Source organism: Psychrobacter faecalis (assembly GCF_016107575.1).
Classification (GTDB): Bacteria; Pseudomonadota; Gammaproteobacteria; order Pseudomonadales; family Moraxellaceae; genus Psychrobacter; species Psychrobacter faecalis.
Window position 1 is genome coordinate 1 of sequence record NZ_JABAST010000002.1, and the last position, 57,671, is coordinate 57,671.

At 44.4% G+C, this 57,671-nt stretch carries 44 protein-coding genes, 2 tRNA genes and 1 pseudogene (1 of these 47 running past the window's edge); 19 read left to right on the plus strand and 28 right to left on the minus strand.

Annotated elements, in window-relative coordinates; translation table 11 throughout:
* Positions 1 to 242: 242 nt before the first annotated feature.
* Both gpmI and JFC07_RS00955 read left to right on the plus strand, forming a co-directional pair.
* On the plus strand, positions 243 to 1,901 hold the full coding sequence (gene gpmI / locus JFC07_RS00950) for a 2,3-bisphosphoglycerate-independent phosphoglycerate mutase (protein WP_198327870.1): 1,659 nt from the start codon (positions 243 to 245) through the stop codon (positions 1,899 to 1,901).
* Positions 1,902 to 2,387: 486 nt separating this feature from the next.
* Positions 2,388 to 3,875: a S41 family peptidase gene (locus tag JFC07_RS00955; protein ID WP_227678185.1), complete on the plus strand. Its 1,488-nt coding sequence runs from the start codon at positions 2,388 to 2,390 to the stop codon at positions 3,873 to 3,875.
* A 69-nt stretch (positions 3,876 to 3,944) separates the two neighbouring features.
* Here JFC07_RS00955 and JFC07_RS13325 read toward each other — a convergent pair.
* The 4 genes and pseudogenes from JFC07_RS13325 to JFC07_RS00970 all read right to left on the minus strand — a co-directional run bounded on the left by JFC07_RS13325 (position 3,945) and on the right by JFC07_RS00970 (position 8,322).
* Positions 3,945 to 5,670: pseudogene (locus JFC07_RS13325) on the minus strand (sigma 54-interacting transcriptional regulator).
* Between the two features lie 34 nt (positions 5,671 to 5,704).
* Positions 5,705 to 7,351 (minus strand): sensor histidine kinase, encoded by a 1,647-nt coding sequence (locus tag JFC07_RS00965; protein ID WP_227697945.1) that lies wholly within the window; start codon positions 7,349 to 7,351, stop codon positions 5,705 to 5,707.
* Positions 7,352 to 7,376: 25 nt separating this feature from the next.
* Positions 7,377 to 7,610, minus strand: a complete 234-nt coding sequence (locus tag JFC07_RS13140; RefSeq protein ID WP_227678193.1) for a hypothetical protein — start codon at positions 7,608 to 7,610, stop codon at positions 7,377 to 7,379.
* A 76-nt stretch (positions 7,611 to 7,686) separates the two neighbouring features.
* Positions 7,687 to 8,322 (minus strand): response regulator, encoded by a 636-nt coding sequence (locus JFC07_RS00970; protein ID WP_102076814.1) that lies wholly within the window; start codon positions 8,320 to 8,322, stop codon positions 7,687 to 7,689.
* 449 nt (positions 8,323 to 8,771) lie between these two features.
* Between JFC07_RS00970 and JFC07_RS00975 the strand changes: the two genes are divergently transcribed.
* Together JFC07_RS00975 and JFC07_RS00980 are read left to right on the plus strand one after the other, a co-directional pair.
* Positions 8,772 to 9,863: a serine hydrolase gene (locus JFC07_RS00975; protein ID WP_144297723.1), complete on the plus strand. Its 1,092-nt coding sequence runs from the start codon at positions 8,772 to 8,774 to the stop codon at positions 9,861 to 9,863.
* Between the two features lie 92 nt (positions 9,864 to 9,955).
* Complete coding sequence (locus tag JFC07_RS00980) at positions 9,956 to 10,624, plus strand: thiamine phosphate synthase (protein WP_198327871.1); 669 nt, start codon at positions 9,956 to 9,958, stop codon at positions 10,622 to 10,624.
* Between the two features lie 95 nt (positions 10,625 to 10,719).
* Here JFC07_RS00980 and JFC07_RS00985 read toward each other — a convergent pair whose 3' ends face one another.
* A complete protein-coding gene (locus tag JFC07_RS00985; RefSeq protein WP_144297721.1) occupies positions 10,720 to 11,049 on the minus strand; it encodes a TraR/DksA family transcriptional regulator in 330 nt (109 codons plus the stop codon).
* Positions 11,050 to 11,471: 422 nt separating this feature from the next.
* On the opposite strand from JFC07_RS00985, the gene JFC07_RS00990 reads away from it, so the two are divergent.
* The 5 genes from JFC07_RS00990 to ruvB all read left to right on the plus strand — a co-directional run bounded on the left by JFC07_RS00990 (position 11,472) and on the right by ruvB (position 16,756).
* Positions 11,472 to 12,674 carry a phosphoglycerate kinase gene (locus JFC07_RS00990; protein WP_198327872.1) on the plus strand — a complete coding sequence of 401 codons (1,203 nt, stop codon included), beginning with the start codon at positions 11,472 to 11,474 and terminating at the stop codon, positions 12,672 to 12,674.
* Between the two features lie 287 nt (positions 12,675 to 12,961).
* Positions 12,962 to 13,348: a hypothetical protein gene (locus JFC07_RS00995; RefSeq protein WP_191692201.1), complete on the plus strand. Its 387-nt coding sequence runs from the start codon at positions 12,962 to 12,964 to the stop codon at positions 13,346 to 13,348.
* Positions 13,349 to 13,815: 467 nt separating this feature from the next.
* Positions 13,816 to 14,853, plus strand: coding sequence for a class II fructose-bisphosphate aldolase (gene fba / locus JFC07_RS01000; RefSeq protein ID WP_198327873.1), 1,038 nt, complete (start codon positions 13,816 to 13,818; stop codon positions 14,851 to 14,853).
* 104 nt (positions 14,854 to 14,957) lie between these two features.
* Positions 14,958 to 15,578: a Holliday junction branch migration protein RuvA gene (gene ruvA / locus JFC07_RS01005; RefSeq protein ID WP_198327874.1), complete on the plus strand. Its 621-nt coding sequence runs from the start codon at positions 14,958 to 14,960 to the stop codon at positions 15,576 to 15,578.
* A gap of 197 nt (positions 15,579 to 15,775) precedes the next feature.
* A complete protein-coding gene (gene ruvB, locus JFC07_RS01010) occupies positions 15,776 to 16,756 on the plus strand; it encodes a Holliday junction branch migration DNA helicase RuvB (protein ID WP_068404994.1) in 981 nt (326 codons plus the stop codon).
* Between the two features lie 216 nt (positions 16,757 to 16,972).
* Here the strand turns inward: ruvB and JFC07_RS01015 are convergent, their stop codons facing one another.
* From JFC07_RS01015 to JFC07_RS01035, 5 genes are all read right to left on the minus strand, one after another.
* Entirely contained in the window at positions 16,973 to 18,409 is a 1,437-nt protein-coding gene (locus tag JFC07_RS01015; RefSeq protein ID WP_198327875.1) for an FAD-binding oxidoreductase, read from the minus strand.
* A 180-nt stretch (positions 18,410 to 18,589) separates the two neighbouring features.
* Positions 18,590 to 20,248, minus strand: a complete 1,659-nt coding sequence (locus JFC07_RS01020) for an ABC1 kinase family protein (protein WP_198327876.1) — start codon at positions 20,246 to 20,248, stop codon at positions 18,590 to 18,592.
* 90 nt (positions 20,249 to 20,338) lie between these two features.
* The gene (locus JFC07_RS01025) at positions 20,339 to 21,034 is read right to left on the minus strand and encodes a ubiquinone biosynthesis accessory factor UbiJ (RefSeq protein ID WP_198327877.1); all 696 of its coding nucleotides are present in this window, start codon (positions 21,032 to 21,034) and stop codon (positions 20,339 to 20,341) included.
* 182 nt (positions 21,035 to 21,216) lie between these two features.
* The gene (gene ubiE, locus JFC07_RS01030; RefSeq protein ID WP_369811322.1) at positions 21,217 to 22,065 is read right to left on the minus strand and encodes a bifunctional demethylmenaquinone methyltransferase/2-methoxy-6-polyprenyl-1,4-benzoquinol methylase UbiE; all 849 of its coding nucleotides are present in this window, start codon (positions 22,063 to 22,065) and stop codon (positions 21,217 to 21,219) included.
* 412 nt (positions 22,066 to 22,477) lie between these two features.
* Positions 22,478 to 23,188 carry an FFLEELY motif protein gene (locus tag JFC07_RS01035; protein WP_198327878.1) on the minus strand — a complete coding sequence of 237 codons (711 nt, stop codon included), beginning with the start codon at positions 23,186 to 23,188 and terminating at the stop codon, positions 22,478 to 22,480.
* Between the two features lie 282 nt (positions 23,189 to 23,470).
* Here JFC07_RS01035 and JFC07_RS01040 point away from each other — a divergent pair, with 282 nt between their 5' ends.
* Positions 23,471 to 25,138, plus strand: a complete 1,668-nt coding sequence (locus tag JFC07_RS01040) for an ATPase (RefSeq protein ID WP_198327879.1) — start codon at positions 23,471 to 23,473, stop codon at positions 25,136 to 25,138.
* A gap of 653 nt (positions 25,139 to 25,791) precedes the next feature.
* Positions 25,792 to 27,399: an inorganic phosphate transporter gene (locus tag JFC07_RS01045; RefSeq protein WP_198327880.1), complete on the plus strand. Its 1,608-nt coding sequence runs from the start codon at positions 25,792 to 25,794 to the stop codon at positions 27,397 to 27,399.
* 99 nt (positions 27,400 to 27,498) lie between these two features.
* Here the strand turns inward: JFC07_RS01045 and JFC07_RS01050 are convergent, their stop codons facing one another.
* Positions 27,499 to 29,130: an aminotransferase class I/II-fold pyridoxal phosphate-dependent enzyme gene (locus JFC07_RS01050; protein WP_198327881.1), complete on the minus strand. Its 1,632-nt coding sequence runs from the start codon at positions 29,128 to 29,130 to the stop codon at positions 27,499 to 27,501.
* Between the two features lie 484 nt (positions 29,131 to 29,614).
* On the opposite strand from JFC07_RS01050, the gene msrB reads away from it, so the two are divergent.
* The 5 genes from msrB (at position 29,615) to JFC07_RS01075 (ending at position 32,489) form a co-directional block, all read left to right on the plus strand.
* Positions 29,615 to 30,037: a peptide-methionine (R)-S-oxide reductase MsrB gene (msrB, locus tag JFC07_RS01055; protein WP_198327882.1), complete on the plus strand. Its 423-nt coding sequence runs from the start codon at positions 29,615 to 29,617 to the stop codon at positions 30,035 to 30,037.
* A gap of 271 nt (positions 30,038 to 30,308) precedes the next feature.
* Complete coding sequence (locus JFC07_RS01060) at positions 30,309 to 30,794, plus strand: glutathione peroxidase (protein WP_198327883.1); 486 nt, start codon at positions 30,309 to 30,311, stop codon at positions 30,792 to 30,794.
* A 296-nt stretch (positions 30,795 to 31,090) separates the two neighbouring features.
* A tRNA-Val gene (locus tag JFC07_RS01065) sits at positions 31,091 to 31,166 on the plus strand.
* A gap of 51 nt (positions 31,167 to 31,217) precedes the next feature.
* Positions 31,218 to 31,294 (plus strand) — tRNA-Asp (locus tag JFC07_RS01070).
* Between the two features lie 178 nt (positions 31,295 to 31,472).
* The gene (locus tag JFC07_RS01075; RefSeq protein ID WP_191690500.1) at positions 31,473 to 32,489 is read left to right on the plus strand and encodes a D-cysteine desulfhydrase family protein; all 1,017 of its coding nucleotides are present in this window, start codon (positions 31,473 to 31,475) and stop codon (positions 32,487 to 32,489) included.
* A 49-nt stretch (positions 32,490 to 32,538) separates the two neighbouring features.
* Here JFC07_RS01075 and modB read toward each other — a convergent pair whose 3' ends face one another.
* From modB to JFC07_RS01155, 16 genes are all read right to left on the minus strand, one after another.
* A complete protein-coding gene (gene modB / locus JFC07_RS01080) occupies positions 32,539 to 33,240 on the minus strand; it encodes a molybdate ABC transporter permease subunit (protein WP_191690502.1) in 702 nt (233 codons plus the stop codon).
* A 210-nt stretch (positions 33,241 to 33,450) separates the two neighbouring features.
* Positions 33,451 to 34,356 carry a molybdate ABC transporter substrate-binding protein gene (gene modA / locus JFC07_RS01085; protein WP_191690504.1) on the minus strand — a complete coding sequence of 302 codons (906 nt, stop codon included), beginning with the start codon at positions 34,354 to 34,356 and terminating at the stop codon, positions 33,451 to 33,453.
* A gap of 174 nt (positions 34,357 to 34,530) precedes the next feature.
* Positions 34,531 to 35,022 carry a molybdenum cofactor biosynthesis protein MoaE gene (locus JFC07_RS01090; protein ID WP_102077822.1) on the minus strand — a complete coding sequence of 164 codons (492 nt, stop codon included), beginning with the start codon at positions 35,020 to 35,022 and terminating at the stop codon, positions 34,531 to 34,533.
* A gap of 134 nt (positions 35,023 to 35,156) precedes the next feature.
* Complete coding sequence (locus JFC07_RS01095; protein ID WP_191690506.1) at positions 35,157 to 35,447, minus strand: MoaD/ThiS family protein; 291 nt, start codon at positions 35,445 to 35,447, stop codon at positions 35,157 to 35,159.
* A 79-nt stretch (positions 35,448 to 35,526) separates the two neighbouring features.
* A complete protein-coding gene (moaC, locus tag JFC07_RS01100; RefSeq protein WP_191690508.1) occupies positions 35,527 to 36,072 on the minus strand; it encodes a cyclic pyranopterin monophosphate synthase MoaC in 546 nt (181 codons plus the stop codon).
* 105 nt (positions 36,073 to 36,177) lie between these two features.
* A complete protein-coding gene (gene mobA / locus JFC07_RS01105) occupies positions 36,178 to 36,963 on the minus strand; it encodes a molybdenum cofactor guanylyltransferase (RefSeq protein WP_191690510.1) in 786 nt (261 codons plus the stop codon).
* 3 nt (positions 36,964 to 36,966) lie between these two features.
* On the minus strand, positions 36,967 to 37,497 hold the full coding sequence (gene moaB, locus JFC07_RS01110) for a molybdenum cofactor biosynthesis protein B (RefSeq protein ID WP_191690512.1): 531 nt from the start codon (positions 37,495 to 37,497) through the stop codon (positions 36,967 to 36,969).
* A 67-nt stretch (positions 37,498 to 37,564) separates the two neighbouring features.
* Positions 37,565 to 38,668: a GTP 3',8-cyclase MoaA gene (moaA, locus tag JFC07_RS01115; RefSeq protein ID WP_198327884.1), complete on the minus strand. Its 1,104-nt coding sequence runs from the start codon at positions 38,666 to 38,668 to the stop codon at positions 37,565 to 37,567.
* Between the two features lie 272 nt (positions 38,669 to 38,940).
* Positions 38,941 to 40,236, minus strand: coding sequence for a molybdopterin molybdotransferase MoeA (locus JFC07_RS01120; protein ID WP_198327885.1), 1,296 nt, complete (start codon positions 40,234 to 40,236; stop codon positions 38,941 to 38,943).
* A gap of 205 nt (positions 40,237 to 40,441) precedes the next feature.
* The gene (locus JFC07_RS01125; protein ID WP_376779291.1) at positions 40,442 to 41,341 is read right to left on the minus strand and encodes a peptidylprolyl isomerase; all 900 of its coding nucleotides are present in this window, start codon (positions 41,339 to 41,341) and stop codon (positions 40,442 to 40,444) included.
* A 454-nt stretch (positions 41,342 to 41,795) separates the two neighbouring features.
* Positions 41,796 to 42,977 carry a globin domain-containing protein gene (locus JFC07_RS01130; protein WP_191690520.1) on the minus strand — a complete coding sequence of 394 codons (1,182 nt, stop codon included), beginning with the start codon at positions 42,975 to 42,977 and terminating at the stop codon, positions 41,796 to 41,798.
* Between the two features lie 230 nt (positions 42,978 to 43,207).
* Positions 43,208 to 43,933 carry a respiratory nitrate reductase subunit gamma gene (gene narI / locus JFC07_RS01135; RefSeq protein ID WP_191690522.1) on the minus strand — a complete coding sequence of 242 codons (726 nt, stop codon included), beginning with the start codon at positions 43,931 to 43,933 and terminating at the stop codon, positions 43,208 to 43,210.
* A 14-nt stretch (positions 43,934 to 43,947) separates the two neighbouring features.
* Complete coding sequence (narJ, locus tag JFC07_RS01140) at positions 43,948 to 44,757, minus strand: nitrate reductase molybdenum cofactor assembly chaperone (RefSeq protein WP_225211597.1); 810 nt, start codon at positions 44,755 to 44,757, stop codon at positions 43,948 to 43,950.
* Positions 44,758 to 44,803: 46 nt separating this feature from the next.
* Positions 44,804 to 46,342 (minus strand): nitrate reductase subunit beta, encoded by a 1,539-nt coding sequence (gene narH, locus JFC07_RS01145; RefSeq protein ID WP_068404987.1) that lies wholly within the window; start codon positions 46,340 to 46,342, stop codon positions 44,804 to 44,806.
* A gap of 73 nt (positions 46,343 to 46,415) precedes the next feature.
* Positions 46,416 to 50,174 (minus strand): nitrate reductase subunit alpha, encoded by a 3,759-nt coding sequence (locus tag JFC07_RS01150; protein ID WP_191690526.1) that lies wholly within the window; start codon positions 50,172 to 50,174, stop codon positions 46,416 to 46,418.
* A gap of 385 nt (positions 50,175 to 50,559) precedes the next feature.
* On the minus strand, positions 50,560 to 51,939 hold the full coding sequence (locus tag JFC07_RS01155; RefSeq protein WP_191690528.1) for a NarK family nitrate/nitrite MFS transporter: 1,380 nt from the start codon (positions 51,937 to 51,939) through the stop codon (positions 50,560 to 50,562).
* Between the two features lie 288 nt (positions 51,940 to 52,227).
* Here JFC07_RS01155 and JFC07_RS01160 point away from each other — a divergent pair, with 288 nt between their 5' ends.
* From JFC07_RS01160 to JFC07_RS01170, 3 genes are all read left to right on the plus strand, one after another.
* Positions 52,228 to 54,279: a histidine kinase gene (locus JFC07_RS01160; protein ID WP_198327887.1), complete on the plus strand. Its 2,052-nt coding sequence runs from the start codon at positions 52,228 to 52,230 to the stop codon at positions 54,277 to 54,279.
* Between the two features lie 133 nt (positions 54,280 to 54,412).
* Positions 54,413 to 55,072, plus strand: coding sequence for a two-component system response regulator NarL (gene narL, locus JFC07_RS01165; protein WP_191690532.1), 660 nt, complete (start codon positions 54,413 to 54,415; stop codon positions 55,070 to 55,072).
* 165 nt (positions 55,073 to 55,237) lie between these two features.
* Complete coding sequence (locus tag JFC07_RS01170) at positions 55,238 to 56,494, plus strand: cytochrome P450 (protein ID WP_227678201.1); 1,257 nt, start codon at positions 55,238 to 55,240, stop codon at positions 56,492 to 56,494.
* Between the two features lie 120 nt (positions 56,495 to 56,614).
* Here the strand turns inward: JFC07_RS01170 and JFC07_RS01175 are convergent, their stop codons facing one another.
* A protein-coding gene (locus tag JFC07_RS01175) for an MFS transporter (protein WP_191690535.1) crosses the window boundary here: on the minus strand, positions 56,615 to 57,671 show its 3' portion. It continues 422 nt past the right edge of the window; the window shows 1,057 of its 1,479 coding nt (coding positions 423-1,479); its start codon lies off the right edge, out of view — the gene reads right to left on this strand; its stop codon occupies positions 56,615 to 56,617.

Below are 57,671 nucleotides of genomic sequence, written 5' to 3' on the forward strand. Positions count from 1 at the left end.
TCAAACCTATCTAATAGTCAATATTGGCTAGGTTTGAGTAAGATTTTTGGAACGGTTAATGAGCAGCATGAATGATGTTGAGTATTTACTTTATCTACCATGAAATGACAGAATTTTTAAGGGCATAAATATGGCTTAAAAGGGCGATTTTTCAGCTATTTTGAGATATGTGTTAATATAGAGGACTGTAAACATCCTAAGATAGCATTCTAGGCGTTCATTCACTTGAGGAGCGGTAATCCATGACCCATAACCAGCAACAAGCAGAAATTATCGACGATAGTCAGGCTCAGCTCAATAATAAGCAAGATAGCGAGCAAAATAAAAAAGTGCCCCATGTCTTAATGATATTAGATGGTTTTGGGCATCGTGAAGACGATAAGGATAATGCGATTGCTGCCGCCCATATGCCAAATTTGGATAAGATTTATCAGCAATATCCGCATGGATTGATATCGGCTTCAGGAGAGGATGTCGGTCTGCCAGATGGTCAGTTTGGTAACTCAGAAGTTGGTCATATGAATTTGGGCGCTGGCCGCGTGCTTTATCAAGACTCCACTCGTATCTCAAATGAAGTCGCCAATCGTGAGTTCTATAAAAACGAAGCACTGGTTAATGCCGTAAAAGCGGCAAATAAGCTCGGTGGTAACGTGCATATTATGGGATTGTTGTCTGATGGCGGCGTGCACTCACATCAAGACCATATCGAGGCTATGTGCCATTCGGCATTGGTACACGGTGCCGAAAATGTCTTTGTGCATTGTTTTTTAGATGGCCGTGATACGCCGCCAAAATCTGCTGATAAGTACATCAACCGCTTACGCGATCATATTGCTAAGCTCAATGACCACTATGAAGGTGGCCGCGTGCAAATTGCCAGTATTATTGGGCGCTATTATGCAATGGATCGTGACAATCGCTGGGACCGCGTGCAAAAAGCCTATGAGCTTATCACCGAGGGTAAAGCCGACCGCTTAGCAACACGTGCCGATGGCGCCATACAAGCGGCGTATAAAGCACGCGAAACCGATGAGTTCATCAATCCAACGGTGGTGATTGGTCGCGACGAAGTGCCTTATACTGTCGATGACAATGATGCACTTATCTTTATGAACTTCCGCGCTGACCGTGCCCGTGAGCTTGCGCAAGCCTTTGTGCTACCAGATCATGAGTTTTCTGGTTTTGCCCGTCATAAGCAACCAAAGCTTGCTGCTTTTGTGATGTTGACGAAGTATTCTGACGTGTTAGCGGACAATCCAAAAACCAGTATCGCTTATTATCCAGCGTCTTTGACCAATACGCTTGGCGAGTATTTACAAGATAAAGGTAAAACCCAGCTACGTATCGCTGAAACTGAAAAATATGCGCACGTGACCTTTTTCTTTAGCGGCGGCCGCGAAGATGAATATGAAGGCGAGACGCGGATTTTAGTGCCATCGCCTGATGTTGCTACTTATGATTTACAGCCAGAAATGAGCGCGCCTGAAGTGACCGATGAGCTAGTCGCTGCTATCGAATCTGGTAAATACGATGTGTTAGTTGTTAATTATGCTAATGGCGATATGGTCGGGCATACAGGTGTTTTTGAAGCTGCTGTCAAGGCGGTAGAAGCGTTGGATGTGTGCATTGGTCGTTTGGAAAAAGCGGTACGCGCTGCGGGCGGGGATATGCTGATCACCGCTGACCATGGCAACTGTGAGCAGATGCAGGACTACGAAAGTGGTCAGGTACATACGCAGCATACCACTGAGCTTGTGCCATTGATTTATATTGGTGGGAAAGCCGTAAAAGTACGTAGTGGCGGCAAGCTTAGTGATATCGCGCCTACGATTTTGGCATTGATGGATATCGAACAGCCAGATGAGATGACCGGTAAAAACTTACTGCTTTCGGCTACATAAACGAGACATTTAATAAGATCATTTAGCAGTCTATTATTACTGCTAAAGCTATTGGGTTTTATAAAAAGGGAAAGATATTGAGTATCTTTCCCTTTTTTTGCATTTTTTCTACGCTTCGCCGCATTTTGCTTGATACATATTGTTTAAGTTACTTGCAATACTGTCCTAGTCTTAGGTAGAAGCTCAGTGTTATTTTAGACGACATCGTTCATGAATAACTTTATAATCATAAATATCCATATAATCCAAAAGTTATAAAAATAATAACCAAATCCTTTTTTTGAGTAATTTATTATGCGTCCAATTCGCCATTTATTCTTATTGCGGTCTAAAAGCTTGAGAAATATCATCATGCCATTGCCTGTTGCTTCTAAATCTATTGCTTCTAAATCTTTTAAAATGAAGTCTTTTAATGTCAAATTAATCGGCTCTCAGCTATTAAAACCCGCTCTTATAAGCAGTGTAGTAGGGCTAGGTGTGGTCAATATGCCAGCACAAGCTGCTACCAACAATAACGGTAAAATCAATAGTACTGGCGAAAATCCCACGGCAAGCTTGCAATTGATTGGTCTTAATGACGACGATGTATCCTTAAATAATAACGAGGAAGCTAATAGCGCCGACGATTTATCAGATATCGCCGATATGCTCGAATCTGCCGATCAAGTCGATGACTCGATAGATGCTGTCGCCGATGAAAGCGCGCTAAATGACGAGTCAGAGGTGATAAACACCGATATTCCCGCCGAAGTTGCGCAAGTATCGTTAAAGGCCATTTCGCCTGAAACACTAAAGACCTTTGTGGCTGTCGTTGATTTGGTACGCCGTGAATATGTGGATACGGTGAATGACGAAGAGTTATTTAGCAATGCCATGAGCGGTATGTTGACCAAGCTTGATAGCCATGCTGAGTTTTTGGATGCAGAATCTTATGAGAATCTGCGTGCTTTTACTGAAGGCGACGTCGGTGATATCGGTGTCAAGGTGCAGTATCAGCCTAAAGTAGGCTATTGGGTGATTACTGAGGTGGTTGATGGCTCACCTGCCGATAAAAAAGGTATTGCCGTTGGTGATTATTTGCACCAAGTAGACGAGTTTAAACTTGGTGAAGACGAAGAAAGTAATGACATTGAGCAATTGTTAACAGGCATTGCAGGTACCCAAGTGGATGTCGTGACATCAAAAGCAGGACGCCGTAAACATACCACGACTTTACAGCGTAATCACAACCATCCACAAATTATTGAAACGCGGCTGGTAGATGGAATGGCTATTGTTAGATTACCCGCCTTTCAAAACAATAGCCGTGAAAAGCTGTTACAAGGGTTAATTGATTTGGATGCGCCTGTTAAGGGAATTTTATTAGACATGCGTGACAACCCAGGCGGTGTATTAGCGTCAGCGGTAAGCGTTGCCAGCTTATTTATGACCAATACCGATGTGGTACAAGTCAAAGGTCGTCAAAGCGACTCCCGCACACTATCGACGCAAGGTGCAGCGTTATTAGATACCATGCCAGTTGTAGTGTTGCAAAATCGTTATTCTGCTTCAGCGGCTGAGGTCTTAGCCAGTAGTTTGCAAGCGCAAAAACGCGCGACTATTTTAGGCGAGGTCAGTTATGGTAAAGGTTCGGTGCAGTCCGTGATACCGCTGAATGACGAGCAGGCGGTGAAGCTGACCGTTGCCCATTACATGACCGCTTCAGGTAAAAAAATAGATGGGGTTGGGGTAGCGCCTGATGTGACTTTAACAGGAAATGAAAGCACATGGGAGCAACAGGCGCTTGATTTACTCAGACAAAAAGCCCTGCCGTCGGGTGTTCGCTTTGTACGCAAGCCTCAAGCAGCGAATAATCCTAGTCAAGGTGACACTAATACTAAAGCGATTAAAAATAAAGTGACTCAAAACAACAGGCTTATCGACCATGTGACTGAAAAGCCGACTGAAAAACCGGCTGTTAAAACTAAGCCCTAATTTCGTTAGCATTTAGACTGAGACTTTTCGAGCTGATTTAATTATCGTCTTACGGTTAGCGCTTATATATTATTCAGACTGATTTTCAGCAATTTCAAGCTTTGACATACGATAGCGTAACGAGCGGAAAGTGGTGCCCAACAATTCAGCAGCTTGGGTCTTATTCCAGTTTGTCTGTTTAAGGGCGGTAATAATCAGCTGCCTTTCCTGCTCTTGCAAATAATGCTCTAAGCCTTGGGCAGGTAATTGACAAGCGACAACTTCTTCTTTTATTGATTTATCTAATTTCTCTTTCTCATTAGCTTCATTGCTTAATGGTTCTGACATAGCGCTAGGTACTGTTTTATCAAGTTGTGCTGTAGGACTGGCTGCAGCGCGCGCGTTCATTGAAGGATAGTGCTGCGTAATGGTGCGATAAGGAGATATAGTAGTTTTTGCTTGTTGCGCGCTGTCTTTTTCTACGGCTTCTACGTCATTTTTTACCACATTATCTTTTATAGATTGCGCTTCTAAGCTTTCACTTTTATCTAAAATAGCATTGCTCGAAAGGGTCGCTTTGTCAGCGTTGTTATTTTGCTCTACTTCTGCAATAGCTTCTTGCGCGTTCTCTAGTTGTTGGTTGTCGAAATCAGCCAAGCCCAAATGACTGGCATCAATAGTGGATGTCTCCGCTAAGGTTATCGCGCGTTCAAGGATATTACGTAATTCGCGTACATTACCCGCAAAGTCGTGATGTTGTAGGCGCGCGCACGCAGCATGGGTCAGTGTTGGCGGCGACTCCAATTGCCATTCATCGGCAATCAGGGTCAAAAAGTGCTTGGCCAATACCGGTATATCATCACGTCTTGCGTTAAGCGTCGGCAGTTTAAGCTCAATGACATTGATGCGGTAATATAAATCTTGGCGAAAGCTACCTGCTTGTACCAGCTGATTTAAATCCTTATGCGTCGCTGATAGGATACGAATATCAACTGGCACTTCTTTGGTATCGCCGATTGCACGCACGGTTTTTTCTTGAATGGCGCGCAGTAATTTGACCTGCATCGCTAGTGGCAAGTCAGCGACCTCATCTAAAAATAGCGTGCCGCCATTGGCCTGTTGAAACAGTCCTTGTTTATCAGCGACAGCGCCAGTAAAGCTGCCTTTTTTATGACCAAAAAATTCTGACTCCATCAGTTCTGATGGAATCGCGCCGCAGTTGACTGGTACAAAGCTGCCATCACGGCGCGGACTTAAGTCATGGATTAAGCGCGCAACCACTTCTTTACCAGTGCCCGATGCCCCCCGATAAAAAAACTGGCGCTTGCGAACGCGCTAATTTTAAAATGGTACTTTTTAGCGGGTGCATGACGGCTGAGTCGCCAATCAGACGGCTATCGAGCATTTGCTGCTCAGGTGAGCGCTCAGGCGTTGACTTTGCGGCGTTATCTTGATGAGTAACCTTGAGTGCATTTTCAACCAATTGACGTAGACGCGGCAGCTCGAGCGGCTTATTAACAAAGTCAAAAGCGCCCAGTTTCAGTGCTTCAATCGCCAAATCCATGCTGCCATGCGCGGTAATCACGGCAATGGGCGTACTTGAACTGCTGCTAATATGCTTAACCAACTCTAAGCCTGACCCATCAGGGAGTTTTAAATCGGTTAGACAAAAGTCATAGTCGTTTGCTTGCCAATAGGTTTTGGCTTGCGATAAGGTATAAGCCACATCGCTTTTGATGCCCATCTTGGTTAAGGTAATTTGCATCAAGCGGCATAAATCTACTTCATCATCAACGACTAGCGCGGTTGTGGTCATACATCATCTCATTGTCTTAAAATATTGCAAGGCATTAAAAATAGGTTTTATCTAAGTTTTCAACTGCTTCATTATCAATGGCCGCGTTGTCAATAGCAGGCGCAATCAAACGAAAACAAGTCTTTTTGTGTTCTGGAATATAAAGTAGGCGCGCATGGTTGGCTTCACAAAATGCTTGCGATAAATACAAGCCTAAACCCGTACCCGCCTTATCAGTGGTAAAAAATGGATTGAACAGGTGGGTTAAGTCTGCCGTGCTTACACCTGTGCCATCGTCCAATACATCAATTATAACATCGTTGTCGGCACAATAAATCTCGATTTCCACAACGGCATGAGGGTGAGCATAACTGCTATGACGTAAGCCATTGTTAATTAAATTGATAAAAATTTGCTCTAATTGATGTGGGTCAAATGAGATGGACGGCTGTGCATGACTATGTAAAAAAACATCGTGACCTTGAAAATAGTTTGCCAAAAATTCTGGCATCCAGTCGGTAAGGGCAATGAATTGCTGCTTGGCGGTTTGCTGACGTGACAGTTTTAAGACATCTTCAATAATACGATTAACGCGCTTTGTTTGCGTGAATATCATTTTATAAAGCTCATGATTTCCAGCCAACGCATCATTTGCGCTTGCACTCTCTATGGCCTGACTTTCTTCAATATCTTCTATCAGTAGTTGACTGGCTTGCGAGATAGCGGCTAACGGATTTCTTATTTCATGAGCGATACTGGCGGTCAGTTGCCCGAGTGAGGCCAATTCTAACTGTTGGGCGCTGGCTTGTTCGCGGCGTAAGTCTTCCAATATGACAAGCTTACTGTCATCTTTTAGCGGGATAATTTCAACGCGAAGCTTACCAAAGACAGAGGCATTGGCAGTAGCTGGCAACTCATAAATAAAAGTACGAGATTGTCCCGTCTCTATCGATAAGCAAGCTTCAAATAACTGTAGATGTTGCGCGCGAAGCTGCTGCTGAAAGTCGGCGAGTGGTTTGTTTGCAATATGATTTCTAATATTATTTGAAGAGTTGTTTGCATGGCTGTTTAAAGAATTGTTTAACAAGCTGTTTGGCGAGCTGGTGAGCGCAGCATTTGTCTCAACATACTCTGCCTCCATTGCCGTAGCATTTGGAATACTCAGTAATTGATAAGCCGAAAGGTTGGCTAAAACCACTTGTTCACAATCGATGACGATGACACCGTTGGCCATTTGGGTGATGACTTCTTGATTGATAACGTTTAAGCGTTCGACTTCTTTGGCGTGGCGGGCCGCTACTTTCTCAACTTGTACCAAGCGCTGCGAGATTGACCAACTCAAACCGCCGACTGCCAAAAAGCTGGCTGACATCAGGAGCGCATCGCCTAAATTTGCCAAATTCATGCTATTGGCAATCGCATAAAAAAACTGCTGATAGATAACGAAAATAATCGCCAGTAAAGTAATAATCAGCGCTTGCGAGCTATGAAGCAGCATAAAGCTGGCGGCAACCACCACCATATACAGCATGGTCAACTGCAAATCAGGCGCGCCAGCGGTATAGAGCAGTAAGCTTAAAATAATGACGTCTACCGCTAAACCAAACGCCAGCTGTTGCCGTGGATGCTTGGTCACCACATAAAATAAACCCAATAAAATTAAGCTTAAAAGGACATAAAAACTGAGCGCGGTTTGCTGCAAAAAACTTGGTAATGATGAACCATCGCTAGCGCGCTGTGATATACACCATCAGCATAGAAAATAGGCTGACGACAAAGCGATAGCTGCTATAAATCAAACCCAACCTGCGCAGCTGCGGCAAAGGTAAGGTGTCATCGCGCTGAAAATAATCCGTAATAGCGGCTATAACGCTAGGAGCAGATTTCTTATGCTGCTCATGTTGCTTAGACTTTGACGATGGCACAGGCTTTGAAGGTTTCATAGGCTTTAAAGTTTTCACTGGCTCTAAAGCCTTTTAAGTTGAGCGTAATAGAAGGGAAGGTGCTTACTATACTTAGTTATTTATGCTTAGTAACTTACGGTTGAATAAGCCCGTGACGAATGGCCAAATGGGTCAATTTTACATCGCTATCGACACCGACTTTTTCATAAATGCGGTAACGATAAGTATTGATGGTTTTGACGCTGACAAATAACTGGTCGGCGATTTGCTGCGGGCTTTGGCAATTCACCACCATCATCGCGACCTGTTTTTCTCGGTCACTTAATAAGTCAAAAGGTGAGCTGGCATTATCAGATAGCAGAACATCCGCCAATTGCTCAGCAACGTCTTGGCTAAAGTAACGCCCGCCCTGATAGACTTTTTTCACCGCGCGTATCATCTCATCAAGCGGCGTCCCTTTGGTGATATAACCATTGACACCCGCTTTGATGAGCATCGACGGGTAAGGCTGCGCTGACATGCTACTCACGGCCAAAATCTTAAAGCCCATATCAAGCTGAATAAGGCGTTTGGTGGCTTCAAGCCCGCCAATATTGGGCATATTGACATCGAGCAATATCACATCCGGACGCAGTTGTTTTGCCAATTTAATCGCCATATCGCCGCTATCTGCTTCGCCGACGACTTCGATATCGGCACTATCTGCCAACATGCGGCTAATGCCCATTCGCACCAAATCATGATCATCTACTACTAGTACTCGAATCATAGTTATACTCTTTTCTATTGGTCAGAATAAAGGGTGCACTGTTAAACTTAAACTATCTAAATGATTTTATTTTCTTATTATAAATGTCAGCTGCTATAAATTTATTGACTAAAATATGTAAACTCACAAACTCCCTTATATTAAGCAGCATACTTTTATATGAACCTTGCAATTGTGCCCTTATAAGCTTAAATGTAATGCTATATTGCGCCATTGTTAATTAATATTGCTGTAATATAAAGTAAATGTAGTAAAATTTGAATGTGGTCAAAAAACGACATCTAATTGATTTAGTAGATTAAACTTAAATGCAAACCATGATACACTAAAAATACAAAAACTCTATGCGAGTATCTACAAACACAACCACAAACGCTACGTACGTTGTTGGTGTTAGTTAGTATGTAACTAATTTTCTAACTAATGGCAGCGCGGCTGCAGGAGGCATAATGAAGCAACTACCATTAACCAAACAGCAATTAATCGCTGCTCTGATTTCATTGAGTTTGGGCAGTGTTGCACAAGCGGCGCTTACCATTAATGGTAGTTCTGGCTCTGAGTCTAGTGCTCGTGTGAGCTGGGGCGGTGCCGATAGCTTATCTGAAGCGCGTAAAATCATGTACAACAGCAGTAATAGCTCGGCGATTAAAAAAGTAGACAATGGCTACGGCGCCACCAATATTACTAATGCACACAGTTTTGGTAGCAGCAATAATAGCTTCAATAATACCAACAGCTATAACACCGCCTATCGTGGTGGTTTTAACAGCGGTAGTATGATTCCGATCAGTACCGATTCGCGCAGTGTTGTGGTCATCGATGCTGAAACCGGCGAATCTATCTACGAAAAAGCTGCTGATATTGCCCGTCCGATGGCAAGTATTACTAAGATTATGACAGCGATGGTGGTGCTAGACGCCGGTCTAGACATGCGTGAAGAGATTACCCTTGATCCAGAAGATTTCGTCGGTCCAAAACGCGCCAGCTCAAACCTTAAGTCAGGTGACCGTTTGAACCGTGCTGAGATGCTACTCATGGCATTGATGAAGTCAGAAAACCCAGCCGCAAAAAGCCTAGCGCGTAACTATCCAGGTGGTTATAGTGCCTTTATGCGCGCTATGAACCGTAAAGCTCAAGACTTGGGCATGACCACCGCTTTCTTCGGTGACCCAACGGGTCTTGATAAGCGTAACGTCGCTTCATCAAATGATCTCGTTAAAATGGTACGTGCAGCTGGCAACTACGATGTCATTCGTCGTTTTTCGACCACCAAAAGCTATGACTTTTATGTCTCTAACTACTCAAGCGGCAACCGTACCTATAAAGCCAACAACACCAGCAGCTTAGTGCGTGATGGCAGCTATCCAATCGGTATCTCAAAAACTGGCTTTATCAATGAAGCAGGGCGCTGCGTGGTGATGGAAACCCGCGTTAATAACCGTCCAGCGATTATCGTGATTTTGGGCGCAAACAGTTCAGCGACGCGTTGGGGTGATGCGAAAAATATCTTAAACAGTTTGGCGACTCGCCGTACCGTATAAGCGTGTTATTTTAATATTGATGTACAAGGCTGTTATGTAATATAACAGCCTTTTTATTGGGTCAAATTTAAGCCCATTTAAGGAAAAACCATATGTTCCAAGTATCGGCTATGACGCCCGCGCCCAAACTATATTTACTTACCAATGATGATGAATTTGTGGTTTTATATGCAAAACTAGAAGCAGCATTAGCAACAGGGCTGGTAGCATTATTGCAAATTCGCCGTAAAAAAACCTTACAAGCGGTCAATGGCAAAGCAGAACTCTATGAAGAAGCGCGGCAGATAGTCAGCTTGGCCAAAGCTCATGACGTTGCAGTTGTAATGAACGATGATGTTGCACTTGCCAAAAAACTTGGCATCGGGGTGCATTTAGGTCAACAAGATGGCGCTATCGATGATGCCAAACGTTATCTTACAGCCGAACAAATTATTGGGCGAACTTGTCACGGCGATGTAGCGCTGGTCAAACAAGCCAAAGAAGACGGCGCAAGCTATGCGGCGATGGGCGCAGTTTTTGCTTCAAATACCAAACCTAATGCCCATGTGATATCTCGCCAGCAACTTATTGAAGGTTGTCAACAGGGGATTGATATCTGCGTGATAGGGGGGTTGACGGCGGAAAATATAACCGAGCTGGCGGGTTTGCCAATTACCTATGTGGCGGTCGTTGGCGATATTATGGATTTGCCTGTAGAGAAAATTGCCGCGCGTTGTCAGCAATGGCAGCAGGCGCTTAGCAGATGGCAAACGCCTGCTTAATTAGAAAGTTATATCAATTCTTTAATCTTTAAAGCTAACATTTATTTCAAGTAACATTATTTTAAGTGACATTTATTTAAAATAGCCATTAAAAATTATTCTGCATGTTCCATACACAACGTAGCATATGGCAGCGCTTTTAAGCGTTGCGCTTCAATTTGTTTGCCGCACACTTCACATTCACCGTAGGTACCGTTTTCAATACGGCTTAGCGCGTTTTCGACGTAGATAAGGCTTTGACGTGCTTCATCCATCAAGCTTGCGCGCATGTCGTTTTGACGGTATGAGATGGCCTGATCTTCCCAATGTTCATTGAGGTCGTCTTGCGGGTTTTGAATATGGTCTTCGATTTTATCAATGCGAGTTTCATATTCTTCCTTTAGGTTTAGCAGGTCTTGTTTGGCAGTTTCAATATCAATACTCATAATTTCCTCCTGAGAAATTGTTTTTATTGTTAGGTTTATTATTCATTATCATCATAGGTTTTATAATAAGCTGCTTTCTTATAATGAGCGGTGCTTATCATAAACACTCTTTTATCATAAACAGCCTGATGATGAAGTACCACCACGAAATGTTACTGTTCTTAGTGCATATGATTACTATTGAAATTTGGCAGTTATATGAATTGATAATCTATAGCGCAAAATTTATCACAGTTCTTTATAAGAGAAGACTAAAAACTGCTAGAATACACCGCTGAAATTCTTGCTGGGACAGTTCTATAACACCAAGTGTGAGAATGACCCATAATATACGTTTTAAGATGACTATTTCGTAAAAACGTTTTGCAGTTAGCAAAAAGCCATATTGTAGATTAACCATAGATGATGCATAGGAGCAGGTAATGAATTTTTTGCGTATGAGTGAGCTGAGCTTAGCGGATAAGGTGGTATTGATTCGTGAAGACTTAAATGTGCCTATCAAAGATGGCAAAGTCGCAAGCGATGCGCGCCTGCAAGCCAGTTTGCCTACCATCAAAATGGCGTTAGAAAAAGGCGCGGCGGTGATTGTTTGCTCACACCTTGGTCGTCCGACAGAAGGCAGTCCTGAGGCCATCTATTCGCTTGCGCCAGTTGCTGATTATTTAAGCGATAAGCTAGCTGCGCCAGTCAGCTTAAATAAAGACTATCTAACGGCAGGCGTGGCAATCAAGGCAGGCGAAGTCGTGCTGTTAGAAAACGTGCGCTTTAATAACGGCGAGAAGAAAAACGACACAGCGTTGGCGCAAAAATATGCGGATTTGTGCGATGTCTTTGTCATGGACGCTTTTGGCACGGCGCACCGCGCGCAAGCGTCAACCGAAGGCGTGACCCAAGCGATGCATCAAGCGGGCAAAGTCGCTTGCGCTGGACCTTTATTGGCCGCTGAGCTTGATGCCTTAAGTATTGCGCTTGAAACGCCAGCCCAACCGATGCTGGCAATCGTTGGTGGCTCAAAAGTCTCGACCAAGCTTGAAGTACTGCATAGCTTAGCTGAAGTCTGCTCGCAAATTATCGTTGGCGGCGGTATTGCCAATACTTTTTTGGCAGCGCAAGGTCATAGCGTTGGAGCATCATTATATGAGGCGGAACTGGTCGATACCGCTCGTGATATTATGAATAAAACTGAGATTTTATTGCCAGAGTATGTGGTCGTGGCCGATAAAAATGAGATTGATTTTGCGGACTTTACCGGCTCATTACAGAAAGCTACCGCTACTATCAAGTCGGTCGATACCATCGGCGATAATGACATGATTTTAGACATCGCGCCAGAGAGCGCCAAGCAATTAGCGGCTGCTATTATTAAGGCAAAAACCATTTTATGGAATGGACCGGTCGGCGTATTTGAAGTCGATGCTTTTGGTCAAGGTACACAAATCGTGGCAAACGCGGTTAAAGACAGCCAAGGGTTTTCGATTGCAGGCGGCGGTGACACGTTAGCGGCAATTGATAAATATCAAGTGGCTGATGGGGTTAGCTATATGTCAACGGGCGGCGGCGCTTTTTTGGAATTTGTAGAAGGTAAAGTGTTGCCAGCAGTCGCTGCTTTACAAATCGGCGAGTAATCGTTCTATCGTCATTTATCAATTAAGTAACATTAGACGTACAACTTATTATGAGCATCTGGGGTAGGCTATAAAAATAATAAAGTGACCACCGTGTTTGATTTTATTGTTGTTTGGCCTGTCTGTATGAGAGCTGCAGGATAAAGGTGAGCGTGAAAGGTCACAGCTTATTATTAAGTAGTAATTATTTGTTTCCATACTGAAAATTATGATTGCATGCCCAATTTGTACTCTATAAAATAGCGAAAATCATGTATTTGGCATGCTTTATTTACGAGAGGTTTATTATGTTAAAACGTCATTTGTTACTTGCTAGTGTCCTTGCTGGTACCTTTGCAATTACTGCATGTAGCCAAGAAACACAAGATAAAACGGAAGCTGCTGCTGAGTCTGCGGGTGATGATGCTGCTGCTAACACAGAAGTTGCTACTGCTGAAACCGAAGCCGCTGCTGCTGACGCTGAAGTTGCTGCCCAAAACGCCGGCGCAGAAGTTGCCGAAGGCGCTGAAACAGCTGGTGCTGCTGCGACTGACGCGATAGAAAATACTGGTGAAGCAGTTGTAGTTGGCGCAAATGAAGCCGTTTCCGCTACTGCTGGCGTGGTTGCTGATGGTGCCTCTGCTGTTGAAGAGAAAGCCAGTGAAAACGCAGTAGAAGCAGAACAACAGTACTAATTGATTGCTAATCAGTTATGATTCATTCAAGTTATTTGATTTTAATAATCGACTTGCATGCATAGCGCTATAATCAATAGCGGTCTTATAAGCCTCGAAATACTAAAAAGCTTTGGTGATGACCAAGGCTTTTTGCGTTTTATGCATTGCTAAAAGTAAAGTATGCAATAGCATCATTCATCAATTAAACCAAAGCTGTAACCTCAATACAATCGGTATGCTCAATAAAACCGCAAGCTTAATCGAGCTTAATAATGTGAGCCTAATAAATAGTCGCTCAACCGCTACGAAGCGTGGGCAAAATTTGCTATAATCTGCGCGTGATAATTGCTAGTAAAAATCCTGCATTTTCCCAACTGTTCTATAGTGCTGCTTGTCGATTTACCTACCTTGCAGCGAGGATGGAACACTTGTAATCACCAAATCGTTATAAGTATTTATTTTAAAATCTAATCAGAGAGCGTTTTATGGCCTTAATATCTTTACGTCAACTTTTGGATCATGCCGCTGAGCACAGCTATGGTGTCCCTGCCTTTAACGTCAATAACTTAGAGCAGATGCGTGCCATTATGATGGCGGCCGACGCTTGTGATTCACCTGTTATCGTGCAAGCCAGTGCGGGTGCGCGTAGTTATGCAGGGTCAGCATTTTTACGTCATCTGATTATTGCTGCGATTGAAGAATGGCCGCATATTCCGGTGGTGATGCATCAAGATCATGGTATGTCACCTGCGATTTGCCAGCGCTCAATTCAGCTTGGTTTTTCATCGGTGATGATGGACGGCTCGCTCGGTGAAGACGGAAAAACGCCAATGGATTATGATTATAATGCCAGCGTGACCCGCGAAGTGGTGAAAATGGCCCACGCGTGCGGCGTGTCTGTCGAAGGTGAAATCGGTTGCTTAGGTAGTCTTGAGACTGGCATGGCAGGCGAAGAAGACGGCTCAGGCGCAGAAGGCGTATTGGATCACGAGCAACTATTGACCAGTGCTGATGAAGCCGAGCAGTTTGTTAAAGATACTAATGTCGATGCATTAGCCATTGCCATTGGTACCAGTCATGGCGCGTATAAATTTACCCGCCCACCGACAGGCGATATCTTATCGATTGAGCGCGTCAAAGAGATTCATGCGCGTATCCCGCATACCCATTTGGTGATGCATGGTTCGTCGTCAGTACCGCAAGAATGGCTAAAAGTCATCAATGAAAATGGCGGCGATATCGGGGAAACCTATGGTGTACCGGTTGAACAAATCGTTGAAGCGATTAAGCACGGCGTCCGCAAAGTCAATATCGATACCGATTTACGTTTGGCATCAACGGGCGCTATCCGTAAATTCTTGGCAGAAAATCCAAGCGAATTTGATCCACGTAAATATTTCAAAGCCTCTATGGTTGCGATGTCAGATATCTGTACCAATCGTTTTGAAGCCTTTGGCTCAGCGGGTCAGGCGCATAAAATTCGTCCTATCAGCCTTGAAGGTATGGTCGATTTTTATAAATAAGCGTGGTTAGCAAAGCATGCTCATTGAGCCATAACAGCCGCTTATTTTTAGCGCAAATGCTATAAGCAGTTTTTATATTAAATCTTATAAAAGGTGGTGGATTAATGATTGGATTGATTACGGGGCAGGTGCAATATTTGATGGCGCCGACTGCCTGTGTCATGACTGCCTCTGGCGTAGGCTACGATATAGAGCTGCCGCTGCCGTCATTTTGCCAGTTGCGTCTTAATGAGCAGGCGAGCATTTGGACGCATTTTCACGTGCGTGAAGATGCGCAGCTGCTTTTTGGTTTTATCGATCGTAAAGAGCGCGATGTTTTTCGCCAATTGATTAAAATCAATGGCGTTGGGGCAAAAATGGCACTGGCAATGCTGTCTGCGATGTCAGCGGCTGAGCTAAAAATGCATGTCGAGCAAGAGTCAGAGACGGCATTAACGCGTATTCCCGGTATCGGTAAAAAGACCGCACAGCGTTTGTTGATTGAGTTAAAAGATAAGCTGAAAAATATCGAGGTTGATAATAGTAGTTTAGAATTTGCGCTTCAGCCTGCGCCTATGTCTGTTGAAGGCAGTATCATCGCTGAGGTCGAGGGCGCGTTGATTAGCTTGGGTTATAAAGAACGAGAAGCGCAGCAAGCTATTAAAGCGGCGAAAAGTAATGGTGATACCTTTGCCGATACGCAAAGCTTGTTAAAAGCCACTCTGCAACAGCTCTCTGGCTTTTAATTATTTAAACTATAAGTAATTATGTTAAATTTTAAACAGATAAGCGACATTGATTGTCGCTTATTTTCGTTTTAGGCTGTGTTTTATTGACTACCTGCTTTATGATGTTTTGCATGACTTATGCGCAGCGTTTGGTTATGCTGTTTATGATTTAGTCTTTTAAAAATAATGATTTTAATAAAATGATAAAACCTATGATGCAAGATCGTTTGATTAATCCGTTAGAAGGGGCAGGTGATGCGCCTGACTCTAATATTCGACCGGCATTATTGGCTGAATATATCGGTCAGCCGGTGGTGCGTGAACAGATGGAAGTGTTTATTGGCGCGGCACGTGGTCGCGACGAGGCATTAGATCATACTTTGATTTTTGGTCCGCCGGGGCTTGGTAAAACCACACTTGCTAATATTATTGCCCGTGAAATGGGTGGCAATCTGCGTTCTACCTCAGGGCCTGTACTTGAGCGTGCTGGTGATTTGGCCGCCATGCTGACCAATTTAGAAGCGGGCGATGTGCTCTTTATCGATGAGATTCATCGTCTAAGTCCGGTCATTGAAGAAATTCTTTATCCAGCAATGGAAGATTTTCAGCTTGATATTATGATTGGCGAAGGTCCAGCGGCACGTTCTATCAAGCTTGATTTACCGCCGTTTACTTTGGTGGCAGCAACCACACGCGCAGGGCTGCTGACTTCGCCATTGCGAGATCGTTTTGGCATCGTGCAGCGCTTAGAGTTTTATAATATCGCTGATCTGACAACGATTGTTAGCCGTGCGGCGCGTTTGATGCGGGTACCGATGAGCGAAGATGGCGCAGTAGAGATTGCGCGCCGTTCGCGCGGAACGCCAAGGATTGCCAATCGGCTATTACGCCGTGTGCGTGATTATGCGCAAGTCAGAGGAGATGGCAGTATCAATGGCGCGATAGCGGGTAGTGCGCTTGATATGCTCGCCGTAGATAGGCGTGGTCTTGATCATTTGGACAGACGCTATATAGAGATATTACACGAGCGTTTTGATGGGGGGCCAGCTGGCGTTGAAGCGATAGCAGCAGCGATGGCCGAAGATCGCGGTACGCTTGAGGATGTGATTGAACCATATTTAATACAACAAGGTTATGTGCTGCGTACGGCGCGTGGTCGGGTATTGACGCAGATGGCGATTGACCAGATGTTGTAGGATAGTCAGTTCGAAACGCACGAAGCGTGTCTTTAATAGCGTGGTGCGGGTACCAATTGTCCTCGCTTGCTTTGTGCTGTGCACGCTAGAGGCTTCAAAAAATTGATACCTGCAGTCACGTATTTACTTCAAAATAATTAAAACCAAAAATGCGTTTGCGTCTAATCTTTTAATTAAACGCAAACGCATTTTTTTGCTTTGATTTTATTAAAATTATTAAATAGTCGGTAAAGTCTCAGGCCATATTTTCCCAGGGTTCAGGATGTTTTTAGGATCAAGCGCCGACTTAATCGCTTGCATCAGCACTAGGGCATTACCATGCTCTTGCTGCATATATTTTTGTTTGCCTTGCCCAATACCGTGCTCGCCGGTACAGGTGCCATCCATCTCAATCGCACGCGAGGCAAGGCGGCTGATAATACCGTCAGCGGTAGCGACTTCTTCAGGGTTGTTGGTATCGACCAATAATAAAACATGAAAATTACCATCGCCGACGTGACCGACGATAGGTCCAATCATACCCGATGCTTCGATGTCTTTTGCCGTAGCGCTGACGCATTCTGCCAAGCGTGAAATGGGCACGCAGGCATCAGTCGATAAGGCGCTGGCTTCAGGTCGTAAGGCAGAGCTGGCATGATAGGCGTTATGGCGCGCTTGCCACAGACGTTTACGCTCGGCTTCGTTGGTATCCCAAGCAAAATCTGTACCGCCGAACTCTTCGATGATATCGGTAAAGATTTGCGCTTGCTCGGCGACGCTGGCTTCTGTGCCATGGAATTCTACAAATAGCGTAGGCGTTTCTGTTAAATTCAAATTGGCATATTGGTTACAAGCTTTGATTTGCATCGCATCGAGCAGCTCGATACGGGCAATTGGCAAGCACATTTGAATCGTCAACATCACCGCCTGACAGGCATCCTCAATCGTTGGGAAATGACAAATACCACTACCAATACACTCACTAATACCAAATAGTTTAAGCGTAATCTCGGTTACAATGCCAAGTGTCCCCTCAGAGCCTATCATTAAGCGCGTCAAGTCATAACCAGCGGCCGACTTTTTGGCGCGAGTACCAGTGCGCACAATGTCTCCACTGGCGGTCACCACTTCAAGGGCGAGTACCACATCTTTCATGGTGCCATAGCGGACGGCATTGGTGCCTGAAGCACGGGTCGCGACCATACCGCCGATACTGGCATTGGCACCGGGGTCTATTGGAAAAAATAGTCCAGTATCACGTAAATAATGATTGAGCTGCTCGCGCGTGACCCCAGGTTGTACGGTAACGGTCAGGTCTTCATTATTAACCTGTAATATCGCATCCATGCCATGCATATCAATACATAGCCCGCCATAGGGCGCATTTAATTGACCTTCTAAGGATGAGCCAATACCAAAGGCGATGACTGGCATCTGATGCTGATTGCAAATCTCAACCGCAGCAGCAACCTCGTGTTTATCCTGCACGGTCAATACCGCGTCGGGTGGCTGGTTAGTAAGCCAGGTCATGGTATGACCATGCTGTTCACGTACAGTGGTATTGGTGCTAAGTTGTTTGCCAAAGCGTGTTTGCAAAGCGGCAATAGCGTCACTATGGTCTGATTTAATTAAATCATGAGATTTGGAAGGCGATATAGATGATATGGTCGACATAGGTAAATTCTCCATATAAGACGTATATTTACTGGGTAAACGACATGCTAAATAAGATAAAAAGTTAAGCTCTAATGCATTTTAATTGCCCTTTAACGACAATTAAAATGCATTAGAGCTTATTCAAGTGCGATTTTTTGATAATGATTAACGGATATTTTTTCGTTAAAAATTAATAGTCTAAGCTAAAACCCGCCAAATAACGACGATAATGGCTAATAGATAAAAGATAGGCGCAAACCAACCAACTTGGGTGGCAATAGCAATAAACACCGCAAAACCCGATAGCGCTAACCAATCTCGGCGTCGATCATTGAGCATGTCGGCGCGAATTTTCTGGATCTCGCGCAGTTGACTGTCTTGGCGCGAACCTTGTGAGGCAAGGCTTTGTAAACCCTGATCTAGCAGTTTAGGAATATCCGTCGTTGATAATAAAATCTCTGGCAACTGCTGCCGGAAGTGTTGCAAATTACGCATCGGGTCTAGCTGCTCTTTAATCCAGCCGCTTAAAATGGGCTTCGCAAGTGACCAAATATCCAGCTCAGGATATAAATCGCGACCAAGGCCCTCAACATGCACCAAGGTTTTCAGCAGCAGCATCAATTGCGGCGGGATACTCATATGATGGCGACGGGCGATATCTAAAATTTGCATCAAGACACCAGCAAAGTCGATATCATTAATGGATTTTTGCAGCATCGGACCGACAGTGCGTTTCATATCGCGCATGAGTGCATGCTTATCGGTATTGGGCGGTATCCACCCAGCACGGCTGACGATATCAACCATCGCCGTAAAGTTATTATTCATCACCGCCAACAGCATGCGCGCGACGATAAGCTGATCGTCTTTTGATAGCGTACCCATAATGGCACAATCAAGCCCGATATAGCGTGGCTCATGCCCTAAGTCAACTGCTGTCATATCTGCCGCGAGCATTTTAACCGGCGGCGTTTCTACAAAGACATTACCCGGATGCATATCGGCATGAAAAAAGTTATCGCGAAATACTTGGGTGAAAAATATCGTTAAGCCTTTTTCTGCTAGTGTCGCACGGTCATAACCAAGCTTATCAAACACCTCAACTTGCGAGATAGGAACGCCTTGGATACGTTCCATAATCATGACATTTTTAGCAGCGTCATAAACTTCAGGCACATACATCAGTGCTGAACCTAAAAAGTTGTTGCGCATATGGGTGGTATTGTCCGCTTCCAAGGTTAAATCCAATTCATTAAGCATCACTTGGCGATAATCTTCGACAATATCAACAATGTGAATCGCGCGCGCCGCTTCGATACGCGCTGATGCCCAATTAGCAAGCTCACGCAGTAGCTCAAAGTCTGCCACGATAGTGGTGCGAATATCAGGGCGAACGACCTTAACCACTACCTCACGGCCATCGTGCAAAGCGGCCGTATGTACTTGAGCGATAGAGGCTGCTGCTAATGGTTTAACATCAAAGCGTGCAAATAGCGTAGCGATAGATTGACCCAAACCATGTTTTGGGTCTTGGATTTGGGCAATGGCAACATCAGAGTCAAAAGGCTTGACCTTGTCTTGTAGCTGCACCAATTGCTCGATAATCTCAGGCGGCACCAAATCGCGGCGCGTCGAGAGCAATTGACCCAGTTTTAAAAATAACGTACCCATATCTTCAAGCGCATACTTAATCGCATTGGGCTGATGTTTTTTACCCCAAGCCGCCGGATGTAAACGGATTAAACGCGCTAACGGTTGCAGCTGCGGCGCTTCTTCGACAGACAGATGGGTATCAATGCGATAAGCGGCGGCAATACGCCAAAGTTCAAGCAAGCGGGCGCGATGGGATAGTAGCATGAGATAGGGTTACTCTAAAAAGTCGAAAATAGGGCAGAGTCTATGCCTATGTGTGATGAACGTTTAGACAGTCATAGACTCTATTTATTATTATCTATGATTGGTTAAACGTGCTTGCTCATCTTTGATAGCGGCAAGCTTGGCTTCTTCACGCTCAATGTCGGCACGCAGTTTTAATAACTGCTGCTTTAGATCATTAACTTCGGCAGCTTCCATCGGGTCAGGAGTAACATTACCCGCTACGTCATTGGCCCAGTCGCTGACATCGTTAAAGGCGCGCTTGGCATTATAACGCCAGCTGCCTTTTAGTTGTGATATCAGCAAATGAAGTTGGCTGGCCATCGGTTTCCCAATAAACGGCTCAAGCTGGCCGGCAACATCAGGGTCAAATCCTGCAACCAGCTGCTTAAGTTGCATCAGCACTTTGTAATCACCAGCAATCGGTAAGTTGCCTTCTGTGCCGCGCATAAGATTCAGCAGCTGCGCAGGATTATCAACGGTAATGGTGCAATCTGGTCGACTATGGCCAAGTCGCGAACGCTCTAGGCTGGCCTGTTGGCGCTCATTCATACTGCCGCTTGGTTCAAACACGCCTTCTGTCATGACGGGCTCAAAGCGCAAACGATCTTCGGTAAATAAAACGTCTAGATTAATCTCGGGCATGCCCATATTGAGACGCAGCACTTTGCCCGCAAGCGGCGCTAGCCCAGCTTTGGTAATCTCATCGCTGGCAATGGCGATATTAATAAACTTTTCGGCACCTGCCAAAAGTAACACAGTCAGCATAAGGCCCTCACAATGTTTGGTTGAGCGCCATAAGCGCGGCGCATATTTCAATATTGGCTGTTATAACGATGTAAACGCCTGCTCAACGACAGACGTTTTTGTATTATAAAAAGCGTGTTTATCTAAGCAGCTTTTGAAAAGCGCTAAAGCTATTCTTTTTCTAAAACTGTGATTTTTTAAAACTAAGCTTTAAAGCCGCGATGCACTGCAACGATACCAGCGGTCAAGTTATGATAATCACAATTCTCAAAGCCTGCTTGCTGCATCATCTGCTTAAGTGTTTGCTGATCAGGGTGCATACGAATTGATTCTGCTAAGTATTGATAGCTCTCAGAGTCATTGGCAACTAACTTACCCATAATCGGCAACGCCGTAAATGAATACAAATCATAAGCTTTCGATAATGGCTCAAACACGGGTTTTGAGAATTCTAAAATCAATAAACGACCGCCTGGCTTGAGGACGCGATACATAGATTTTAGCGCCGCATCTTTGTCTGTGACGTTACGCAGACCAAAACTGATAGTCACCAAATCAAAGCTTTCATCATCAAATGGCGCCAAAGTTTCAGCGTTTGCTAAGACGAAATCAACGTTATTACAGCCGGCATTGATGAGGCGTTCGCGGCCAACTTCTAGCATCGCTGCATTGATATCTGATAATACCACATGGCCGTTGCGACCCACTTCACGGCTAAATACTTTGGCCAAATCACCCGTACCGCCAGCGATATCGAGCACCTGCTGGCCGGCGCGTACGCCCGACAGGCTAATCGCATAACGTTTCCACAGGCGATGAATACCAAACGACATTAAGTCATTCATAATGTCGTATTTTTTGGCAACTGAGGTAAAAACATCGGCAACGCGCGCTTGTTTTTCTGCTTTATTAACCGTTTTATAGCCGAAATGTGTTTGCTCATTACCATCGGTATCAGGCGTATGGGGATTATTGATGTCATCACGTTGGTTAAAAAGCGTTTGCTTGGCCGTTTGTGCGTGCGTAGCAGTAGGATTGGCGCTGTTATTTATGGTGTTTGGCATAGTCGTTTGTTGACCTTGTGGGGTTCCGGTTGGTAAGTCTTGTACTTGGGTGAAGTCATTATTATTGCTGCTATCAGCTGCAGCATTGGCATTCAGCGTCGTACTAGCGCTTTGGTTTTGACGCGCTTTTACTTGCGCGGTGATGCTTTGATTATGAGCAATACTATCTTTAACCAATTTATCTTGCAGATGACCATGAGAAGTAGGGTTATCAGTATGGGATTGATCGGCTTGGCTAAGGTTGTTATTTGAGTTATCAGTCATACGATTATCCTATTATTTGTTTTTATGATGGCGTATTTAAGCGTTGTTTGCATAGGGTTTAAACACTGATTGCATACGGTTTAAACCCTATTTAAGCACTATAACGGTCAGTTAGCCACGGGCATTATTTACCTTATCATACACCAAACGCTGCTGGCTTACCGCCATTATTGGTGTCATGAACTTCGTCAATAATCTCAAGCTCGCGCTCACAAAACGGTTCAATAAAGCTGCTGACACTTTTTAGCGGTTTCATCGCTTTAAAGCCTGAATCGATAAAGTCGTAAAGCGGCTGGAAGTTATGGCGATAAGCCGTGCCTTTTGCGAGACCAAAGGCTTTTTTGAGCATAAATGAATTCAAATCTTTATCGGTACGGTAGCAGACCTCTTTTAGATTGTTAATCTGCACGCGGCGCTCATTGGCCTCATCGACTGCGCGGTAAGCGGCAAGCATATTTTCTTCATTGACTGCTAAATCTTGCGCAACCAACCACTCGGCCAAATGTAAATCCAGCTCAATGGCCAAGATAGACGCTTGAGTGCCCATGCTGCCCGCTTCTAAAGAAGCTTCTTTAGCAAGGCGTTCAAGTTTTTTGGCTTTGGGTAAGATACGATCTAACTGCTCTGCCAATACTTTAAATTCATCACCACCGTATAGCTGGGTTAAAAAATACTCTGCCATCGGTTTGTTTTTTGGTTGTTCAAACAGCGCGCTATGGGTATGCTTAATACGTGCCTGTTGCCATGCTTGCACTTCTTTGAGCTTGGTATTTAAGGCAGCATCTTTATGGTGTGGCAGCGCCCAAAAACGGTTTAAGTGCTGTTGTAAATTGGCTAACGCAGACATGGCAGGTAATCCTATAAAAAGTAAAAATGGCAATAAAATTGCTAATAAAAGAGTGGAAATGATACTAAATTCTTATCTTTGTGGGCAGCTATTAAAGCATGCGCGCAAGATTTTGTTCACCTTAAAAGAAAATACCACAGAATACAAATGCCAAACTGTTACATAGCAGGGTTATTTACTGGTTTTACGCAATGCTATGATTCACTATATAAATAAGACAGCTTATAAAAACTACAAATAAGAGATGTATAAAAATTATCTAACAATAAAGCGAGTATGGACATGAGCAAAAAAAATAAATCGACTGAAAGCCAAGCGCCAGAAGCGGTAAGTGACCAGTTTAGTAAGCAAGTCGTTGAGCAGCGTTTGACGCCCAATCCGTTAAATATCTTTGCTATGGACAAAGATACATTGCGCTTGGCGTTAGTCACCGCTCAGTTTGCCCTACGCGCCACGCGGCAGCAAACACCGCCGACTACCAATAAACCAACTGGGCTCTTGGTGTTGGTCAACGGCATGGAGCAAGCGGGCAAGGGCACCGCAGTCACCCAGCTGCGGCAATGGGTTGACCCGCGCTTACTCAAGGTTGAGGCGACTATCGGAGATTGTCCCTTAGAGCATCAGCCGATTTGGCAAGCGCATACCAAAGCGCTGCCACGTCATGGCGATGTGATGGTGTATTTTGGCAACTGGTATGCCGACTTACTCTATAACGTCATGCGCATGGCGACCCTAGATGATGACGATAAGGTGAAAAAAAGTGAAGATAAGAATAATAAGACGCTGAAAAATAACGCCTTGCCTATTGGCCAATGGCAAGACTATTTAAAGAAAGAACTCACCAAACTACAAGCCTTTGAACAAGACCTTGCTGCTAACCAAACCAAACTGCTTAAATGCTGGTTTCATGTCGATATCGAAACCTTGAAGGCGCGGCTCAACGATGATGAAGCTGATCCAGAGTTTTTATATCAAATCGATTGGAAAAGTAAACAGGTCGTCAATACTTTTAATAAGGTAGCAACCGCGCTATTACGCCAGCAGAATGACTGGATTATTATCAATGGCGATGATAAATCAGAGGCTGCCACCCATTTTTGTCATGAAGTATTGCAGGCGATGCAAACCGCGCTCGAAAGGAGTAAAGCAGAAAGCGGTAAAGCAGAAAGTCAGAATATAAAAGAAGCAGCAAGATTCGAGCCTGTAGCAGTCCCTAAAACTTTGATAAATGTTGACGATACCGAGATAGAGAAATCTGACTATCATAAAGCGCTTGCTGACAAGCAAGCACACCTTGCCAAATTGCTGCGGGCGCGTCAGGGGCGGCACGTGGTTTTTGCCTTTGAAGGGATGGACGCTGCTGGCAAAGGCGGCGCGATCAAGAGACTGGTTGCGCCACTCGATCCGCGCGAATATCAGATTTATAATATTGGCGTACCGATGTTATATGAATTGCAGCATCCTTATTTATGGCGTTTTTGGACCAAACTGCCCAATGAGCAAATCGATCGTATCAGCCGTATCGCCATCTTTGACCGTACGTGGTATGGGCGCGTATTGGTCGAACGTATCGAGGGCTTTGCGACTGACGCAGAATGGCAGCGCGCTTATGACGAAATCAATCGTTTTGAAGCAGATTTGGTCGCTGCTGGCACAATAGTTATCAAATATTGGCTCGCTATTGATAAAGGGGAGCAACTCAAACGCTTTGAGGCGCGCGAAGAGACGCCGCATAAACAGTTTAAATTAACCGATGATGATTGGCGTAATCGTGATAAATGGGTGGATTATGTGCAATCGGCAGCTGATATGTTGGCACGTACCAATACCAAGGATGCACCTTGGGCAATCATCGCGACTAATGAAAAGCGTCAAGCGCGCCTAGAGGTATTAGACCACGCTATTAAACAGCTATCCGCGGCATTGTCTATCACTGCTGATACTAAATAAATGGATGATAAGTGATGGCTCGTATTGAATAGTAATAGTGATAAAGGCTTTATACGAGTTTAAAAGTTAATATTATTTTTTATTTGAAGTCTTAGGAAAAATTAACAACATTTTTCTACTAAATAAGCAGCTTTTTTGAGTGATATATTCAAAGTTACAAATCTCGTAATATCATCATGCAATCTGTGTCTATATTTAATATAATAGGCGCGTAACAACTTCTGCCTGCTCACAAAATAGCTGCACAGTCAGAGATGGTATTTATCCTATAAATATTTTAATTATTAACAACAGATTTTTTATAACCAACGCTATCACTATAAAACCTAAGCCGCAAGCTGCTGTAATCGGACGATTTGGCAAGACTACTTGCGGCTTTATGGTATTTTGTGGCTTAGGTTTTTCGCTGATAGGTGGGCAAGCTTGCGCGTAAATATTTACAAGCACGCAGAGCTATCAGGACAATATAGAGCGCAGTAGATAGTAACTTTTTATAACCCTATTTTCAAATTCGTACATTCAAAACAGTATGACAAAACCACGTTGCGGACACGCTATCATGATGTTGGGTGGTAAAAACGACACCATCAATAGCGCCGCAATGACATCAATCACCTATAATTTCAATCAGCTTACGCAGGACGTATCAACGTATGGGTATTAGCAGCAGTTCTACAGGACCAACCAAAGCAGTCGGTTCTATGAGAATCAATCTATTTTTTGCCATTTTACTGATTGCGATGACCGCTTACTTTTTATGGTGGGGTCTAGATTACACCATGCATCAGCAGACGACGCTATTTATCGTAGCGACGGCTTTTGGTGTCTTTATGGCATTTAATATCGGCGGTAACGACGTCGCCAACTCCTTCGGTACTTCAGTGGGCGCAGGGACATTGACGATTCCGCAAGCTTTGGGTATCGCCGCGATATTTGAAGTGTCGGGCGCGGTGCTGGCGGGCGGTGAAGTTACCGATACCATCCGCAGCGGCATCGTTGACTTAGATGGTTTATCGGTTTCGCCCAATCAGTTTATTTATGTCATGCTCTCAGCGCTTATCGCGGCGGCATTTTGGCTGTTGTTTGCCACCAAAAAAGGTCTGCCTGTTTCGACCACCCATGCCATTATTGGCGGCGTCGTTGGTAGCTCTATTGTACTCGGTATCTCTTTAGGTGGTACCGACATGGCACTATCGACCGTCGATTGGGGTACGATTGGAACAATTGCTATCTCTTGGGTCATCTCACCCGTGTTAGGCGGCGTATTTTCTTACCTTTTATATGGTCAAATTAAGAAAAAAATCATTGAATATAATGATCGAACCGAAGCGCATATTGCGACGCTAAAAGACGATAAAAAAACTGTCAAGCAAAACCATAAAGAGTATCTAGAAAGTCTAACCGAGTCAGAGCAATTGGCGTATACCTCAGCGATGCTGCGCGATCAAGAAATCTATAAAGATGATGATTGTGACATTGAGGATTTAGAAACCGATTATTACAAACAGCTTTATAAGATTGAGCACGAACGTAGCAACCTTGATACCCTAAAAGCCCTTAAACAATGGGTACCGCTCATCGCTGGCGCAGGCGGCGCGGTCATGACTTCGTTGGTGGTGTTCAAAGGCCTAAAAAACGTCAACAGTAACATGACGACGCTGCAAGGCTTTTTAATCATGGGTATGATAGCGGCGCTGGTATGGCTGGCGACCTTTATTTATACCAAGAGTATCCGCGGTAAGCATAAAGAAGATTTGACCAAAGCGACGTTTATTATGTTTAGCTGGATGCAGGTCTTTACTGCTTCTGCCTTTGCTTTTAGTCATGGTTCAAACGATATTGCCAACGCCGTCGGTCCTTTTGCCGCGATTATGGACGTTATCCGTACCAATAGCATAGCGACCGAGGCTGCCGTGCCGCCTGCGGTGATGTTGACCTTTGGTGTGGCGCTTATCGTTGGCCTTTGGTTTATCGGTAAAGAAGTTATTCAAACCGTCGGTACTAATCTAGCAAAAATGCATCCAGCTTCAGGCTTTTCAGCGGAATTGGCTGCGGCTGCCGTCGTCATGGGCGCATCGACCATGGGTCTGCCCGTATCCAGTACGCATACGCTGGTTGGTGCAGTACTTGGCATCGGTATCGTTAATCGTGATACCAATTGGGCGCTGATGAAGCCTATCGGTTTGGCATGGGTAATTACCCTGCCTGCGGCGGCTTCGATGTCGGCTATCAGCTATCTGTTATTAAGTAATATTTTTTAAATAAAAGTTCTATTGTTTTTTATTATAGTGTTTTATTAAAGAATAAAAAACGCTTATCGGCAGCTGCTGATAAGCGTTTTTTTATACAAGTTTGAATGTTTACTCGGTACCAAACTGCTTACGTTTTTTGGCAAAGAAGCGGTCCAATCTATCCATGGCATCTTCTAAATCATGCAGATTGGGCAAAAACACCAAGCGGAAGTGGTCAGGTGCATCCCAATTAAAACCGGTCCCTTGTACCATTAAGACGTTTTCTTCTATCAATAAATCCATCATAAACTGCATATCGTCTTTGATAGGATAAACCTCAGGGTCCATCTTTGGAAAGCAATAAAACGCCCCTTGCGGCATGGTGCAAGAAATACCTTTTATTGCGTTAAGACGTGAAACGGCCAGTTCGCGCTGCTTTGATAGCCGTCCTGATTTTGAAGTGAGCTCTTTCATACTTTGATAGCCGCCCATTGCTGTTTGAATGGCATATTGACCTTGAACGTTAGAACATAGGCGCATAGACGCCAGCATATCTAAGCCTTCGATAAAGTCGGCAGCATGGTCTTTTTTACCAGAAACCATCATCCAGCCCGCACGGAAACCAGCGATACGGTGCGACTTTGATAAGCCGTTATAAGACAGCACCAGTACATCATCGGTCAAGGTGCTCATCGGCGTATGCGTCATGTCATCATAAAGAATACGGTCATAAATCTCATCGGCCATGATGATTAAATCATGCTCTTTGGCGACTTCGATAATTTGCAATAATACTTCATCACTATACAGCGCGCCCGTTGGATTATTGGGGTTGATCACCACAATACCTTTGGTTTTGGGCGTAATTTTAGACTTGATATCTTCGATATCAGGATGCCAATTGTCGTCTTCATTACAGCGATAATGTACCGCTGTACCGCCTGCTAAATTGGCCGCTGCTGTCCAAAGCGGGTAGTCGGGCATTGGAACTAGCACTTCATCGCCATCGTTCATGAGTGCTTGCATGGTCATCACAATCAGCTCAGAGACGCCATTACCCAAATATACATCGCGCACATCGACAGCCGACAGCAGACCTTTTGATTGATAATATTGCAAGACCGCTTTACGTGCCGCAAAAATCCCTTGCGAGTCCGAGTATCCTGTCGCTTCTGGCAGGTTCATCGCTACATCGCGCAAAATCTCGTGCGGTGCTTCAAGGCCAAACGGCGCAGGGTTGCCAATATTCAGCTTTAAAATACGCTTACCTTCAGCTTCCATTTTATTGGCTGTTTGCAAAAGTGGACCACGAATGTCGTAGCAAACGTTTTGTAATTTATCGGATTTTTTAATTGGATTCATAGAGTGACCACTCATCGGATTGGGTTGTGAATTTGCGGTAGAAGTAGGGGATACGCTTTGCTGCCTAGGCGTTTCGTTCTTATTATAAGTATTGGCTGTATTATAAGAATTGATAGGTTGATTTGAATTAGCAACGCTATCCATGTCATTTTGCAAATCGCCACGTAATAAATAGCCTTCGCTACAGCCTAAGATACGCGCTAGGGTCGGCAGCTTCGATGACACGATGCCATTGGTGCCGCGCTCCCAATTAGAAATCGCACCACGACTCACCTTGGCACCTGCTGCCGTCATTGCCTGCGCCAATTGCTCGGCGGTCATGCCTTTATCGCGGCGCAGCTGTACCAGTCGTTCGGCTTGCGTGCTTTGAGAAGTTTGGGAAAATTCGCTATCAGCCATTGTTGTTTAAGCCTTTTATTAAAGATAATCTATTCCTAATGCAAGATATTATTGCATACACTTTATTAATGCAAGTCTAAAGATAAAAACTTTATAGAATTATTTAAGATAGAGATAATTTGCAAGAATAACTTGCATAATGTGCTTGTTTTGAGGGTGTTATTAATTATTAAATAATAAAAGATAATTTTTACTAAATTATTTAGCAACAAAAAAGCAAGTCAGAGGCGCGTTTAATAAAATTACAACTTTACTGATTTAGGCGGCAGCGTAATTTGCTATATTTTACTTCTCTATCTCTAATGTTGTTTCTTTAAACCTGAAACTTTAAACTGCTAGATTGAGGACTTTTATAGTCACTACCTTGAATAGTCAGACAATCAGCAGCAGATAAAGCCTAGCGTTTTTATAAAAACGTACGATAAATTGATCACTAACTGACACATCGCAAATGAGATAACCAATCATTTAATAAGGATAAAAGATGCAAGACAATCAATTAAGCAAAGAAGAAATCAGCCAATTGACCGACGCAGATTGGAAAGCGCGTTTAAGTGCCGACGAGTATCACGTCATGCGCGAGAAGGGCACAGAGCGCCCATTTACTGGCGTTTATAACGACGTCAATGATAAAGGTATCTACCGCTGTAAAGGCTGCGGTGCCAGCTTGTTTGAGTCGGACAATAAGTTTGACGCCGGTTGCGGCTGGCCAAGCTTCGATCAGAGTATCGATAATAGCGCTATCGATGAGCACGAAGACAATTCACTTGGCATGCGCCGTACCGAAGTGACGTGTAGCAATTGCGGCGCGCATTTGGGACACGTATTCCCTGATGGCCCACGTGAGACCACTGGTATGCGCTACTGTATCAACTCAGTGTCTATCGATTTGGATAAAGTTGAATAATAAGTATTAATATAATCAATGTTTTAGCCAAAGTTGGCATGATAAAAGGGAAGTACGCGGTACTTCCTTTTTTCTTATCAGTACGCACGTTAATAGTAAAAATAATAGGTGGTGTTCTAAAAAGTATGCTAGCGATAGAAGTCAATAAGAAATCTATGCTAAGTTCTCTGATTCTATAGGGCTTTCAAGGCTTCAAAAATTGTTCAAGTTTTAATCAGCATACTTTTTGACACACCACCAAATAATAAAACAATCAATTTAAGGATGAATCATGAGCACTATTTACGATTTTACCGCTGAGCGTATGGATGGCACCTCGCAAGCCTTTGCCGATTATAAAGGCAAAATATTATTAATCGTCAATACCGCCAGTAAATGTGGCTTTACGCCGCAGTTTGAAGGCCTAGAGGCGCTGTATCAACGATATAAAGAGCAAGGATTGGTGGTGATTGGCTTTCCTTGTAATCAGTACGGCGCGCAAGACCCTGGGACTAACGAGGAGATTGGCACGTTTTGCCAAAAAAATTACGGCGTCAGCTTTCCAATGATGGCAAAAATTGATGTCAACGGTAAGGACGCCCATCCGATTTTTGATTGGCTTAAAGACCAAAAAGGCGGGCTGCTGACAGATGGTATCAAATGGAATTTTACTAAGTTTTTAATTGGCACCGATGGACAAGTAATTGACCGTTATGCGCCAACGACGAAGCCTGATGCCTTAAAAGTAGATATCGAACAAGCATTAGCGGCCAAATAAATAATAAGCTAGAGAAATTATTGGTTTTATATAAAATATAAAGCCAATAAAAACATAGGTTTGCATAAATTGCTGCTAAATTAAGAAAAAATACGCAAGAAAAAGGCAAATAGGGTTTGACAGCCATGTGTAAATCTATATAATACACACCCACAGAGCGAGGCTTTAGTTAGTTCTCTTCTGTTGAAAGTTATTTAAAGGGTGACAGCTTTAAATGTTAAAACTTTCAGGAAATCCTATTTAAAGGATTTCCCTTGCGAAGCTAAAATTGCGGTGCAATTCTTTAACGCTTCTCAGGGTGATTAGCTCAGTTGGTAGAGCGTCTGCCTTACACGCAGAATGTCGGCGGTTCGAATCCGTCATCACCCACCACTCATTTAGCGAGTGGGTCTTTTAGAAGACGATATGCTAAAGACGACCTAAGCAGCGGTAGTTCAGTTGGTTAGAATACCGGCCTGTCACGCCGGGGGTCGCGGGTTCGAGTCCCGTCCGCTGCGCCATATTTAAAACGAATTTAGACTGTTAAGTCTAAGCAAGTTTCGCCTCAAACATTAGATTGTTTGAGGTTTTTTTGTGTCTGCTCGTTTTAAATAGTAGCGGCGTGACTTATATTTCTATTGTATGCTGTGCTAACAGATAATTTCTACATGGCTATTGATAATAGGGATAGAAAATAACATGGAATATAACCACATACCTAGAGAGCTGCTAGGCTTTTTTCCAACCCCTCTGGTTGAGCTGAAACGATTGAGTGCAGCCTTGGGCGGTCCCAAAATCTATATGAAAAGAGATGACAATACGGGGCTGGCATTGGGTGGCAATAAAACTCGTAAGCTTGAATTTATCCTCGGTGACGCGCTCGCCAAAGGTGCCGATACCATCATCACTGCGGGCGCGATACAGTCAAACCATTGCCGTCAGACAGCAGCAGCGGCGGCAAGCTTAGGACTGGAGTGTCATTTAGTCTTAGGCGGCGAAGAGCCGGAGCAGGCAAATGGGAATCTCTTGCTAGATAAGCTGTTTGGTTGCCATATCCACTGGGCAGGCAATCATCGCAAAGGCGAGGATATTCCTCGCATCGTTGAGCAATTAACCAACCAAGGTAAAAACGTCTACGTGGTGCCGTACGGTGGTTCAAGCGAGCTTGGGGCGTTAGCCTTTGTAGAGGCGTTTAAAGAGCTAGAATCGCAGCGTCAAAGCATGGGCTTCTCCTTGACCCACATCGTGTTTGCCTCAAGCTCTGGCGGCACGCAAGCGGGCTTAATGCTTGGCAACAAAATCTTTAACTCACCTTATCAAATCGTTGGCATCAATATTGATAAAGGCGAAACCGATAAAGTCGCCTTTGATCAATATACTTTGGCGCTTGCTAATAATACGGCAAAATTAATCAATACAGATTATGAATTTACCGCGTCAGACTTGATTCTTAACTCTGATTATGTTGGTGAAGGCTATGGCGTAGTGGGCGCATTAGAAAATGAGGCGATCGCTTTGACGGCGCAAACAGAAGGGATATTGGTCGACCCTGTTTATACTGGTCGCGCGATGGGCGGGCTTACCGATATGATTCGTACGGGGAAGATTAAGAAAACTGATAGTGTGTTGTTTTGGCATACTGGCGGTGCGCCGGCTTTATTTGCTTATGGCAACGATTTGGATTTGGCGAAAAAAAGCAGTAAGCAAGAAGTTTGATTCCTTACAACAAGAAATTTGACTTGTTATTGGTTGATAAAACAAGTGCTTACGGGCGCTGATTAAGCCGACTGACAGCAGCAATCAGCGCCACCATAATAATACCCATAATAATAAGAATCCCCGACATCAGGTGCGCTGCTTCATAATTTAGCGCCTCTACTTGCTCATATATCGCAATAGAGACAACCTTGGTCTCACCTGAAATGCTGCCACCTATCATCAGTACCACGCCAAATTCGCCAATGGTATGCGCAAAACTGATTAAGCCGCCTAGAATGATGCCAATGCGCGCTTGCGGTAGGACAATTTTTATAAAACGTCTAAGACGGCTAGGCTCTAATAAGCTTGCCACTTCCATGACGCTTTGGGGAATACGCAAAAACTGAGCATAGACGGGCTGAATATAAAAGGGTAAGGAGTAGATGATAGAGCCAATTACCAGCCCTTCAAAGGTAAAAACCAAAGGGCTGATATTATGCTCGATAAGCCATTGACCAATACCGACGCTCGGGCTTAGCAATAATAATAAATAAAAACCAATGACGGTAGGCGGTAAAACAAGCGGCATCGCAATAATACCCATCAATAGAATCTTTATACGCCCAGCGACATTTCCGCGGCTAGGCTTGGCAAGCCAATAGGCGAGTGGCGTTGCAAATAACAATAAGCAAAGGGTGGTAATGCTGGCAAGCTTGATGCTTACCCATACCGGCAGCAGCATGTCTGAGATAAGAAACTGGGACATCATAGCGTGATTATCTATCTACCTTTTATCCAGTGCGCCGCTGATAGGACATTATTTATGCTGCTACTTTATTTATAGATCGCTTGCCTTGATAACGTGTCACTTATGTCACATTTCACTTATTTCACGCAGGCAAGCTTATCAAAGGGCTAAAGTATTCACTTGAGCAAACCTAAGCCGTACTTATTCTCTCGATAGATTGCTACAAACAAGCTACTTAACAGCCAAATAACCTGCTTTAGCAAAATAAGCCTGTCCAGCAGGCGAGCGCAGGTAATCAGTAAAATCTGCTGCGCTAGCACCATCGGTAATGACGATACCGTCCTGCAGGATAGCAGGATAAGAGTCGGCTGGTAAAATATAAAATTGCTCGGGCGTCGCTTTGATGGCGGTCACTTGCGACTGGGCGACAAAGCCATAATCGACATTACCTGTGTGGGCATATTGAAAAGCTTGGCCAATATTTTCCGCCTGAATGATGCGCTTTTGTGCCGTTAGAGAGTCGTAAAGGTTTTGTGCTTGTAAATAAGCCTTGGCAGATTCGCCGTAAGGCGCAAGCTCAGGGTTGGCAATAGTAATTTTCGTCTTGTCATCACGCTTTAATAGCTCCGTCAGTGTACTCTGATTCAAACTATCAACCGGCTTGGTCGCGCTATAAATGGAGAGTTGACCTTGAGTATAGGTAAACGGCGTATGGCTGCTGTCACCTTTAAACATCTCATCGACCAGTTTAGCGGGGAACTCTTGGTTGGCGGCTAAAAAAATATCGTAAGGTGCGCCGGCAGTGATTTGCGAATATAGTTTACCTGAAGAAGCAAAGGTAACTTCGATCTCTTGATTCGGCAGGTTCTTATCTTTTTTATAGCCTTCGATGATTTCAGGCAATACGTCTGATAAATTGGCGGCGGCAGCAATACGAATGGCTTCACTAGGTTGAGTGGTCTGTGGTGCGTTTTCTGCAACGGTCGCCGTTTCATTAGGGCTGTTTTCTTGGCTACAAGCGCCTAACGTCAAAGCCAAGCACGCGGATGCGCCCAATATTGCTATCGATTTAGACCGTTTTAAATAAGACAAATTGGTAATGGGTTGATGCTGAGCATTTGATGATTTTGATAGCATAACCTAAATCCTCTACTTTAAAAAAGGAACAATAGTCAGTAAGAGTTAATAATTTTGCAGTATATATCAGTTATTTATAGTTATTGGCTTAATTGTTTTCTAAACGATATGCATATCACGACTACATATTTTTCATCAATGTTATTGAGTGAGTCGTCATTAATTAACCGTTAATTAGCCATTATTACTCAGCCATTTTGAAGAATCATCTTGGTAATATTCTTGTTTCCACACCGGAATATCGGCTTTAATCGTATCTAATATCCAGCGGCAAGCGTCAAAAGCAGGATAGCGATGGGCAGAAACCACACCAACCCAAACTGCCACATCGCCAATCTCTAACGCGCCAATGCGATGGATAGCAATGGCATCGAGAATCTCAAAACGCTTTTTGGCTTCTTCAATGATGGCTCGGCCTTGATTGATGGCCAAATCTTCATAGCCATAGTAGGTTAGACGATTAACACTCGTGGCATTATTATGATTGCGTACGCGGCCTTCAAAGCAGACAAAGGCGCCGCAGCTGTCATTATCGAGCGTCTTTTTAAGGCGACTTTCGTCAATATCGGTATCTAACAGCGCAAAACCATCACGTTCAGCGATGAGGTACGCTTCATCGATGCTACGTTTGATACTCATAGATTGCCCATGTACGTTGTCTGTCATTTTTTCTGCCTATTATTTAACAATATTGTATAACGAGATTTTTAACTTTAAGCATCGCGTAAAGTTACGGCGCTCATAAAAAGTGAATTCATAAAAAAGGATAAATAAGTAGGTTAATAAAAAGCTATGTTAAATTAACCACCAGCCACTGGCGTGATAAAAACCACGCTATCGCCGTCATAAATCTCATCCGTCCACTTAGCAAAATAGTCATTTACCGCCACCCGTAGCTCCGACTGCGGACGACTGAAGCGATGTTTTTGGCGCAGCTGCTCATATAGCTCAGTTAATGAAGTCGACTGTGGCACCGTGATTTTTTCTTCGTGACAATTGGCTTCATCGGCTAAGCTGGCAAAATATAAGACGCTAATATTCATCATAGTTTCTAATTTAGAGTCTGTATTGCTTTCTACTAAGGTGCTCATAGCAATCTCCCTTATTGATAAACTGGTTATTCACTGTCTAACGTTAGGCTTTTCAGAACTTTACTTTTTCAAATCACTCTTACTTATGCTGATAATCGGATTTACCGCCGGTTTTTTTCATAAGATGAATATTATCAATCACAATGTCATGCGAGATGGCTTTAGTCATATCATAAATGGTTAAGCAGGCGACACTAACGGCGGTTAATGCTTCCATTTCTACCCCAGTTTTGTGGGTGACTTTCACGGTGGCGGTCACAGTAATGCTATGGTTGGCATCATCGTATGCAAAGCTTAGACCAATTTTATCCAAGGGCAAGGGGTGACAAAGTGGAATGAGGTCATGGGTACGTTTGGCTGCCATGATACCAGCAATATGAGCGGTTTGAGTGATGCTGCCTTTTTTGGTCATGCCATCCGCGGCTTTAATTTGCGTATAGATATCTGCAGGAAAAACCACTTGTCCGCTTGCATGTGCTTCTCTGGTACTGGCCGTTTTACCACTCACATCAACCATGGTGATATCACCGTCGCTATCTAAATGCGATAAGCCAGATTGGTTACTTGGTTGCTTAGTTGCTTGTTTGGTCGCTTGGTTGTTGTCTTTTTGACTATCGCTATTCATTTTTTATGTCTCTTAAATGGCTCGTTTTTCTTAAATACAGTGCTTATTAAATGGCTCATTTTTCTTAAAGTTACTTTCTTTAACCAAACCTTTAACTAAACCTTTTTATAAGTTATTTAAGGCTAAACAAGCACTTGCAAAATCTTTAGGCGTATTAAAATTGGTTAACGCTTGCCATACTTGGGTAAAGGGTACAGGCTGCACAATCGGCTTAATAAGCTTCATTACTTGCCGCTGTCCGTCATCAATATACTGCTTTAACTCAGACTCAATACTTAAACGATATAAACCTAATAATGGATATAAATGGCTGTCATCGGTTAGGCAAATGACAGATTTATCATCAGCCTGCGTGATATAAGGTTGCAGTTTTTGCCATAAATCGCTGATAGGAATCAAGCTATCACAGCTAATGACCAGCAGCCAAGATTGTTGCCAGTTTGCGTCTCTCGTTAATGAATTTGAACTTGCCAAACGTTTTAATGATTGTAGCGCTGCTTCAATCGCCACCAACGCGCCGCCGGTTTCAATCGGTTTATTATGCCTAATAGAAAACTCATTGCTAGAGATGTTGTTAACCGAAATATTATCAACCGAAAGATAGTCCTCAATATAAAAAACTGACGACTGCGCTTCTTTTTTAGGCAAATCTGCATTGACGCTAAAACCACGTCCATTATCGGCAATCATAATAGGTAGATCGCTCATCATCGCAGCGCTTAATTTAAGCGCTTGTCTGACATGATAATCAAGCAAACGCTCACCCGTTGGTAAGATAAGCTCAGCTTTTGGCGAACCCATACGTTTGGAGGCGCCGCCTGCTAAAATAACGATACCGGCTAAGCGGCTGAGTTCATCTGCTTGGGCTGAGCTGTCTGCAACTTCTAGCATGAACTAATCGTGACCTGGGTTGGTGCGCATAAAGTGTGGCACAAAGTTACAAGGGCGTGTGCGACTATCGAGCTGCTCTTGTAAGATACCTTCCCACGCAGTGCGGCAAGCACCTGATGAACCGGGCAGGCAGAAGATGCCCGTACCGTTTGCCATACCAGCCACGGCGCGAGATTGGATGGTAGACATGCCGATATCGTCTTTTGAGATTAAGCGGAACATCTCGCCAAAGCCATCAACCGATTTATCAAACAAGACGCCAACCGCTTCTGGCATACTGTCGCGGATATAAAAACCAGTACCGCCCGTGGTGATAATAGCGTGCACATCTGGGTCGGCAATCCAGTTACTAATGACGGCTCTGATTTTATAAATATCATCAATAATCAGCTGACGGTCGGCAAGTTGATGCCCTGCTGCGGTCAGTTGGTCGACCAAATATTGCCCTGAAGTATCTTCTGCAAGAGTACGACTGTCAGAAACCGTTAGGATGGCGATATTAAGCGGGGTAAAGGGTGCTTGCAGCTTACTCATGAATGTTCCTTAATAAATACGCTTGTGGTAAAAAATGAAAAATTTGATTATTAGTATATTTTTGATTCTAACCGCCAATCATCGACAAATTATTCATCATGCCGCTGTTTGATTCATGAAGATGATGATGCTCAGGTTTAATTGGCATAAAGCTGTGCAGGATATTCACAAGCCCTGCGACATCATCTTGTTCTAGATGCTGACGAATATCGTAATTACCTTGGTCGAATAGACACAGATGCACCTTGCCTTGACTGCTGACCCGCAGACGATTGCAGCTGTCACAGAAATGGGCAGCATAAGGGGCTATCATGCCGATACGGCCTTTATAATCTGGATGGCTATATTCTATCGCTGGACCGTCATTGCTGCCACGCACATGGGTTTGCCAGCCGTGCTTGATTAGATAATTGGTGATGATGTCAGACTGTGCGTGCTGGGCAAAAAACAAATCGCTGTTGTCACTAGTCTGCATAAATTCAATAAAGCGGTAAGTAACAGCTCTATCTTTGACATAGTCGATCGCATTCATCAGATTTTCAAAGGCGGTTTCTGCCATTAAAATACTGTTAATCTTTAGCTTAATATCTGTGGTCGCAAGCAGAGTATCCATATCAGCCAACAGCTGCGGCAACATATCAAAGCCAGTCATTTTATGGAAGGTTGCGGCATCAAAGCTGTCCATACTGATATTGATTTGATTCAGTCCAGCCGCTTGCCAAGCAGCCAAATGCTTGCCAAGCTTATAGCCATTGCTGGTCATAGCAACCGTTTCAATACCTTCGGTGTTTTTGATGGTTTTAATAATGTCTACCACGTCACGGCGTATAGAGGGCTCACCGCCGGTAATCCTAACTTTTTTGGTGCCAACTTGGGCAAAGCCGCGGATTAGGGTAGCAATTTCCGTGACGCTGAGTTCGTTTTGTGGGGGTTTACCTTGATAGCCATCTGGCAGGCAATATTCACAGCGAAAATTACAGAAATCAGTAATCGATAAACGCAAATAGGTAAGACGTCGTGCGAAACCATCGGTTAATGGTTGAGAGAGCGTGACCGGAGAATACTTTGACGAGAGAGCCGTTGTCGACGACAAGTCACCGTCAAAAATAGCAGGTGCAGCGGCAGGCGAGTACAATTGCACATTGCCTGCGTTGGGGGCAAGATGGTTCATAGATGATTACCATTAATATTAAGTATAGTGTGTACTTTTAGGCGTTGCCTCAGGTTGTGAGTGGGAAATTCCATTTATAGTTAATTATGACAGCTTGCGCGCAAATAACCATTCACCGTAAGTAAGCTAAAAACTACCACCAAAGTAGTAGATAGCATTTGATAGCAAAGCCTCAGTTTCTCACGATTAATGGCATAAAGAGTTATTAACTATGTAACCATTAATCCGCTATGTAAGGATTAATAGTGCAGTCCTTATTAATAACACAGCGTTTAGCTATATAACCAAGGAAAAGGCTGAACCAATACTTGCTCGCCAGCGGCTACATTGCCAGAATCTTGCGCCAAGACAATAAAGCAATTGGCGTGGCTCAGCTGTTTGATACGGTGCGATTGCTGCTTGCTAAAGCTTTCTACTTCAAACTCACCAGCTGCATTCTGCGACATAATGCCCCTTTGAAAGTCCATCCGTCCGGCTGATTTTTTGATATCGTTTTTAAGGGTAGCGGTCAGGCTAAGCTGCATGGGTCGCTCTTGTGGTGCAGCGCCTGCCATTTGCCACAAAGCGGGAATGACAAATTGTAAGCTGCCAACGACAGTTGATAGGGGATTGCCGGGTAAACCAAAGTATAGTACCGGCTTGGCAAGATTTTGCGTCAGCTCGCCAAAGACAAACGGTTTGCCGGGTTTCATGGCGACTTTATAATGATTAATCTGCCCCAGCTGCTCAATGACGGTGGTTAAAAAGTCATAGTCACCAACCGATACGCCAGCGGTAGAGATAAGGACGTCGCACTCTTGCATCGCTTGGGTTACGGCAGCGGTCGTTTTATCTAAATCATCAGCAATGATGCCATAATCGCGGACAGTGACGGGTAAGCTTGAGAGTAAGGTTTTTAGCGTCGGGGTGTTGGAATTATAGATTTGCGCTAGGCTGGTCAGCTCATTGCCAATCGCCACCAATTCATCGCCCGTCGCGAGTACACCAACGATTAAAGGCTGATAAACATCGACTTTATCAAAACCCAAATTCGCTAATAGGCTGATATCAGTAGGATTTAAGCGTTTACCTTTTTGTAATACCACATCCTTAGCTTCAATCTCTTCGCCTTGCTTACGGATATTGTCATTAGCCTTAGCAGTTTTGCTAAGCGTCATATCATAAGGCTTTGATTTATCAATACGGTCTTTTATAGCGGCAAAATTGGTGTTTTCTTGCATGACGACCGTATCGCAGCTGTCAGGAACGACGGCACCCGTAAAGATGCGCACCCCTTGTCCTGCGACAATGTCACCACGATAAGGACTGCCCGCTTGCGACTCACCGACGATCGCAATCGTGCTTTCGGCGTCAAGCGTACTGCCTTGTGCCAACGCATAACCATCCATCGCCGACAGATTTTGTCTAGGGACAGCAAACGGCGAGACGATATCTTTTGCCAAGATATGATTGCGACTGTCTAATAAATCGTAGCTTACGACGTCTCTTTTGCTGAGCGGAAAATCGTCATTATTATACGTTTCTATACGCTGCGTTATTTTTGCGGTAAGCCCTGCGACAGTAATCATAAATCCCTACTTATTTTATTTATATATATTGAACTGGTATTGAACTGAGATAGCTATTTAGCTTATACAACGGCTAAAGTCATCTAGCTATCGAGATGGTATAACCTAACAAGATACGTTATACCATACGAGCTATTTTATATCATCACTACCTATCATAATGCGGCTTTATCATATGAAAATTAATTGAATGAAAATAGATTGTTTAGCCGCGGAATATGTTTTCTTGTTCAAGCGACATCTCGATACCTTCGATATCGGCATCATTTGCTAAGGTAAATAAGTAATCGCACAAGGATTGGTGAAACGCTTGTTGGCTAAGCTTATTATGAATCGCAGGGCTGACTTGCTCATAAGTCATCTGAATGCCAGGCTCTTTGGTTAGCACGTCGACAACATGAAAACCGTAACGGCTCTCGATAGGGCTTGGCGCCAGTCCTGCATCCATTTTAAATAACGCGCCTTCAAATTCTGGTACAGTCTGACCTTTATTAATAATGCCAAGCTCGCCGCTTTGCTCTTTCGATGGGCAAGCGGAATGCTGGCGCGCCAGTTGGATAAACTCGGCATCGGGGTTGGCATTATTTTTGATTTGTTCGATAAATTCGTAGGCGGTTTTTTTAAGTTTTAATCGCTCATCGCCGTCTTCTGGCGGACATGCCAACAAAATATGACGGACATTCATAATAGGGTCGGTCTTAAAGTCAGTGATATTCTGCTTATAATAGCGCTCGCAGGTTGCCATATCGGGCATCGTTGCTTGCACGTTTTTTTCTATTAAGTCAGAGATGGCTTTTTCTTCATCGTCAAGCCATGCTGTCTCGCCAAGGCTTGGCTCATCTAAAACGGCAAGGCGCAAGAGTTCACGCACCACCAAGGCTTGCGTCGCTAGAAACACCGCATCTTCTTTATTGGGGGCAGGGTGGTATTGCAGCTCTTGGGCAATCGCGGTTCTATCTATCATCACACCATTGACGGTCACCGATGGCAGTTCATCACGGCTAGAGGCAATCAGATTTTTATGGTTGCTGCGTTCTTCTGCCATGGCTTTTTCGATAAACTCTTGGTCAGAATGCGGTTTTTGCAAATCATTTAAGGTTGGCATAACCCGCAAGATATCATCACCGCGACCCGTCGGAGCATGGCTATGGCTATGACTATGATGGTCATGGTCGTGATTGCCATGACCATGATGATTGTCACTATGCCCATGAGTGTGTTGATGGTTTGCATGGTCGGCTGGATTATAAGTACTGACAGTCATGGCGTTACTCCACTAAGGGTTTTGGTAATAGAAATTCTAAAATACGAAATCACGTTACTGTGAAAAATATGGCTAATAAAAATTCGCTTTAAAACAAGCTTTATGAAAACTATAAGGCTTAAGACTATTTGTAAAAGTCTAAACAAAAAAATAGAGCCACCTTTAAATATTTACTCACTAATGAAGCGTTTAAAGGTGACTCTATGGCAATTGCATTTGCATACTGACTTTATATTTCTTTAACAAAGTATCGAGCGTATTTTTCGCACCCTCAATACTTTATTAAATGGATAGTTTAAGCCAGCTCTAGGCTCATTTTAGGGCCAAACGGCTCATAATGAACGCTATCAACGCCATGGTCTAAGGCCATTAGACCATCGATAATGCTTTCCATAAACATCATAGAACCACAGACATAAATATCAGCAGGCTTCGGTAAATTAGCAAGCCATGCTTCATCTAAAATTTGCCCAGATTCAAAGTAAAAAATGTGCTTTTCTACGTTGTCGGCGGCGGCAAGTAATTCGTTAACTTTACTATCAAAGGCATGATGCTCTTTATTCTGACAAGCATAAACCCAAACGATAGGACGTTTTGGATTGGCGGTGACTTGCGCCTCTAACATCGACAAAATCGGGGTGACGCCAACGCCTGCGCTCACCAGTACCAATGGAATATCATTTTGCTGAATTAAGTCTTGGTTGAGCTCAAAATCACCCGCTGGGGCAGATAATAAAATCGTATCGCCAACGTCTAAATGATCATGTAAGTGGTTTGATACCAAGCCATAATGCTCATTACGGTTGTCGCGTCTAACGGCAAATTGGATGCCTTTATCGCTTGTGGCTGAGTATAAAGAATAATGGCGTAGAGCAAGATGATCGCTGTCTTCTGGGTCGGCTTTGACCGTGATGTATTGACCGGCGCTCAGGCTTAATTTGCTTAAATCGATATCGTCGTTTGCGGGAACGACGGTAAAGGCGGCGATATCTGTCGCGGCTTCTACTTTTTCAGTGATTTTAAACGGTGCAAAGCCTTCCCACATTTCTTGCTCATACATGGTTTTTTCTAGCTGAATAAAGACATCAGCAATTTCATCATAGGCTTCAGTCCACGCATCGATGATGTCATCGTTGGCGGCTTCGCCCAATACTTCTTTGATAGCGCCTATTAAGTGATGACCAACAATCGGGTAGTGCTCTGGCAAAATTTGTAAGGCGCGGTGTTTATGGCTGATTTGCGTGACTTGTGGTAGTAGTACAGCCAATTTATCCAAGTGCTTTGCTGCGGCCAAAACCGTCATAGCCAGTGCAGTCTGCTGGCGACCTAGTTTTTGGTTGGTTTCGTTAAAGATATCTAAGAGTTCAGGATGTTGGTTGAACATGTTTTTATAAAAGACGGTCGTAATTGCTGTGCCATGTTCTTCAAGTACAGGAACAGTTGCTTTTACGATCTCTAGTGTTTTTGGTGACGCCATGGTGGATCCTTTAGTGATTTACACAGTGATAAGTTTAGAAGCGTTAGCTCAGTGTATGAGCGTAATAACCTTCATTAAACTGCTTTAGAAAACGCTGGGATTGAGCGTTTAGCGGTCTAGTAATTAATATTTTACCATAAGATTCATTAAAAATGAATCTTATGGTATCGTAGCTTTATCTAAACTTGAATGCTGTATCACTATTGTGGCTATTCCTATTAGGAACGTTTCTATTGCGAACGTTTCTCTCTCACAATCTGATAACGGCGACCGAAATACCAAATTGGTGCACTGATAATATGGATAAGCCGTGTGAACGGGAATATCGCAATCAGTGTAATACCGAGTGCCATATGCAGCTGATAAATCAAGTCGGTTTGCTCGATACGCGCCGCTGCCTGCCAAGGTCTTAAAATGGTAATATCTTGTGCCCAGCCGGCCAAATTCATCATGGTATAACCATCTAAATGCTTGACTGAAGTAAAGATAGAAATTAGACCAAGATTGAGCTGAATAAATAACAACACCAGTACCAGCTTGTCTGAGAACGTCGAGGTGTGCGAGATACGCTCATCGGTAAAGCGTCGCCATAGCAGCATCACCAGACCAAACCAACAAAATACTCCCGCGATACCACCGACGACCACCGCTAAAATCTGCTTGTTGCCGGCGCTAATAAAGCGGTCGTACAGAAAGTGCGGCGTCAACATCCCAAATAAATGGCCGAGCAAAACCACGATAATACCAACGTGAAAGAGGTTGCTGGCAAGGCGCATGTTTTTGCTTCTGAGCATCTGTGTTGAGCCGGATTTCCATGAATACTGAGATAAGTCAAAACGTACCCAAGTACCAATGATTGCAATGGTCAACGCAATATACGGATAAACACCAAAAAGGAAGATTTGTAGCCAATTGAGGTTGGCGACAGACTGTACGCTCGGATCTGCAATATTCATGTCATCTCTCCTTATTATTGTTTAACCGGTTGGCTGGTTTTAAAATCGACCCAATGTACAGGGGCATCGACCGTATTTGTCGCGGGAGTGGTTCGAACGCCCGCTTTGGCCGCAAGATTCTGGGTACTCGTTTGCGACGGGCAGCGATCTTCTTGCTGTGCATCCAAAAACGTCACCACTTCCTCTTCCCATTCTTTATCTAGCGCTTCAAAGGTGTCGTCGCGCTGTTCTTTGCTGATTTGCTCTTGGTACTCTTCAACGATAGCAAGTGGCTTACCAGCGATTTGCAATAGTGCATTAAAGCAGCCTTGATAAATACTGCCGCGATCCTCTAATCGAGCAGCAAGCAGGGCGATAATATGGCTAACATCGGCAATATCCATACGAATCTGAATATCGTCATTAATCACCGACGCTTGATAGGCTAAAAACTCAAGGTATAAAGGCAGATAGTCGGGTAATTCTTTAACACTAATCTCAAAACCAGCTGCTTCATATTGACCCATCAAATCGACCATCGCTTGACCGCGATCACGCGATTCGCCGTGTACGTGCTCGAACAACCACAGCGATAGCGAACGACCGCGCTCAAACAGACCGTCATAACGCGCTTGTGCTTCAAGGCAACCGGTATCGATTAAATCTTCGATTAAGTCGGTGATTTGGGTGCGTACTTCTGGGCTAATTAGCGTCGAGCGCGCGACAATTTCGGTACAATCGGCGAGGGTATCACCACTAAATAGCTCATTGTTTGGATAATCTATCAGTAAGCTTAATACCTTGAGAATCATCAAATCCGAAGCACCGATAGTCGGGGGTGTCATAGGTTCATGCACGGAATGACTGTTAGGAAATTGAGTAGTTTGCATCTTATGACTCCCATTTTTGGACGGTATCGATGAAATCACGGCGATTGGCTTTACGTTGTCCAAACATGCTGTTGTCAGAATGTCCTGAACAGCCTTCGCCAAAGGTGAAGCCGCAACCGTTACGCTCAGCAAAAGCGTCACTTAAAGCTTCTTCGCGGTGCGCGGTTGGGATGACAAAACGGTCTTCGTAATTGGCGATCGCCAAGTAGCGATACATCTCTTCTACTTGCAGTTTGGTCAGACCAACATCGTCCAAGATACTTTGCACTTCTTGTTTTTCTACCAATTGCATACGCTTATAACTGCGCATGGCAAGTAGACGTTTTAGCGCCAAACGTACTGGCTCTTCATCGCCTGCGGTTAGCATATTGGCAAGATAGCGCAGCGGAATACGTAAGCTGTCAACATCCGGAATCAGACCATCCATACCAACTTTACCGGCTTCGGCGGCGTTCTGAATCGGTGATAATGGCGGTACATACCAAACCATCGGTAGCGTACGGTATTCAGGATGCAATGGCAGCGCAAGTTTCCAATCCATCGCCAGTTTATAAACCGGCGAGCGCTGAGCTGAATCTATCACCGATTGTGGTACGCCATCTTTTAGTGCTTGGGCGATGACCGCAGGATCATTAGGATCTAAGAAGACATCCAACTGTGCTTGATAAAGGTCTTGCTCATTCGGGGTGCTAGCGGCTTCGGCAATTTTGTCGGCATCATAAAGTAGGACGCCTAAGTAGCGGATACGGCCAACACAGGTTTCAGAACAAACCGTTGGCAGACCAGCTTCAATACGCGGATAACAAAAGATACATTTCTCAGACTTGCCCGATTTCCAGTTGTAGTAAATCTTTTTGTACGGGCAGCCTGAGATACACATACGCCAGCCGCGGCATTTTTCTTGGTCAATCAAGACAATGCCATCTTCTTCACGCTTATAAATTGCGCCGCTCGGGCATGACGCCACGCAGGTTGGGTTCAAACAATGCTCGCACAAACGCGGCAAATACATCATAAAAGTGTTTTCGTACTGGCCATAAATATCGGCTTGGATATTGTCAAAGTTTTTGTCTTTACGGCGTTTTTCAAACTCTGAACCTAAGATTTCTTCCCAGTTCGGACCCCACTCAATCTTTTGCATACGCTTGCCAGTAATGGCTGAGCGCGGGCGGGCGATAGGCGAGTAGTTACCGAGCGGGGCAGTATGCAAGTGCTGATAGTCAAAATCAAAGGGTTCGTAATAATCATCAATCTCTGGCAAATCAGGGTTGGCAAAAATATTCGCCAAGACGCGGAACTTGCCACCAATACGCGGGTTTATCGTGCCGTTGGCATTACGTATCCAGCCGCCATTCCATTTATTTTGATTTTCCCATTCCTTGGGATAGCCAATGCCAGGCTTTGATTCAACGTTGTTGAACCACGCGTATTCCATGCCTTCACGGCTGGTCCAAACGTTTTTACAGGTGACCGAGCAGGTGTGACAACCGATACATTTATCGAGGTTAAGCACCATGCCGACTTGTGAACGAATTTTCATGGGGTGTGCTCCAAGCTTTTGTATAAAAGCAATTAATATAAGTACTTATCAGTAGCAATGTATAAACGTGCTATTAACCATCAAGGGTGGTTGGCAACGGACGTGGTAATGAGTCATCTGGTTTTTCTTCCAACCAATCGATTTTCGACATTTTGCGAATCACCACGAACTCATCACGGTTACAACCGACAGTGCCATAGTAGTTAAAACCGTAAGACTGCTGCGCATAGCTGCCAATCATGTGCGTCGGTTTTAAAATAGTACGGGTCACTGAGTTGTGAATACCACCGCGAATACCGGTTTGCTGCGAGCCCGGTACGTTGACCAATTTTTCTTGGGCGTGGTACATCATGGTCATGCCTTCTTTGACGCGCTGACTAACGATGGCACGCGCGGTAATGGCACCGTTGGCGTTAAAGACTTCAATCCAGTCGTTATCGACGATACCGGCTTTTGCAGCATCGACTTCTGATAACCACACACAAGGACCGCCGCGGCTCAATGTCAGCATGAGCAAGTTTTCAGAGTAAGTACTATGAATACCCCATTTTTGGTGCGGTGTTAAAAAGTTCAGCACGATCTCTTTATTACCATTGGGCTTGGTATTTTGGATAATCTCCGTCGTCTTGGTGTCGATAGGCGGACGATACTGCTGCATTTGCTCACCAAACGCCTGCATCCAAGGGTGATCTTGATAAAATTGCTGACGACCGGTAATCGTACGCCAAGGAATCAGCTCATGGACGTTGGTATAACCGGCGTTATAGCTCACTTCATCAGATTCAATACCTGACCACGTCGGGCTTGAGATGATTTTGCGTGGCTGCGCAACGATATCTTTAAAGCGAATCTTTTCATGCTCACTGGATTTCGCCAAATGCGTATGGTCGCGACCGGTAAATTCAGACAATGCTGCCCAGCCTTTAACGGCGACGTGACCATTGGTTTCAGGAGCCAGCATCAAAATCATCTCAGACGCATTCACCGCGGTATTTAGACGAGGACGACCTTCAGAGATACCCGGCTCAGTAACACGGTGGTTTAAATCCCCCAGTTGTTTGACCTCGGTTTTCATGTCCCAATTCAAACCTTTTGAGCCATTGCCCAGTTTTTCTAAAGCCGGACCCATAGAGGTGAATTTCTTATAGGTATTGGGATAGTCACGCTCAACGATTTTAATCATCGGGCAGTTTTTACCAGGAACTGGTTTTTCGCCAGCGGTTTTCCAGTCGGTGCCACCAAATGGCTGCGCAAGCTCGCCTGGGCTATCATGCTGCATAGGCAGAGTAACCACGTCGGTTTCCACGCCCAAATGACCTTTTGATATCTCAGAGAAGCTCTTAGCAATGCCTTTATAAATCTCCCAATCCGTTTTAGATTCCCAAGCAGGGTCGGTGGCGGCGGTTAATGGGTGAATAAACGGGTGCATGTCTGAGGTATTCATGTCGTCTTTTTCATACCAAGTTGCGGTCGGCAGGACGATATCAGAGTACAAACAGGTCGAGGACATACGGAAATCAAGTGTTACGACCAAATCAAGCTTGCCAGTAGGGCCTTTTTCTACCCAATCGACTTCTTTTGGCTGCAAATGACCCGTCGGGTTTTCTTCGTTAAGCAGACCGTTTCTGGTGCCCAAGAAGTAATGAAGCATATATTCATGACCCTTACCTGATGAACCCAAGAGGTTTGAGCGCCAAATAAACATATTGCGCGGGAAGTTCACAGGGTTGTCTGGAGACTCACAAGCAAAGCGTAAGCTGCCGTCTTCTAATGAGTCGACCACATACTCTTCCACGTCTTTACCGCTGGCTTTTGCGGCGGCGGCTATGGTCAATGGATTACGGTTGAGCTGCGGCGCTGATGGTAACCAACCTGCGCGCTCTGCTTGGATGTTGTAATCAAGCATGTGCTCTGGGAAGAATTTTTTATTGGCATTTGGCGAGAGAATCTCATGAGCTGAGATGGTTTCATGACGCCACTGTGAGCTGTGCTCATAAAAGAAGCTGGTACCGGCCATTTGGCGCGGTGGACGATGCCAATCAAGGGCAAAGGCAAGGGGTAACCAACCAGTTTGTGGGCGCAGTTTTTCTTGACCAACATAGTGCGCCCAGCCGCCGCCAGATTTGCCGATACAGCCGCACAGCATGAGCATATTAATCACGCCGCGATAGTTCATATCGAGGTGATACCAGTGGTTCATACCCGCACCGATGATAATCATCGATTTACCATGGGTTTTATGAGCGTTTTCAGCAAACTCGCGAGCCACTTGAATCACGCGCTCACGGCTAAGGCCGGTAATCACTTCTTGCCAAGCTGGCGTGCCCGGTACGCTTGCATCGTTATAATCATCGGTGACGTGCTCGCCGCCGACGCCATTGTCAACACCAAGGTTGGCCACGGTTAAATCAAATACTGTCGCAACGATGGCGGTGCTGCCATCGGCAAGGGTAATGGTTTTGCAAGGGACGGTTTTTTGCTGGATAGGCTCGCCTGGTACCGAGGTAAAATGCGGATGATCCACATGACCGAAGTAGTCAAAGCCCACGACACAAGTCTCAGCGCTGTCTTTTAAGGTTAGCGTCAGATCGATATCTTCACCTGTGGTACCGTTTTTTTGCTCAAGATTCCACTTGCCTTTTTCGCCCCAACGGTAGCCGATTGAGCCCAGCGGAGAGACCAATTCGCCGTCATTATTTAAGGCAATGGTTTTCCATTCAGGATTGTTTTCTTGACCCAAATCATCGACCAAGTCAGAAGCACGCAGGTAGCGACCCGCACGGCGCGCGCCATCTTCACCTTCTAGCATTACAAGCACCGGCAAATCGGTATAACGTTTGGCGTAGTCTAAGAAGTAATCGCTTGGCTGTTTGAGATAAAACTCTTTGATAATGACATGACAAAACGCCTGCGCCACTGCCGCATCGGTACCTTGTTTAGGATTGAGCCATAAGTCGGTGAGCTTAGAGATTTCTGCATAGTCAGGGGTGATAGAGACGGTTTTCGTGCCTTTATAACGTACTTCGGTAAAGAAATGCGCATCTGGCGTCCGCGTTTGCGGCACGTTTGAGCCCCAAGCGATGATATAGTCAGAGTTGTACCAATCGGCTGATTCTGGTACGTCGGTTTGCTCGCCCCAGACCATCGGTGATGACGGAGGTAAGTCACAATACCAGTCATAAAATGACAAACAAACACCGCCGATAAGCGATAAATAGCGGCTACCAGAGGCGTAACTGACCATCGACATCGCAGGAATCGGTGAGAAACCAATAATACGGTCCGGCCCAAAGGTTTTGGCTGTATAAACGTTACTGGCAGCGATGATTTCGTTGACCTCTGCCCACGTCGAGCGGATAAAACCACCAAGACCACGCTTAGATTTATACTGTTCAGCTTTGATAGGGTCTTGAACGATACTGCCCCAAGCATCGACAGGGTCAGGATATTGAGCTCTGGCTTCGCGCCATAATTTTAGTAGGGGTTTACGTACCTTTGGATATTTCACACGGTTAGCAGAGTACATATACCAGCTATAGCTTGCGCCGCGAGGGCAGCCGCGTGGTTCGTGGTTTGGTAAGTCGGGGCGGGTTTCAGGATAGTCGGTTTGCTGGGTTTCCCACGTCACCAAGCCGTTTTTCACATAAATTTTCCACGAGCAAGAACCGGTACAGTTGACGCCATGCGTTGAGCGCACGATTTTGTCATACTGCCAACGGCTACGATACACGTTTTCCCAGTCACGAGACTCATCACGCGTCTCGCCATGCCCATCGGAAAATTCGCCCTGTTTACGTTTAAAAAAACGGAATTGGTCGAGTAAATGGCTCATTTCGCTATCCTCTGTTTTATTGCCTATGGTGTATCTAAAGCTGAGTGCCGCATGCTGGTATCGTCGTACTTGATTCGATATTGGTATGCACCTAAGCCGTAAATATTATTTCAATAGCGTCATTTTAAGTAAGCCATAGCACCCTTACTATCCGCTAACATGAGCAGAGCACTACCACCTTAGTAGTAGCTGCTAAAAATAAATGCACTGGAAATTAGAGGCTAAATAGCTGCTCAGTGACGGCGTGTGACGCTGATTGTTAAGCCAATCATGAGCAGTAAAAATTTAAAATAAAAAAAGTGCTACTTACATGGGCAAGTAGCACTTTATAGATTTAGTTTTGCTTGTATAAAAGTCGCTTTAAAGGACTTATAACACAGCCGTTTTAGCAAGGTATCTCAGCATTCGGGCGGCTGTAATACCACCAAGTTAATGCAATACAGAGGACATAAAAGGTGATTAAAGAGATAAAGGTGCCATCGATACCCAGCCCTGAACCGAACATTTTTGGCACAAAGAAAGCGCCATAAGCGGCAACCGCTGAGGTAAAGCCGACCACTGCTGCTGACTCTTTACGTATCTCGACAAATAACTCTTCTGTACCCGCTTTTTCAGGCTCACGGCGGTCATGAAAGGTTCTAAAAATAACCGGAATCATGGTAAAGGTTGAGCCGTTACCGATACCGGTGGTGATAAAGAGCACCATAAAGGAGATAAAGTAGCCGACAAAGCTGCCGTCACTGGTCTCACTAGGTAAGAAGTACATCACCGCTAGTACCGCTAGTACCATCACGATATAGTTCCAAAACGTGACCTTTGCGCCGCTGGTTTTATCAGATATCCAGCCCCCTAATGGGCGAAATAACGCGCCAACCAAAGGCCCTAAAAAGGCAAATTTAAGTGCGTCAATAGCAGGGAAGGAGTTTTTAATCAACATCGGGAAGGCGGCAGAAAAGCCAATAAAAGAGCCAAACGTCGCCATATAAAGGATACACATAATCCAGTTATGTTTGCGTTTAAAGATAACCGATTGGTCTTTGAACGACGCTTTAGCAGTGGCGATATCGTTCATGCCAAACCAAGCCAATGCCGTAAATAGCAAGATAAAGGGTACCCAAATAAAGCCTGCATTTTGTAGATAAAATAATCGACCGCTGTCAGATACTTGTGGATCGCCGCCCAAGCTACCAAAAGCGCCAATTAAGATAATCATCGGTACCACAAACTGCATGACAGAGACGCCTAGATTACCCAAACCAGCGTTTAGGCCAAGCGCTGTACCTTGTTCGGCTTTTGGATAAAAGAACGAAATATTGGACATAGACGACGCAAAGTTACCACCGCCAAAGCCGCACAGTAGGGCGATAATGGCAAATATAATAAACGGTGTATCAGGGTTTTGTACCGCAAAACCCATCCATAACGCGGGTATTAATAAAGATAAGGTGGATATCGCTGTCCAACGACGTCCACCAAAAATAGGTACCATAAAAGAATAAAAAATCCGCAGCGTCGCCCCTGACAGCCCCGGTAATGCAGCCAGCCAAAATAGCTGTCCGCCATCAAAATCAAAGCCAATCTCTGGCAAGCGCACGATGACCGCGCTCCATACCATCCATACTGCAAACGCCAATAGCAAAGATGGAATAGATATCCATAAATTTCGCGTGGCGACTTTTTTGCCGCCGCCTTGCCAAAACTCTTCTACTTCAGGTCGCCAGTCAGTAATGAGCGTACCACCTTTGAAGTTGTATTTATTGCCCATACTCTTCCTCACTTATTGTCTTTATAAAAAATAAGTATTTATAAAAAATGATAACTCACGGTACTTTGTTATCGGGATAATGAGTATTCATACATAGTGGTATACTGATGGCTAAAAGGGGTATAGTAGTAATAGAATTATTACCAAAAGTTTGGTTTTTTAATGATTAATAAGCGCATTTGTTATTTTGAATACGGATGGTTTTGAATGTCGACGGTTTTAAAATGAACGACTCTAATAGTGTTATTTATCCCCTGTTTTCGCTAATTTGCTAGGTGAATGCCATTCATGAGGTCTAAACAACACAGACAGTCTTTATCGCTGCATGCTTGGGGCGCTATTTTGATCATAGCCACCTTAGCGGTGATGTCTACGCTAGGAAGTGGCGCGCTGGCATGGGTAGCAAGGTCGGATGCTGAGGCCATTAATGTGGCAGGTTCGGTGCGTATGGCAACTTACCGACTCAATTTTCAGATAGCCACGGATTTTTCAGATGACCATCCTTTTAGCCCAAGTTTACATGTCGGACAAAACAGCGTAGGCGATAAAACCAATGCGCAGAGCGCCAAACAGGATAAATTAGACTTTGCCAATAAAACGACCGCTGAAAAGATAGATATTCTCAGCCGCGATATGGAAAACCGTCTCGAAGAATTGCAGGTCTATCAGCTGACGAGCGCCAATCGACATGTGCGCATCAATGAGCAGCTTAAAGAGATAAAAGAGCAGTGGTATCAAGATTTAAAGCCAGCATTATTGGCGCAAGATAAGCAAGGGTTTTATAGCGTCTCGTCGCGTTATATCGAAGATGTCAATGACTTCGTCGGTGAGTTGCAATACCGAAACGAGCAGCGCCAGACATGGCAACAAAACTTACAAATCCTCTCATTGCTGCTTATCGCTATTATCGTATTAATCGGCATGCGCCGTTTGCAAAAATCGATACTGCTGCCCATTCAGCAATTGATTAAAGCCAATAACCAATTCAAACGAGGGCAGACTCAGACGCGTGTGTCCATCAAGGGCTACCGAGAATTTGAAGTATTGGGCAGCTCTTTTAATGACATGGCGGGCACGATTGAAACCTATCAGCGCTCGCTTGAGAGTGAAGTACAAATAAAAACCCAGCATTTGGTTAAAGCCAATCAAGTGCTATCGCTGTTTTATGACTTTTCAAAATCGCTGACCACCAGCCAAGTGAGCTTATATCAGCTCGATGACTTGATTGCAGACTTTAGCAAAGCGCTGCCGCATTTAGAATTTACCTTGTGTATTCAAAATAAATATATCACCAATAAAAATGCTATCGTGCTGCACGGCGAAAAAATGAAAGAGCTATGCAAAAAGCTGAGCTGTGAAAGCTGTGGCATTAAAAATGGCGAGCATACCAAGTCTTATCCTATCGTCCATCAGCAAGAAACCTTTGGGGAATTGCGCGTACGACCAAAGTCGACGCTGGTCATGAATCGCTCTTTTGTCACTGATGGCGACGATAATGCTGATAATCATAGCAATATAACGGCAGAACAGCGTATTCAAATGACCGAAGCGGGCAGCATTTTCCCGTTTGTCAGTGCCGAGTTGGATGCACAAAATGACGAGCTCATCGTGGCGCTGACCAATTTAATCAGTACCGCCTTATCACTGCGCAAACAAAGACAGCAAGAGCATCAGCTGATTTTGTTTGAAGAGCGCTCAACCATTGCCCGTGAGCTGCATGATTCCTTGGCGCAGTCGTTATCTTATTTAAAAATCCAAGTCAGCGTCCTTGAGCGACATCTAAAAAATGCGGGTAGCGAGCCAGTACAAGCGCCTGTTTATCAAAACATTGAGCAGATAAAAATAGGTTTGGGTTCCGCTTATCAGCAGCTAAGAGACTTGTTGGTGACGTTCCGCTTGACCATTGATAATGATAACTTTGATGAAGCACTACGTGATGCTGCCAGTGAGTTTGCCTCAAAAGGCAATTTTAATATGACCGTGCACAATCGGATTATGACGCTCAATTTAAGCGCCACTGAACAGATAGATTTGATACAGATTGCCAGAGAAGCACTATCAAACATCAGCCGTCACGCCAAGGCAAAAAATGTAGAGATTCAATTGGCGTACGAGGACGGCGATAAATATATCGTCATGAGTATCATCGACGATGGCGTTGGCATGTCAGGAAGTGTCGATCAAACCCAACACCACGGCCTCATCATTATGAAAGAGCGCGCCCACAACATCGGCGGCGAGCTTATTGTCACAGACAATCAACCGCAGGGTACCATCATCACGGTCAGATTTGCGCCCAACTTCTTTGATGAAAAAAATACCCAAGACGCTTATTTATAATCGAATAAAATTACGCTTTTAGATAATAGATTTATCATTTTCGCTGTTTTTACTTTGCCATTTTTTGTTTTTTTAAGCAGTTTTTTTGAGTAAGAGAGTTTTTGTACCATTTTTTCTAATTTGTGAGTATGTTATGAGCACTAAAGTTTATACCAGCATGTCGCCTGCGCGCCTACTATTGGTCGATGACCATCCGATGTTACGCCGCGGTATCTCTGAATTACTAAGCCTTGAGGACGATGTCGAAGTCGTTGGCGAAGCCAGTAACGGTCAAGAAGCATTGGCATTTTTAGAAAATAACGACGTGGATTTGGTGATACTTGATCATAAAATGCCAGTACTGACCGGTATCGAAACCTTACGAGAAATCAAAGCCAGAAATATCAATACCAAGACCGTGTTATTCACGGTTTCAGATAGCGGCGAGGATGTCCAAGAGGCATTGAAATTGGGCGTCGATGGTTATCTACTAAAAGATATGGAACCTGAGCTGATTATCATTGATATCAGAAAAATCCTGCGCGGCGAGCTGGTCATTAGTCCAAACCTTGCCTCGATACTTGCCCAAACCTTGCGCACACCCAGTATCGAAGATATCGCCAGTAATTTGACCAGCCGAGAGCTGCAAGTGATTCAGATGATTGCTGAAGGGCTGAGTAATAAAATGATTGCCAACAATTTGGATATTGCCGAGTCGACAGTAAAAGTCCATGTCAAACATATTCTCAATAAAACGGGTCTGCGCACGCGTGTAGAAGCGGCGGTGTGGACGGTTAATCATTTATCTAAATAAAGGGAGCTTTAAGCGTGCCTTGCTTATCCATTACTTCCTTGTTCATTAAAAACTTATGGATTTGCGTGTATGATGGTTGTCGTTTATAAAGTTGCCTAGAAGTATAAACGAAACATGTAGAGGATTGAAAGGCACTACAAAACCGAATACCTGCTGTAAGGATTTATGATGACATCTAACTTATTTGACCAAAAAACCGCTCATGCGACTGCTGAGGTCACTATTTGTAAAGACAGTGATTTGCGCGTCCTGACCGATAACTTACGGCAAGCGCATGATGTCATAAAAAATGACGCAGGGGAGTGGGTGTTGTTACGCCATGCAGATGTAGTGGCGGCGGCTTTAGATGATGAGCGTTTTTCTAGTCAGGTGTCGCGTTTTTTGCAAGTACCCAATGGTTTGGACGGCGCAGAGCACGAGCATTTTAGGGCGCTGATTGATGGCTACCTTAGTAAAGAAGCGCTGATGGATTATGTCCCTGTTTTTGACAAGGTTGCAACAGAATTAATGAGTGAGCTACCAAAAGGTAAAATGCTCAATGCAGTCGTTGATATCGGCGCGGTATTTGCGGTCCGCGCCCAATGCGCGTGGCTTGGTTGGCCTACTGAATTAGAACCGAAACTTTTACAGTGGATGCGCGACAATCACAGCGCTACTCGCTCAAAAGACGACGTAAAAATGGCACAAGTCGCGCAAGACTTCGATGATATTATCCGCTCGGTGTTACAGCCGTACCGCAATACTGACGAAGTGACTGGCATGTTTAAAGCGAGCACTGCTGAAACCAACACTGCTGGAAACAATATCGCTAAAAATAATATCGCTAAAAACAGCCTTGATATGAATAGCGTCACCGCTCAATTGTGCCGTGAGCGTATCGATGGGCGTGAGCTGAGCGAAGCCGAACTGGTTTCTATTTTGCGTAATTGGACTGGCGGCGATTTGGGGTCTATCGCTTTGTGTGTCGGCGTTATCATCGCTCATATTGTCAAGCATCCTGAGCAAGTAAACTTCTGGTCGCAGGCTGCTGATAGCGAACTTGAGGCTATCATCGACGAGGTATTACGAATTGACGACCCTTTCGTCTCAAACCGCCGTATCACTACGTGTCCCGTTTCCATTGGCGCGCATAAGCTACCCAAAGGCGCGCGCGTACAGTTAAACTGGACATCAGCCAATCGCGACGAAGCGGTGTTTGGTGATAACAGTTTCGATCCTCAAGAGCATGCCGCTGCTAACGTGGTTTATGGTATTGGCAAGCACGTTTGCCCGGGGCGCCTGCTTGCTACTTGGCAGCTTAGAATTGCTACTCAAGCACTATTAGCCCATTTCACAGATATCACCTTAGCGGCAGGTTTTTCTTTAGAGCGTGAGCAGCCACCATTGGGCGGTTATAGTCATGTGCCTGTGGTGCTAGCTTAAATCGTTTTAGGTTAAATTATTTTAGAAAAAATTACTCTGAGATAAATATCGCCCCCATTAAAAAACCCACTTAACGTTTGCTAAGTAGGTTTTTTTTCGGTAAAAAGCTATTATGAATAATTAGCCTTGTTCTGCGGCAATCTGACGATCGACAGAGGACATTTTATATTCATCACCAAAGGCGTCTTCGGGCTCTGCCAACCAGAAATAACACACAATCCATGCGACAAATGCGCCAACTGCAATGATATAAAAGAACTGATTGGGCTCTACAAAGGTATAAATGAATAAGTAAAATACCGCGCCCACGTTCCCATAAGCGCCTGCCATACCTGATATCTGACCGGTCAGACGACGTTTAATCGAGGGAATGATACCAAAGGTCGCGCCTTCGGCTCCTTGTACAAATACCGAGCACAAAATGGTAAACACCACGGCGATAAATAACGGCCACTCGGCATTAAGCACGCCCATCAGCACAAAACCAATGCCGATACCAAACATATAAACCAACATCACCAAACGGCGATTACCGATTTTGTCAGAGATATAGCCGCCAAGTGGCCGCGCCCATAAGTTAACAAAGGCAAAGGTAGAGGCAATCAAACCAGCCGCCGTTGGATCAAGTTTCCAAGTTGCGGCAAAGAACATCGGCAGCATAGAAACCACCGCCAGTTCTGCACCAAAGTTAGCAAAATAGCTGACGTTTAGCGCCGCTACCGATTTAAAGGGGTATTTATCATCTTCTGGAATACCGGCTTTAATCACAGGTACGTTAACGCTAATGGCTTTATAGATTTGGTAAATGACCATCACTATAATGACGCTATAACAAATAATACCGCCAGTGGCACTTAAAAACCCCATCGCTTGGGTACGATACACCAGCAGCGATAAGACGCCGTATAAAGGAATGATAAATAAGCAATATAACCACAAATCCTTCCACGTCGATACTTCTAACGCGCCCGCTTTGCGAGATTTTTTATGCGTACCAACTTCTGGCCCATCGGTAATCAAAAACCAATAGGCCACGCCGTATAAGGCCATTAACAAACCTGATAGCGCAATTGCCCAGCGCCAGCCATCGTCGCCGCCAAAGAACTGCAAAGCAACGGTTGGAATGGTAATCGCCGCCGCCGCTGAACCAAAGTTGCCCCAGCCAGCATAAAAACCT

Bases quoted from the DNA above. Each gene is read 5' to 3' on its own strand.
- gpmI (WP_198327870.1), top strand. From the start codon at position 243: ATGACCCATAACCAGCAACAAGCAGAAATTATCGACGATAGTCAGGCT.
- JFC07_RS00955 (WP_227678185.1), top strand. From the start codon at position 2,388: ATGCCAGCACAAGCTGCTACCAACAATAACGGTAAAATCAATAGTACT.
- JFC07_RS00970 (WP_102076814.1), bottom strand. From the start codon at position 8,322: ATGATTCGAGTACTAGTAGTAGATGATCATGATTTGGTGCGAATGGGC.
- JFC07_RS00975 (WP_144297723.1), top strand. From the start codon at position 8,772: ATGAAGCAACTACCATTAACCAAACAGCAATTAATCGCTGCTCTGATT.
- JFC07_RS00980 (WP_198327871.1), top strand. From the start codon at position 9,956: ATGTTCCAAGTATCGGCTATGACGCCCGCGCCCAAACTATATTTACTT.
- JFC07_RS00985 (WP_144297721.1), bottom strand. From the start codon at position 11,049: ATGAGTATTGATATTGAAACTGCCAAACAAGACCTGCTAAACCTAAAG.
- JFC07_RS00990 (WP_198327872.1), top strand. From the start codon at position 11,472: ATGAATTTTTTGCGTATGAGTGAGCTGAGCTTAGCGGATAAGGTGGTA.
- JFC07_RS00995 (WP_191692201.1), top strand. From the start codon at position 12,962: ATGTTAAAACGTCATTTGTTACTTGCTAGTGTCCTTGCTGGTACCTTT.
- fba (WP_198327873.1), top strand. From the start codon at position 13,816: ATGGCCTTAATATCTTTACGTCAACTTTTGGATCATGCCGCTGAGCAC.
- ruvA (WP_198327874.1), top strand. From the start codon at position 14,958: ATGATTGGATTGATTACGGGGCAGGTGCAATATTTGATGGCGCCGACT.
- ruvB (WP_068404994.1), top strand. From the start codon at position 15,776: ATGCAAGATCGTTTGATTAATCCGTTAGAAGGGGCAGGTGATGCGCCT.
- JFC07_RS01015 (WP_198327875.1), bottom strand. From the start codon at position 18,409: ATGTCGACCATATCATCTATATCGCCTTCCAAATCTCATGATTTAATT.
- JFC07_RS01020 (WP_198327876.1), bottom strand. From the start codon at position 20,248: ATGCTACTATCCCATCGCGCCCGCTTGCTTGAACTTTGGCGTATTGCC.
- JFC07_RS01025 (WP_198327877.1), bottom strand. From the start codon at position 21,034: ATGCTGACTGTGTTACTTTTGGCAGGTGCCGAAAAGTTTATTAATATC.
- JFC07_RS01035 (WP_198327878.1), bottom strand. From the start codon at position 23,188: ATGTCTGCGTTAGCCAATTTACAACAGCACTTAAACCGTTTTTGGGCG.
- JFC07_RS01040 (WP_198327879.1), top strand. From the start codon at position 23,471: ATGAGCAAAAAAAATAAATCGACTGAAAGCCAAGCGCCAGAAGCGGTA.
- JFC07_RS01045 (WP_198327880.1), top strand. From the start codon at position 25,792: ATGGGTATTAGCAGCAGTTCTACAGGACCAACCAAAGCAGTCGGTTCT.
- JFC07_RS01050 (WP_198327881.1), bottom strand. From the start codon at position 29,130: ATGGCTGATAGCGAATTTTCCCAAACTTCTCAAAGCACGCAAGCCGAA.
- msrB (WP_198327882.1), top strand. From the start codon at position 29,615: ATGCAAGACAATCAATTAAGCAAAGAAGAAATCAGCCAATTGACCGAC.
- JFC07_RS01060 (WP_198327883.1), top strand. From the start codon at position 30,309: ATGAGCACTATTTACGATTTTACCGCTGAGCGTATGGATGGCACCTCG.
- JFC07_RS01075 (WP_191690500.1), top strand. From the start codon at position 31,473: ATGGAATATAACCACATACCTAGAGAGCTGCTAGGCTTTTTTCCAACC.
- modB (WP_191690502.1), bottom strand. From the start codon at position 33,240: ATGATGTCCCAGTTTCTTATCTCAGACATGCTGCTGCCGGTATGGGTA.
- modA (WP_191690504.1), bottom strand. From the start codon at position 34,356: ATGCTATCAAAATCATCAAATGCTCAGCATCAACCCATTACCAATTTG.
- JFC07_RS01090 (WP_102077822.1), bottom strand. From the start codon at position 35,022: ATGACAGACAACGTACATGGGCAATCTATGAGTATCAAACGTAGCATC.
- JFC07_RS01095 (WP_191690506.1), bottom strand. From the start codon at position 35,447: ATGAGCACCTTAGTAGAAAGCAATACAGACTCTAAATTAGAAACTATG.
- moaC (WP_191690508.1), bottom strand. From the start codon at position 36,072: ATGAATAGCGATAGTCAAAAAGACAACAACCAAGCGACCAAACAAGCA.
- mobA (WP_191690510.1), bottom strand. From the start codon at position 36,963: ATGCTAGAAGTTGCAGACAGCTCAGCCCAAGCAGATGAACTCAGCCGC.
- moaB (WP_191690512.1), bottom strand. From the start codon at position 37,497: ATGAGTAAGCTGCAAGCACCCTTTACCCCGCTTAATATCGCCATCCTA.
- moaA (WP_198327884.1), bottom strand. From the start codon at position 38,668: ATGAACCATCTTGCCCCCAACGCAGGCAATGTGCAATTGTACTCGCCT.
- JFC07_RS01120 (WP_198327885.1), bottom strand. From the start codon at position 40,236: ATGATTACTGTCGCAGGGCTTACCGCAAAAATAACGCAGCGTATAGAA.
- JFC07_RS01125 (WP_376779291.1), bottom strand. From the start codon at position 41,341: ATGCCAACCTTAAATGATTTGCAAAAACCGCATTCTGACCAAGAGTTT.
- JFC07_RS01130 (WP_191690520.1), bottom strand. From the start codon at position 42,977: ATGGCGTCACCAAAAACACTAGAGATCGTAAAAGCAACTGTTCCTGTA.
- narI (WP_191690522.1), bottom strand. From the start codon at position 43,933: ATGAATATTGCAGATCCGAGCGTACAGTCTGTCGCCAACCTCAATTGG.
- narJ (WP_225211597.1), bottom strand. From the start codon at position 44,757: ATGACACCCCCGACTATCGGTGCTTCGGATTTGATGATTCTCAAGGTA.
- narH (WP_068404987.1), bottom strand. From the start codon at position 46,342: ATGAAAATTCGTTCACAAGTCGGCATGGTGCTTAACCTCGATAAATGT.
- JFC07_RS01150 (WP_191690526.1), bottom strand. From the start codon at position 50,174: ATGAGCCATTTACTCGACCAATTCCGTTTTTTTAAACGTAAACAGGGC.
- JFC07_RS01155 (WP_191690528.1), bottom strand. From the start codon at position 51,939: ATGGGCAATAAATACAACTTCAAAGGTGGTACGCTCATTACTGACTGG.
- JFC07_RS01160 (WP_198327887.1), top strand. From the start codon at position 52,228: ATGAGGTCTAAACAACACAGACAGTCTTTATCGCTGCATGCTTGGGGC.
- narL (WP_191690532.1), top strand. From the start codon at position 54,413: ATGAGCACTAAAGTTTATACCAGCATGTCGCCTGCGCGCCTACTATTG.
- JFC07_RS01170 (WP_227678201.1), top strand. From the start codon at position 55,238: ATGATGACATCTAACTTATTTGACCAAAAAACCGCTCATGCGACTGCT.